Genomic DNA, 57,474 nt, shown 5'->3' with positions numbered 1-57,474 from the left:
CCACCACGGGTTCGACGCCGGTGAGGTGGTGCAGCGTCTTGGCGTAGGCCTTGGCCGTGACGTGGTCGGAGGCGATGACCAGCCCGCCCGCGTCCGGGATGCCGCCCTTGCGCAGCTGCGTCAGCCGGGTGTCGGCGGCCTGCAGCACCGACGGGATCCACTCCCCCGACGGGTCCAGCGCCGTGCGCCACGCCCGCGCGGTCTGCTCGGCCGTCAGCGGCTCGCCTAGGCGGGCGCTGTACTCGTCGCCCGCGCTGGTCCGCCACCGCGTCTCACCCGAGTACGCCAGGAACACCACCGGGCGCACGACGCCGTCCTTCAGTGCGTCGGAGTAGCCGTAGGAGTGGTCGGCGCTGCTGCGCAGCGAGCCGTCGGCGTCGGGCTCGTAGTTGATGAACGGGATCGGCGAGTCGTCGCTGCGGAACGGCGTACCGGTCAGCGCCAGCCGCCGCACGGCGGGGGTGAACGCCTCGCGCACGGCGTCGCCCCACGACTTGGCGTCCCCGGCGTGGTGCACCTCGTCGAGGATGACCAGCGTCTTGCGCCGCTCGGTGCGCACGCGGTGCAGCGTCGGGTGCGCGGCGACCTGCGCGTAGGTCAGCACGACGCCCTGGTAGTCGCTGGAGGTCACGCCGTCGCCGTTGCGGAAGTTGGAGTCCAGCGCGATGCCCGCGCCGCCGGCCGCCAGCGCCCACTGGTGCTTGAGGTGCTCGGTGGGTGCCACGACCGTGACCGAGTCCACCGTCCGGTCGGCCAGCAGTTCGGAGGCGACGCGCAGCCCGAAGGTCGTCTTGCCCGCGCCGGGCGTGGCGACGGCCAGGAAGTCCTGCGGCCTGCCTGCCAGGTACTTGGTCAGCGCCCGGCGCTGCCACGCCCGCAGCGGGCGGGAAGGCGCCTGCGATGGGTCACTGAGTACGGATCGGACGGAATAGTCGACTTGCGCCTCCGACACGCCTGCTCGCCGCTCCTTCCCGCGATTTCCGGACCTGCAGTTCACGCCCCCATGCGCGCGGCCCACGTCGAAGGCTCCCGGCCGTGAAGCGCTCGGGAGCCGCCGTGCAGCCTACCTCGCCGCCACCGCCCGGGCGGGCGGCCCGACCAGTGGCGGGCCGTGCTGAGATCGGGATGACATCTCGATTTGCACGGGTCGCCGCCCGCTACAGACCGGTATGAAGCATCCTTGTAGGCGCCATGGCTGCCAGTCCGAACAACCACTACCGGCCGCAGACGCCACCCGACCGTCCGGTGAAGCGGGGGCCGCTGCGTCTGGTGTGGCGCACGGTGACCAAGGCGTGGTGGGACAACATCTTCTCGGAGTCGGCGGCGGCCGCGTTCTGGCAGACGCTGTCGATGCCGCCGCTGCTGCTGGGTCTGCTGGGCAGCATCGGGTTCATCGCCGACTGGTTCGGGCCCGCGGTCATCGACGCGGTGCACGCCAACATCCTGGGCTTCAGCCGCACCGTCTTCAGCAGCAACGTGGTCGACCAGATCATCGCGCCGACGGTCGGCGACATCCTCACCAAGGGACGGACCGAGATCGTCTCGGTCGGTTTCCTGCTGTCACTGTGGGCGGGTTCGTCGGCGCTGGCGTCCCTCGTGGACTCGATCACCCTCGCCTACAACCAGTACATGGTCCGCCACAGCGTGTGGCAGCGGACCTTCGCTCTGCTGCTCTACCTCGTGAGCCTGGTGCTGGCGGTCATCGGGCTGCCGGTCATCGCGCTGGGGCCGGACTGGCTGGTGCGGGTGGTCCCCCAGGAGTTCCAGGACGACGTCGCCTGGCTCATCCGGGTGTTCTACTACCCCGCCACCGGCGTGCTGCTGGTGCTGGCTCTGGCCACGCTGTACAAGGTGTCGCTGCCCAGGAAGCTGCCGTGGCACCGCGGGCTGCCGGGCGCGCTGCTGGCGATGCTGGTGTTCCTGTGCTCCAGCATCGGCATGCGGCTCTACATCGCGTGGGTCACCGGCACCGGCTACACCTACGGCGCGCTGGCGACGCCCATCGCGTTCCTGCTGTTCGCGTTCTTCATCGGGATGGCCATCATCATCGGGGCGCAGTTCAACAACGCCATCGAGGAGATGTGGCCCGCGAAGATGACGCGCAAGGAGCGCCGCCGGTGGCGCCGCCTCGAGATGCGGCGCATGGCCCAGCGGATGCACACCGAGGAGGGCTACCAGGCGTGGCGCAACGGCAACGCCGAGCACACCGGTGACGAGGAGCCCGGCGTCCCGCCCACCCTGCATCTGCCGAGGAACGGGACCGCCCCCGCGACCGAGGGCACCGAAGCACGCGAATCGGGGCGCGAGCTAGCACGAGAGGACGATTCAGCCGACCCGGAGCACACCGAGCAGGCCCGGGCGGCCGACGCCGAGAAGGTCAGGAGAGCAGAACAGCGCGGTGGCTGACACCACCGCGCGTGCCGGCGCCGGGCGCGCTGTCAGCTGTCGCCGCCGGGCGGGAGCGACTCGTAGATCTTCTTGCAGTCCGGGCACACGGGCGACCCGGGCTTGGCGGACTTGGTGACCGGGAACACCTCACCGCACAGGGCCACCACGTGAGTGCCCATGACCGCGCTCTCGGCGATCTTGTTCTTCTGCACGTAGTGGAACATCTCCGGCCGGTCGTCACTGGTCTGGTCAGTGGTCTCGGGCCGGGTGTCGGTCTCCGGAAGCGTCATCGTGCTCATGGCTCCATGATGCCGCACCCGCGGCGTGCGGGTGCTCGCAAGGTGAACCGGCGGGTCCGGGTGACGCCCGGGGTCCGCCGGTCCGCTGGTCAGGGGCCCTCGATCACCTGGTGCTCGCGAGCCTCGATGGAACGCGAGGAATGGCGGTAACGGCTGACGTGCTCCTGCTTGCGCGGCGGCCGGTCGTTGGCGATCAGCACGGCCATCCACGGCAGCGGGATCGAGATCGCCAGCACGATCAGCGCGAGCCACCAGAGCTGCCAGGCCTGGTAGATCAGCGCCGCGAACACCAGGCAGGGGATCCGGCACGCCATCATGATCGCGTACTTGCGCCTGCGCACGGCCTGCTGGTCGTCGTAGGACGGCTGCGCCTCGGTGATCAGCACCGGGGTGTCGTCGCCATGCTGCGAACCACTCACGACACCACCTCCTGCCGTCCATCGTCCCACTCCGCGCCCGAGCCTGACAGCCCGGATACCGACCGAACACGGCTGTAACCGGTGGCCAACCGACGCGATATGCCACGGGGTTAGATTTGATCGGGGAACGAAGCGGGAGGCGACATGTTGTACGCGGTGACCAAACGGGTCGTGGGCTCACTGGCGCGGGCTGTGTACCGCCCGGCCGTCATCGACGCCGACAAGGTCCCGATGACCGGACCGGTCATCCTCGCCCCCAACCACCTCGCCGTCGCCGACAGCTTCATCGTGCCGCTGGTGCTGCCGCGCCCGGTGGCGTTCCTGGCCAAGGCCGAGTACTTCCGGGGCACCGGGCTCAAGGGCGGCCTGTCGCGCTGGATGTTCACCTCGCTCGGGGCGATCCCGGTGGACCGGGGCAAGGGCCGGGCGGCCAAGGAGGCGCTGGAGGCCGCCGAGCGGGTGCTCAACGACGGCGGCGCGTTCGGCATCCACCCGGAGGGCACCCGCTCGCCCGACGGGCGGCTCTACCGCGGCCGGACCGGGGTGGCGCGGCTGGCGCTGAGCACCGGCGCGCCGGTGGTCCCGGTCGCGCTGACCGGGACCGACAAGCTCCAGCCGATCGGCACCCGCATCCCCCGCGTCCGGCCGGTCACGGTGCGTTTCGGAGACCCGCTGGACTTCTCCCGCTACTCCGGCATGGACGGTTCGCTGCCGGTCCTGCGCTCGATCACCGACGAGATCATGTACGCGATCGCCGAGCTGTCCGAACAGGAGTACGTGGACCGCTACCAGAAGCCGTCCTCGGCAGCCGCCTGAGCCGCCCCGCGCGTCACTTCTTCGCGGCGGCCTTCTGCTGCTTCTTCCAGGTGCGGACCTCTTCGAGGCTCTGCTCGTCGACCACGTCGGCGATGGACATGCGCACGCCGTCCTCCCCGTAGGCGCCCGCGGCCTCCCGCCACCCCTCGGGCCGCACCTCCCACTGCTTGCCGAGCAGGGCGAGGAAGATCCGGGCCTTCTGGTCACCGAAGCCGGGCAGCGCCTTGAGCCGCTTGAGCACCTCCCGCCCCGACGGGTCGCCCTCCTGCCAGACGCGCTCGACCTCGCCCTCGTAGGTGTCCACGAGGTACTGGCAGAGGGTCTGCACGCGCTTGCCCATCGACCCCGGGAACCGGTGGATCGCAGGCGGCTGGGCGCACACCGCCAGGAACTCCTCCTGGTCCATCGTGGCGATGCGGTTCACGTCGAGGCCGCCGAGCCGCTCGGCCAGCGTCTTGGGACCGGTGAACGCCTTCTCCATCGTGATCTGCTGGTCCAGCAGCATCCCCAGCAGCAGCGCCAGCGGGTCGCGCCCGAGCAGCGCGTCGGCTTCGGCGTCCTGGGTCAGGTACAGCGAGCGAGTCATGCGCCAAGCGTGGCACGAGGACCGCGCGGCGGCGTTTCAGCCTCGGTTCGCCGAACAGCCCGCCCGCCTCGCCCGCCAGATCCACCAGCTTGGCGTCGGCCGCCGCGAGCGTGCCGGCCAGCTCCCCCACCCGGCCCGCTTCCGATGTGGCGACGCGCTCCGGTTCGGGATCGGACCCGGCCAGGTCCCCGCGGCCGCCGGTGCGGCGGGTGCACGTCCGCCGTGCATGTGAGGATCGATGGCGTGATTCCCGATCTATCCGATGACCTCATCGAACGACTCCGCGACGCCTTCCTCTCCGCGCGCTACGACGCCGACGGCGTGGTCGACCTGCTCGGCTCCGAGGCGCACGCCGCGCTCGGCCGCGGCGAGCCGGTCCCGGCGCTGCGCGCCAGCGCCGACGCCGGGCCGCTGGGCACCTTCGTCCGGCTGTTCCTGCTGGGCACCGCCGAGCCCGTCGCGGTGGTCAAGGCGGCGCTCGGAGGGCTGCCGCTGGACCAGGCGCGCGCGGCAGGGCTGCTGCGCGCCGACGGCGACGAGATCCGCGCCGGACTCGACGTCCGGCCGCACGGCAGCGGCGACGACTCGTGGTGGGTGGTGTCGGACCTGGACGCCGACCTGCGCGGCGACGGCCGGCCCGTGAGCCCCGACCACGTGCTGGGTGTCGGGCACGCCTCGCTGAGCCTGGTGCGCGCGACCTCCCGCCGCCCGGTCGGCTCGGTGCTCGACCTGGGCACCGGCTGCGGCGTGCAGGCGCTGCACGCCAGCACCCACGCCGAGCACGTCACCGCGACCGACGTCTCCAAGCGCGCGCTGGCGCTGGCCGACGCGACCTTCCGCCTGAACCGGATCGACGTCGAGCTCGCCGAGGGCGAGTGGTTCGAACCGGTGCGCGGCAGGCGCTTCGACCAGGTCGTGTGCAACCCGCCGTTCGTGGTCGGCCCGGCCAGGACCGACTTCACCTACCGCGACTCCGGGCTGGCCGGCGACGACGCCAGCGCCCTGGTCGTGCGCCAGCTGCCGTCGCTGCTCAACGAGGGCGGCACCGGCCAGCTGCTCGCGTCGTGGGTGCACCGCCGCGGTGAGGACTGGCAGGAGCGCGTCTCCCGGTGGCTGCCACCGGGCGGCGTGGACGCCTGGTTCGTCCAGCGCGACGTGGCCGACCCCGCGCTCTACGTCGGCACCTGGTTGCGCGACGCCGGCTACGACGCCCGCTCGCAGGCCGGCCGGCAGAAGGCGGGCGAGTGGCTCGACTGGTTCGAGGCCAACGAGGTGGAGGGCGTCGGCTTCGGCTTCGTGACACTGCGCCGCACCGACGCCGCGCGCGGCGAGGTGGTCTGCGAAGACCTGCGCCACGCCTACGACGACCCGCTGGGTCCCGAGACCGACCAGTGGCTGCGCCGCGTGGACTGGCTGCGCGCGCACGGCTCCCCTCAGGACCTGCTGGCCTCGCGGCTCACGACGGCGCCGAGCACGGTCCTGGAGGAGGTCTCGGCCCCCTCCGACGAGGGCTGGCAGGCCGTCGTGCACCGGCTGCACCGGACCGACGGGCCCGGCTGGCAGCACGAGATCGACGACCTGGGCGTGCGGCTGCTGGCGGGCTGCCGCGGCGCGATGCCGGTCGGCGACCTCGTCGAGCTGCTCGCCGTGGGCTGCGGCGAGGACGTCGAGGAGCTGACCCGCGCAGCGGTGCCGATGCTGCGCGAACTCGTGCGCCACGGAATGGTCGTCCCGGCCGAATGGGCGGAGAGCGCCGAATGAGGGCAGTGGTCACACGGGTCACTCGCGCCTCGGTAAGCGTCGACGGTGTCGATGTCGGCCGCATCGACGAACCGGGGTTGCTCGTCCTATTGGGCGTGACACATTCGGATGGCGCGGAACACGCCGTGAAAATGGCTCGCAAACTGCACGAGATTCGTGCGCTGCGCGACGAGCGGTCGTGTGCCGAGACCGGGGCGCCGTTGCTCGTCGTGAGCCAGTTCACCCTCTACGGCTCGACCAGGAAGGGCCGCCGCCCGTCCTGGACCGAGGCCGCCCGGCCGGAGCACGCCGAACCGCTGGTCGAGGCGGTGGTGACGGCCCTGCGGGAACGCGGCGCGCACGTGGAGACGGGCAAGTTCGCGGCGATGATGTCGGTGGAGAGCGTCAACGACGGCCCATTCACCCTTTTGGTTGACGTCTGAAGAAACGGCTCTCAGCAAATCCTCAGGATTGGCGGAGCAACGGATGTGACGGCCATGACGTCCTCAGGTTGAGAAGTCCGGGAACGAATTCGGCACCGCCTTCGTTTTCCAGGTAACCAAGCTTCGACAGCCGGGCCTCGGCAGCCCCCGAAGTCCGGCAGGACACCGACGACGTCGGTGCCGATGACCGTCCGCCCGACCAGACAGCCAGCCACGAACCGCAACCCAGACGTCGGCGCGGCTCTCGGTTCCCGATACCGAGCGTACGCGCCTTCCACACCACGTGACGGTGCGTCGGTGTGATTCGCGCCAAGCCAGCCCGCCAGGGAGGGAGCTCAATGACCGTCCCGCAGACCATCACCTCGGACGCTGCCGCCTTCGAGGCGGACCTCGACACCCAAGGCCCCTCGGCCGACCTGGTGCGGGTCTACCTCAACGGCATCGGCCGCACCGCGCTGCTCACCGCGCAGGAGGAGGTCGACCTCGCCAAGCGGATCGAGGCCGGCGTCTTCGCCAACCACGTGCTGGAGACGAGCGGGAAGCTCTCCCCCGAGCGGCGCAGCGACCTCAGGGCGGTCGTCCGGGACGGCGTGCTGGCCAAGAACCACCTGATGGAGGCCAACCTCCGGCTCGTGGTCAGCCTCGCCAAGCGCTACACCGGCCGCGGCATGCCGCTGCTGGACCTGATCCAGGAGGGCAACCTCGGCCTGATCCGGGCCGTGGAGAAGTTCGACTACACCAAGGGCTTCAAGTTCTCCACGTACGCGACGTGGTGGATCCGCCAGGCCATCACCCGCGGCATGGCCGACCAGAGCCGTACCATCCGGCTGCCGGTCCACCTGGTCGAGCAGGTGAACAAGATCGCCCGCATCAAGCGCGACCTGCACCAGAAGCTCGGCCGCGAGGCCACCGACGAGGAGCTGGCCAACGAGGCCGGGCTGACCGTCGAGAAGGTCGCCGACCTGCTCGACCACTCCCGCGACCCGGTGAGCCTGGACATGCCGGTCGGGGCCGAGGAGGACGCGCCGCTCGGCGACTTCATCGAGGACGCCGAGTCCGCCGACGCCGAGAACGCGGTGATCTCGGGCTTCCTGCAGGACGACCTGCGCCGGGTGCTGGCGACCCTGGAGGAGCGCGAGCAGGCGGTCATCCGGATGCGCTACGGGCTCGACGACGGCCAGCCCAGGACGCTGGACCAGATCGGCAAGGCGTTCGGGCTCTCCCGCGAGCGCGTCCGCCAGATCGAGCGCGAGGTCATGTCCAAGCTCCGCCAGGGGGACCGGGCCGACAAGCTCCGCGCCTACGCGAGCTGACCGGCCGGGCTGCGCGAGCCCGGCCGCACCGGGGGCGGCCTCCACAGGACCACCCCCGTGACAAGCACCCGAACGGCAGCATTGATCTGTGATTTGCGTCACGAGATGATCGGTGCTCACCCACTACCGGCGATTCGCGGTTCTTCGCGGCCGCCGAGCGCGCGCTCGGCGGCCGCTCACCCCGGGAGGTCGGACTCGGAAAGACACGACGGGTCCGGCCTCTCGACCTATCTCGACACGATTCCGCGGTTCCGGACGATCAGTCCTCGCCTATGACGCGCGCGCCGGGTCCGCGGCCTGCCACGTCGCGGTGAGTACGCGCGGCTTACCCCAGACTCTGCCGCGTCTGGGGTTCCAGCCCTACGGGCAGCCGGCGCGTCACGGGCGTCGTCAGAGCCAAGACAGGCACTCAGCCGTCAGCGGCCAGGAACCGCTCGCGCCAGCGGTCCACCTCGGCCTGCGTGACGTCGTGGGCGAGCAACCAGCCCGCGGCCCCGCCCTCGTGCTCGTCGAAGCGGTCGAGCACGCTCTCGATCGCCTCCGCCGGAGCCGAGATGAGCTGGCGGACCATTTCCTCATCGACCCCCGGCGGCAGCTGGGGGTCCACGCTCAGCCGCTGCAACACCCGCGGCATGTTCTGGTCGGTGAGCACGTAGTCGGCCACGATCGCGTCCCTGCGGACCCCGGCCGCGCTCAGCAGCATCGCCGAGGCCACGCCGGTGCGGTCCTTGCCCGCGGCGCAGTGGATCAGCACCGGCCCGTCGGACTCCAGCACGATCCGGAACACCTCGACCAGCTTCTTCGCCGCCCGGTCGAGCATGCGCTGGTACAGGGCGGTCAGGGCGTGGCGGGTGTCGTCGGCACCGCCGCCACCACCCCGCTCCTCCTCCAGCAGCGGGACCCGGTGCACCCTCGCGACCTCGGCGAGCGGATGCGGCTTCCCGGCCAGCTCGGACGGGTCCCGCAGGTCGACGACGACTTTCGGTGGCCACTGCGCCGGCATCTCGGGAGTCCGGTCGCCCGCGTGTGGCGCGTCGCTGCGCAGCACCACGCCTGCCGCCGTCGCCACGCCCTCCTCGACCGGGACGCCACCCAGGTCGCGGAGGTTGACCAGTCCGTCGAGGGCCTCGTGTTCCGTCGTCGGCAAAGCGTCCTCCTCGGCTCGGGAATCCAGCGGACAGCCTCGCAGGTGCCTCCCCGGTCGACCAGACCCGGCGCGCTCGCGCACCGGAGGTCGCAACGTTGCGGGAACGGTATGCCCGGTTCGTCCCCGGGCGCGGGTGAACGTGGCCTTGCTGACAAGCGAGCCGAGTTCGCGATTCGGTCACCTGCCGGTGCGTTAACGTCACCGCGTACCCGAACGCGCGCAAAGGAGCCGCGACGTGACCACCACGTTCGACTACACCGAGGTCCTGCCCCTCGGTCCCGACCAGACCGAGTACCGGCTGCTGACCACCGAGGGCATCGAGGTCGTCGAGGCAGCCGGGCGACGGTTCCTCGAAGTCGAGCCGAGCGTCCTGACGAACCTGGCCGCCGAGGCCGTCAAGGACATCCAGCACCTGCTCCGCCCGTCGCACCTGGCCCAGCTGCGGGCCATCGTCGAAGACCCCGAAGCCAGCGCCAACGACCGGTTCGTGGCCACCGACCTGCTCCGCAACGCCTGCGTCTCCGCCGGCGGCGTGCTGCCGATGTGCCAGGACACCGGCACGGCCATCGTCATCGGCAAGCGCACCGAGACGGTGCTGACCGGCGGCGACGACGAACGGCTGCTGTCGCGCGGCATCTACGACGCCTACCAGGAGCTGAACCTGCGCTACTCGCAGATGGCGCCGCTGAACTTCTGGGAGGAGCGCAACACCGCCACGAACCTGCCCGCCCAGATCGAGCTCTACACCAAGGCCGGGACGGACCCGAAGTACGACTTCCTGTTCATGGCCAAGGGCGGCGGCAGCGCGAACAAGACGTTCCTCTACCAGGAGACCAAGGCGCTGCTGAACCCCAACCGGCTCGCCCGGTTCCTGGAGGAGAAGCTGCGTTCGCTGGGCACGGCCGCCTGCCCGCCGTACCACCTGGCCATCGTCGTCGGCGGCATGTCGGCCGAGTACAACCTCAAGGTCGCCAAGCTGGCCTCCGCCCGCTACCTCGACGAGCTGCCGCTGGAGGGCTCACCGTCCGGGCACGCGATGCGCGACGTCGAGCTGGAGGCGCAGGTCCTGGACATGACGCGCCAGTTCGGCATCGGCGCCCAGTTCGGCGGCAAGTACTTCTGCCACGACGTCCGCGTGATCCGCCTGCCCCGGCACGGCGCCTCGTGCCCGGTCGGCGTCGCGGTGTCGTGCTCGGCGGACCGCCAGGCCAAGGCCAAGATCACCCCGGAGGGCGTGTTCCTCGAGCAGCTCGAGCGCGACCCCGCCCGCTACCTGCCGGAGGTCGTCGACGAGCAGCTCTCCGACGAGGTGGTGCGCATCGACCTCAACCGGCCGATGGACGAGATCCGCGCGGAGCTGTCGAAGCTGCCGGTCAAGACCCGGGTGTCGCTGACCGGTCCGCTGGTGGTGGCCCGCGACATCGCGCACGCCAAGATCGCCGAGCGGCTGGACGCGGGCGAGCCGATGCCGCAGTACCTGCGCGACCACCCGGTGTACTACGCGGGACCGGCCAAGACCCCCGACGGCTACGCGTCGGGCTCGTTCGGTCCCACCACGGCCGGGCGGATGGACGCCTACGTCGAGCAGTTCCAGGCCGCGGGCGGCTCACTGGTGATGCTGGCCAAGGGCAACCGGTCGCGCAAGGTCGCGGCGTCCTGCCACGAGCACGGCGGTTTCTACCTGGGTTCCATCGGCGGTCCGGCCGCGCGGCTGGCCCAGGACTGCATCCGCAAGGTCGACGTGCTGGAGTACCCCGAGCTGGGGATGGAAGCGGTGTGGCGCATCGAGGTCGAGGACTTTCCGGCGTTCGTCGTGGTCGACGACAAGGGCAACGACTTCTTCGCCGACTCGACCCAGCCGACGCTGCAGATCTCGTTCGCGCGCTGAGGTCAGCGGTGCGGCGCCGGGCGCGGCGAGCGCCGCGGCGCCGCACCGCCCGGGCTTTTTGCTGGCGGCCCAGCCGGAATTCGGTTCCGCCAACCGAAATCCGGTTCCACCGCGCGGAATCGCGCTGTCCGGTCCCCGTCGACCGGACGTTGTGGACGCACACTTCTCCCGCAGGAGCCCCACCTCCTGCGGGAGAAGTTCGGTCCCATTACCGCGGAACCTTCACATCGACTTCTTCGATGACGACCTGTCGCTGGTCCAGCGGAGCGTCGAGCTTCACGGCCAGCGGCGGGTAGCGCAGGTCCATGGTGCAGATTCCGGCCGGCTCGGGAGTTTCGTCGACCAGGCGGATCTTGACCTGCTGGGCGTTCTGCTCCAGGAGTTCGGCGTGGACCTTGCTGCATCCACCTTCCGAACCGGTGGCCACGACGACGCTGCCGTCGTCCTGGGTCCAGGTCTTCGGAGCACCCGGGGAGAGCTGTTGCTGGGGCACCGGAGTGCGCTGGTCCACCGGCTTCGGCGCCACGGGGGCGGGCGGCGGAGCGGGCGGGTTGCCACCGAATCCGACATCATCTGCGGGTTGCTGGGCGCAGGCGGAGATCGCGAAGAACAGGACCCCTGCGCCCACTGCGGTGTGTATGCGTCTCATGCCCCAAGGACGGAGCCACCGCCGGGGCGGGTTGCGCGGGTTGGCGGTCGGGCCTTCACAGCTTTCCCGGATGCTGGAACCGCTGGTGGCCGCGGCGCCCTGCGTGGTTTCGTCGTGGACGACGAAACCACGCAGGAGAAGAAGATGTCCGCCGGTACTGCAGCACCCACGACCTCCACCAAACCCGGGACACCGCCGCAGGCGCGCCCGCAGTGGCTGCCGCTGCTGCTCGGGATCGCCGGATCCGTGGCGCTCGTCACGGCGACCGCGTTCGTCGCGGGCGCGAAACTCGCGGTGCTCGCCGCGCTCGGCCTGGCGCTGGGACTCACGTTGTTCCACTCCCGCTTCGGTTTCACCTCGGCGTGGCGGCAGCTGGTCTCGGTCGGACAGACCTCCGGTATCCGCGCGCACCTGCTCATGCTGGCGGCCGCGTCGGTGCTGTTCGCGCCGATCCTGGCCGGAGGCGTGGCCTTCTTCGGCGGTACGCCGGAAGGCAACGTCGAGCCGCTCGGCCTCGGGCTGGTCGTCGGGGCCGTCCTGTTCGGAATCGGCATGCAGCTCGGTGGAGCCTGCGCCTCGGGCACCCTGTTCGCCGTCGGCGGCGGCAACACGCTGCTCGTGGTGACGCTGTTCTTCTTCATCGTCGGCTCGGTGATCGGTGCGCTGCACCTTCCGATGTGGAGCTCCGACGCGATCACGCTCGGCTCCTTCTCGATCGCCGAGGACACCGGCCTCGGCTACGGCGGCGCGCTGGTCCTCCAGCTCGCGGTGCTGGGCGCAATCGGCTGGGCCGCGACTCGCTGGGCGCGCCGCCACGACGCACCGCCCGCCGGTCGTCCGCCGACCGCTCGCGGCGTGTGGCGGGTCGTGCGCGGTTCGTGGCCGCTGTGGGTCGGCGCGCTCGTGCTCGCGGTGCTCAACGCCGCCGTCCTGCTCACCCGAGGCAGCCCGTGGGGCATCACGTCGGCCTTCGTGCTGTGGGGTTCGAAGGGTCTGCAGGCCGTGGGCGTGGACGTGGCGTCCTGGCCGTACTGGCAGGGCGAGAAGGCCGCCGCGCTGTCGCAGTCGGTGCTCGCCGACGGGACGTCGGTGCTGGACTTCGGGATCATGATCGGCGCACTGGTGGCCTCGGCCGCGTCGGGCGCCTTCGTGCTGGCCAAGCGGCTGCCAGCGAAGGTCCTGCTGGCGGCCGTGGTCGGCGGCCTGCTGATGGGCTACGGCGCGCGGCTGGCCTACGGCTGCAACATCGGCGCCTACTTCTCCGGGATCGCCTCGTTCTCCCTGCACGGCTGGGCCTGGGGCCTGCTGGCCCTGGTCGGCACCTGGATCGGCCTGCGCCTGCGGCCGCTGTTCGGCCTCGACGTGCCCAAGCCCACCGACTCGGTCTGCTGAGCGCGCACCGACCTCGTGGCGCCTCGGGTGCGGCCCGTCAGCCGGATGCGGCCCCGCCTCGACCTGCTGGATTCGGGCCGACTGCGCCGGCGGGACCCTCAACCGTGGCATCGCAGGAGGAGATCCACTCGCCGATCCACCGGGAGAGCTCGGCACTGCGGTAGACCCAGCCGAAGTGGCCGAGCTTCTCCGCTCCCGCGTCGGCGAGGCTGTAGTGCCGCCGGGTGCGCACCACGCGGGGTGCCTTGCCTGCCAGGTGGTCCGTCGAGGAAGGCGGAGCGAGCTCGTCGCCGTCGAAGGTGACCGTCAGCAGCGGCAGCCGCAGTTCTCCCAGCGCCTTCTCGTAGTCGGTCGTCGAGCCCGTGAGCGACCAGCGACCGGTGCGGGCCATCCTGGCCCAGTCGCGCATCAGGCCGGTCGGCTGACGCCCGCCGAAGCTCCAGCCCGGCCAGTACCCGAGCAGCGTGGAGACCACGGCGATGAACTGCGTGCCGATCAGGTTCTTGAACCCTCGGCTGCCGGGGAACGAGCGGAACCACACCGAGCCGGAAGCCAGCATTGCCGCTCCGTGCACCCCGTCGGGTCGGGCGGCGGCGTTGAGCATGGTGATCTGGCCGCCCAGGCTGTGGCCGACCAGGAAGCGCGGTGCCCGGGGGTAGCGCTCTGCGACCAGGTCCACGACAGCGTCGACGTCGTCGACGAGCGCCTGGTAGCCGAAGCGGACACCGCGAACCGCGCGCGGCCGGCTCTGGCCGTGCCCGCGGAAGTCGATGCTCACCACGGTGAGGCCCCGTTCCCGGAGATTCGCGATGAAGGGGCGGTAGTACGTCGCGGGTACGCCCATCGCGGGCAGGAGGATCACCACGGGGCTGGTGCGGTCGGCCTGCTCGGTGGCGCTGACCGCGAGCTGGTGCGCGCCGGCGTCGATCACGCCGAGCGTGGTCGGTTCATCCACCACCACAGATTAACGAAACTCCCCCGTTCCGCCTATGTAGTCCCCGTCGCATTTTCCCTGATCTTCATCGCATCGTGGGATGGCGGGAACGGCGAAGTCCTCGGGGCCGTCGCGTGTCGTTCCGGCTCGGCGCCCTCCCTCAACGGCCGTCCGGACCGCTCAGGCGGTCGCTGCGGGCCTGAGACGGGCCGCTACGGCAAAGACCCCGCTGCGGCAAGACCCCAGCCGCTGCGGCCAAGACGCCGTGCTGGTTTCCTCTCCGCCTGAGACGCCGGTTCTCTCCCGCCCAGTGCAGGGGTCACCGCAGGCGGCGCGGGCCGGTGTCCGGGACCGCTGAGGAACGCCCGAGACTCAGCCGGGCGCCGGTGACCGCGACGCCGTCCGACGACGCCAGCACCGGTTGCAGCGCGAGTTCCCGCACTTCCGGCAGGTCCTCCGCCAGGGTCGCGACCCGCAGCACGAGGTCCTCCAGGGCACCGAAGTCGGCGGGCGCACCGCCCCGGTACCCGGCCAGCAGCGGGGCCGCCCTGGGCGCGCGGACCAGCGCCGCGGCGTCCATGTCGGTCAGCGGCACCGCCCGGTACGCGGTGTCGCCGAGGAGCTCGCTGGCCACACCCGCCAGCCCGAAGGAGACCAGGGTGCCGAACGACGGGTCCTCCACCAGGCCGATCACGCACGACGTGCCCCGGCCCGCCATCCGCTGCACGTACACCTCGTCCTGGCCCGACACCCGCCGCAGGTCGGCGTACGCGCCGAGCACCGCCTCCTCGCCCGCCAGGTCGAGGCGGACGCCGACCAGGTCGCTGCGGTGGCGGAGCTTGTCGCTCACCGACTTCAGCACCACCGGGTAGCCCAGCTCCGCCGCGGCCGCCGCGGTCTCCTCCGGCGAGTTGGCCCGGCGGAAGGACACCAGCTCGATGCCGTAGCAGCGCAGCAGCTCCACCGTGCGGTCGTCGGTCAGCCGATCGAGGCCGTCGGTCAGCCACACCTCGACGAGCCCGCGGGCCCGTTCGGCGTCGATGCCCTCCGGCCGCAGCAGGTGGCCCTTCGGGGCGGCTCGCCACCGCGCGTACCGGGTCGCTCGGGCCAGTGCGAGCACGGCCCGCTCGGGACTCGGGTACGAAGGAACCGAACCGCGTCCCGGCGCCCCGTCGGCACCCGGCACGGCGAGCTCGTCGGGCACGCCTTCGGCCGCCAGGAACGTGGTCACCACCGGCTTGTTGTCGGCCACCCTGGCCTCCAGCAACGCTTCCCGCAGCGCACGCGCGTAGGCGGTGCCCGGCACCGCCACGGGCGGCGCGAACACCGTGACCAGCGCGTCGACGTCGGTGCGCAGCGCGGCCTCGCGCACCGCCGCCGCGAACTCCTCCGGCCCGGCCGCCGCCCCCACGTCGACCGGCTCACCCGCCAGCTCGAGCCCCTGCGCCTGCGCCACGTCGGCGGCCAGCATGCCGAGCGCCGAGGAGTTGCCGACGATCGCGACCCGCTCCCCCGAAGGCAGCGGCTGGTGCGCCAGCAGCAGCGCGGTGTCGAACATCTCGGCCACCGACTCCACGCGGATGACGCCCGACTGGTCGAACAGCGCCTGCACGCTGGTCTCGTCGACCTGCACCGAGGTCGCGGCCAGGCCCGGACGCACCGCGTTGCGCCCGGACTTCACCACGACGATCGGTTTCGTGCGCGCGAGCCTGCGCGCCAGCCGCGCGAACTTTCGCGGGTTGCCGAAGGACTCGAGGTAGAGCAGCACGACGTCGGTGCCGGGATCGGTCTGCCAGTACTGCAACAGGTCGTTGCCGGAGACGTCGGCGCGGTTCCCCGCGGAGACGAACGTCGAGAGTCCCAGCCCGCGCTCGGCCGCGGTCGCCAGGATCGCCACGCCCAGCGCACCGGACTGGCAGAAGAACCCGGTGCGGCCGCGACCGGGCAGCCGGGGCGCCAGCGTCGCGTTCACCCGGTAGCCGGGGTCGGTGTTGACCACGCCGAGCGCGTTGGGCCCCACCACCCGCATCCCGTGCACGCGCGCCGCCCGGACCATGCGCCGCTCGATCTCGCGGCCGTCGGGCCCGGCCTCGCTGAACCCGGAGCTGACGATGACCAGCGCCTTGACTCCCTTGGCCAGGCACGCGTCGAGCACCTCGTCGACGCCGGCGGCCGGAATGGCGACCACCGCCAGGTCCACGTCGTCGGGGATGTCGAGCACCGACGGGTAGGCCCGCACACCCCGGACCGACCGGTGCTCCGGGTTGACCGGGTACACCGGGCCCGCGAAATCGGCGGTGAGCAGGTTGGTGAGCACCGCGTGACCGATCTTGGCGTGGTCGGTGGACGCGCCGATGACGGCGACCGAACGCGGGTGCAGCAGGTTGTGCACGCTGCGTGCTTCGGCGGCCTGCTCGCGCGCCCTCGCGACCGCCACCGAGTCCTCGGTGGGGTCGATGTCGAACTCCAGGTGCACCACGCCTTCCTCCATCGCGCGCCGCACCTGGTAGCCGGCGTCGCGGAAGACCCGCACCATCGTGGAGTTCTCCGCCAGGACCTCGGCGACGAAGCGCCGCAGCCCGCGCTCCCGCGCCGCGGCGGCGAGGTGTTCGAGCAGGATCGAGCCGAGTCCGCGGCCCTGGTGCTCGTCCTGGACGACGAAGGCGACCTCGGCGGAGTCCTGGTCGCCGAGCCGGTCGAAGCGGCCGACCGCCACGATGTCGTCGCCGAGCAGTGCGACCAGCGCGACCCGTTTGACGTAGTCGACCTGGCTGAAGCGGTCGACGTCGCGCTTGGGCATCCGCGGGTAGGGCCCGAAGTAGCGGAAGTACCGCGTGCGGTCGCTGAGCCTGCTGTGGAAGGCGATCAGGCCCTCGGCGTCCTCGGGCCGGATCGGCCGCAGGTGCACCGTGCCGCCGTCGGAGAGCACGACGTCGGCCTCCCACTGCCGGGGGTAGGACTCCTGCTCGGTCTGCGCGTTCGGCTGGTCCTGCACTACTCCGTCCACTTCGGACTCCTCAGTCGCGGCTGTCGAGCGGGTCCAGACCGTGCAACGGGAACACCGCGTGCCTGGTGTCGCGGATCGCGGTGTCCACCGGGGTGTCGGTGACGCCGTCCCAGGGCGTGAACGCCGGGTCGGCCTCGTCGGTCATCGACGTCGGCAGCGGCACGTTGCCCGCGACGTTGACGGCGTGCGCCATCCAGTCCACGGGGATCGAGGTGTTCGGGTCGAGGTCGCGGTCCAGAACGGTCGCCAGCAGGTGGGTCCACGCGCGCGGAACCACGCGGAACAGCGAGTAGCCGCCACCTCCGAGCGCTAGCCACTTGCCGCCCGCGTAGGAGGTGGCCAGCTCGCGCAGGGCTCGGTAGCTCGCGCGCTGGCCGTCCACGGACATCGCGAGGTCGGCCAGCGGGTCCTCCCGGTGCGCGTCCGCCCCGCACTGGGTCACCAGGACCTGCGGCCGGAAGGCGTCGAGCACCGAGGGCACCACCGCGTGGAACGCCCGCTGCCATTCGGCGTCCCGGGTGCCCGGCGGCAGGCCGATGTTCACCGCGGTGCCGTCGGCCTTGGGGGAGCCGGTCTCGGTGGGGAAGCCGGTGAACGGCCACAGGGTCGTCGGGTGCTGGTGGAGCGAGATCGTGAGCACCCGCGGGTCGTCGTAGAACGCCGCCTGCACGCCGTCGCCGTGGTGCACGTCGACGTCGATGTAGGCGACCCGCTCCACGCCGTTGGCCAGCATCCACGCGATGGCGATCGCGCAGTCGTTGTAGACGCAGAAGCCCGCGGCGTGGTCAGCCATGGCGTGGTGCAGACCGCCCGCGAGGTTGACGGCCCGGTCGGCCCGGCCCGACACGATCTGCTCGGCGGCCTGGATCGACGCCCCCGCCACCAGCGCCGACGCCTCGTGCATCCGGTCGAAGACCGGGTTGTCGTCGGTGCCGAGCCCATGGCCGACGTCCCACGCCGCCGTCGGCGCCGACCGCACGGCCGACAGGTACTCGGGCCGGTGCACGCGTTCGAGGTCCTCGTCATCGGCCGGGCTGGGCTTGAGCACCTCCACGTCGTCCAGCAGGCCGAGCGACCGGGCCAACCGCATCGTCAGGTCGAGCCGGACCGGGTGCAGCGGGTGATTCCCGCCGAGGTCGTAGCCGAGCACGGAGTCGTCCCAAACCACAGCGCACTGGTTAGCCATACCTGGAAGCTACCTCCCCTGTGTCGACCGACACAGCGCCCGCGCGAAGATCACCTCCGCACCGTGAAGGTGATCTCCCCCGCAGGGCGGGCGGCGCGCCGACCGCATGCCGCAGGCGGAGCGAAGGCCGCAGATACCCGCTCCGGCCCAGGGCCGAACGGGACACTCCCCCACCTCGCCCCGCGCGATCCCGCCCCGCGCCGGATACGGCTCCGGCCAGCCCCACGTGCGGGGCAGCCGCACCGTGCGTGCCGTGTCGGTGCCCCGGCCAGCGGGCTGAGGTGGCCCAGCGGGAAGGTCCTCGGTAGCCCCTCGCCGAAGGCTCAGTGACTGGCTGGGTACGGACCCGCCGAGTCGACCCCGTGTTCGAACGTCAGCAACAGGTGGCCAGTGAGCTGGCCGGATGGTTTTCAGGACAGGTCAGCCGGGCTCCTCTCCGGTCGCCGCCGGACGCTGCGGGTCGGATGACCACTGCGACCACGACCCGGTGTAGAGCGCGGCCGGGCGCTGGGGGTGGCTGAGGCCGGCGTGTTCCAGCGCGAGCAGGACGGAGCAGGCGGTGACACCGGACCCGCAGTACACCCCGACCTGCTCGGCCGGGCCGACGCCCAGCCGGGCGAACCGGTCGGCGAGGTCGGAGGCGCTGCGCCACCGGCCGCTCTCGTCGACGTTCTCCGAGAACGGCGCGTTGACCGCACCCGGGATGTGACCGGCCCGCGGATCGATCGGCTCGGTCTCCCCGCGGTAGCGCTCGGGCGCCCGGGCGTCGAGCAGGCGCCCGGCACGGGCGACCCGGGCCGCGTCGTCGGCGTCGAGCACCGGCATCGCACCCGGACGCACCTCGAAGTCGCCCGGCTCCGGCTCCGGTTCCTCGGTCGTCACCGGACCACCGTCGGCCACCCACGCCGTGTAGCCGCCGTCCAGGACGCGGACGTCGGTGTGCCCCGCCCAGCGCAGGAGCCACCACGCCCGGGCCGCGGCCGACGCGTTGTCGGCGTCGTAGACGACGACGGCGCGCCCGTCGGTCACCCCGGCCCTGCGCAACGCCTGCTCCAGACGGGCGGGTTCGGGCAGCGGATGCCGCCCTCCTGCACCCGCCTCGGACGCCAGTTCGGTGGGCAGATCGACGAACACCGCACCCGGAACATGCCCCTGGTCGTACTCCTGCCTACCCGGCGGTCCAATCAGGAACCAACGGACGTCGAGCACGACCGGGGGCCGCTCCTCCCGGAGACGCTTCATGAGATCATCAGTACTGATCAAAGGATGCATGACAGCCTTTCGTACCCCGGCGACGAGGTCTGTCGGAAACCAACCTGCAAGTCAACTCCTGAGCCACTGACTGACTGTCGCCCGTTGGGACTAGCATCGTGGTTGGGACTGAATGGGGAGCCGACGTGAACGATCTCATCGATACCACCGAGATGTACCTCCGCACCATTTACGACCTGGAAGAGGAAGGTGTGGTTCCGCTCCGCGCACGCATCGCCGAACGCCTGGAGCAGAGCGGCCCGACGGTGAGCCAGACGGTCGCGCGGATGGAGCGGGACGGGCTGCTGACCGTCGCCGAGGACCGGCACCTCGAACTCACCAAAGCCGGGCGCGCCCGCGCGATCAGCGTGATGCGCAAACACCGACTCGCAGAACGGCTCCTGGTCGACGTCATCGGGCTCGAATGGGAGCAGGTCCACCTGGAGGCGTGCCGCTGGGAGCACGTCATGAGCGAAGCCGTCGAGCGCAAGCTCGTCAAACTGCTCGGCAACCCCACCACGTCCCCCTACGGCAACCCGATCCCCGGTCTCGACGAACTCGGTGTGGGTGACCCGGTCGAGCCCGTCGACACCGACCTGCGGCGCGTCGACGAGGTGGCCCGGTCCGGCGGCGGGCGCGCTCTGGTCTGCCGCATCGCCGAGCACGTGCAGCTGGACCCGGACCTGATGAGCGAGCTCAAGAAGGTCGGCCTGGTTCCCGGAAACGACATCGACATCGTCGCGGTCGCGGGCGTGAACAAGCCGATCGAGGTGCAGGGCTCCGAAGGCGGCACGCGGCTGCAGCCGGGCATCGCGCACGCGGTCATGGTGCGCGTCAAGTGAGCCCGGCGGGCCGGGCGACCGAGACCTTCACCGCGGAGCACGGCCGTGCTCCGAGCGCGGTCTGGTCCGCGCCGGGCAGGGTGAACCTCATCGGGGAGCACACCGACTACAACGACGGGTTCGTGCTCCCCTTCGCATTGCCGCACCGCACGGCGGTGGCGGTGGCGCCGCGCGCGGACGGGATGCTTTCGATCGCGACCCTCGGCAGCGACGGGGAGCTGCACCGCAGCCCGCAGCTGAGCATCGCCGGACTCGCTCCCGGGACCTCGACCGGTTGGGCCACCTACCCGGCGGGTGTCGCGTGGGCGCTTCGCGGGGCCGGTGTCGAGCTTCCCGGCGCAGACGTGGTGATCGTCGGCGAGGTTCCGACAGGGGCCGGGCTGTCGTCCTCGCACGCGCTGGAATGCGCCGTGGCGCTGGCCCTGCTGGACACCGCGGGCCGCGCGCCAGGCTCGCCCGAGGCGCCGAGCCTGGCCGAGATCGCGCTTCTGGTGCAGCGCGCGGAGAACGACTTCGCGGGTGCTCCGACCGGGCTGCTCGACCAGACCGCGTCGCTGTGCTGCACCGAGGCGCACGCGCTGTTCTTCGACGTGCGCTCCGGTGAGACCGAGCAGATCCCGTTCGCCACCCTCGATGCCGGGCTGGAACTTCTCGTGGTCGACACCCGCGTCAAGCACTCGCACGGCGAATCCGGCTACGGGGAGCGCAGGCGGGGCTGCGAGCGCGCGGCGGAACTGCTGGAGGTCAAAGCGCTTCGCGACGTGGCGGCCGAAGACCTGGACGGCGCGCTGGCCGGGCTTCCGGAGGAACTCCGGCCGCTGGTGCGGCACGTCGTCACCGAGAACGAGCGCGTGCTGGCAACCGTCGGCAAGCTCCGCGCGGGCGAGATCGCGGGTATCGGTGCCCTGCTGACCGCCTCGCACGCCAGCATGCGCGACGACTACGAGATCTCTTGCCCAGAGCTGGACCTGGTGGTCGACACCGCGCTGGCCTCCGGCGCGGTCGGCGCGCGCATGACCGGTGGCGGTTTCGGCGGTTCGGCCATTGCGCTGGTGCGCTCGGCCGACCGCGAGCTCGTCGAGAAGCGCGTCCTCGACGCATTCGCCGAGCGCGAGCTGACCACTCCCCGGTCGTTCACGGCGGTCCCGGCCGCGGGAGCGGGACGGGACCTGTGAGCACGGCAAGGCGGTGAGCCGGCGCCCGCCGGCGGCTGAATACGATTTCCGAAGGAAGGCAGTAGGCAGTTGAAGCTCCTGGTCACTGGCGGGGCGGGGTACGTCGGCAGCGTGTGCGCGGCACGGCTGGTCGAAGCCGGGCACGAGGTCGTCGTGGTCGACGACCTGTCCACCGGGCACGCCGACGCGATTCCCGACGGTTGCAAGTTCGTCGAGGCCGACATCGCCGAGGCCGCGGGCGACCTGCTGGCCGACTCCTTCGACGGAGTCCTGCACTTCGCCGCCAAGTCGCTGGTCGGGGAATCCATGCAGGAGCCCTTCAAGTACTGGCACGGCAACGTGGTGACGTCGCTGCGCCTGCTGGAGGCAGTGCGCGAACATGGCACGCCACGGCTGGTGTTCTCCTCCACCGCGGCGACCTACGGCGAGCCGGAGGTCGTGCCGATCACCGAGGACGTGCCCACCAGGCCGACCAACACCTACGGCGCGACCAAGCTGGCCATCGACCACGCCATCAGCTCCTACGCCGCCGCGCACGGACTGGCCGCGGTGAGCCTGCGCTACTTCAACGTCGCCGGTGCCCACGGGGCGTTCGGCGAGCGGCACGCCGTCGAGACCCACCTGATCCCGATCGTGCTCCAGGTCGCGCTTGGCCAGCGGGAGCAGGTCCAGATGTTCGGGGACGACTGGCCCACCGAGGACGGCACCTGCGTCCGGGACTACATCCACGTCACCGACCTGGCCGACGCCCACCTGCTGGCGCTCCAGCACGCCCAGCCCGGCACCCACCGCGTCTACAACCTCGGCAACGGCACCGGTTTCTCGGTCAAGCAGGTCATCGACACCTGCCGGAAGGTGACCGGTCACCCGATTCCCGCACTGGTCGCACCACGCCGCTCGGGTGACCCGGCGACGCTGGTGGCGTCGAGCCAGCGCGCTCGCGAGGAGCTGTCGTGGGAACCAGCCCGCGCCGATCTGGAGCGGATCGTGCGCGACGCGTGGGAGTTCACCCGCAGCCGCCACCAGGGTTGAGTCGTTCCGCCGGGGCTCCGCTTCACCACCGGCGACAGCTGCTCGTGAAGCGGAGCTGCGGCCCAGCACACCACGGCGCAGGCCGCTTTCGGAACACGCACCGATCCTCACCACGCACCATCCTCTTGCAGCAGGGTCCTGGCGTCCTCGGCCGCGTCACGGGCCAGCACGACCAGCTTCGACGGCGGCAGCCCCACTTCCAGGGACCGCCGCAGCAGGCTGGTGAGGCTGTGCTCGGGGCGCACCGCCTCGGCCCGTTCCAGCACGATGCCCGCGAGCACGCGGTCGCCGCGCAGGTACGCCGAGAACGCGAGCAGTGCCGCCACGTCGGCGAGCTCCGGCGCCGGGGCCTTGCGCACGAGCGTCAGCCAGAGCTGTTCGGCCGCCCTGGCCGCCGGTCCGATGCTCGTGCCGAGGGCGATGTCGCGGACCCGCGGATCGGAGACCGCGAGCATCACGCGGAGGTGGTCGTCCTCGGTGAGCGCCGCGCCTCGCGCGGTTCGCCTGATCGCCGCGGTCACGAGCTCGAGGTTCTGCCGGAGACCCTCGTGAGGTCCGCGTTCGGCTTCCAGGTCCTCGGTGAGGGCGTCCAGGCGGGCGGAGCGCCTGGCGAGTTCCCCCGCGGGCTCGGAGGCGACGAGGGCCTCGATCTCCGCCCTGCTGCCGAAGGTGACCGCTCCGGCGGCTGCGGTCGCGGTGCCCACCGGTGAGATCTGCGGGTCCGGCATAGCACCGCGGCACTCGTCCTCGTCGTAGCAGATCCACGGCCTGCCGGTGATGATCTCCGACGTCCAGATCGCGTGCATCACGGACGTGCCCGCGCAGCCGAGGATCTCCCGCACCACCTCGATCAGTCGCCGGTGCGGCGGATCCCAGGGCGGCGGCTCAGGTTCGTCCGGCGGCCGGTCGCCGGGTTGCTCACCGACGACGACCGCCACGACGGAGTCGGCGCGCTGGGACCGGACCGCGCCGCTGAGCAGTTGCTCGGCCACCTCGTACTCGTGGCCAGGGGGCGGGAGGTCCACGCGCAGCGTGAATCCGAAGACGGGTTTGGCCGACAGGTCGGACACCGCCATCAGCACCAGCGATTTCTCGGGTTGGAAGCCGAGCAGGTGCGGTACGGCGGCGAGGATCTCGCCGAGGTGGTCCAGACTTACCGTCGAATGCAGCGATCCGGTCATGGCATCCACGATCGGCCGCGAATCCCAAGCCCTGCCAGGGTCGATCCGCGAATCTGTGGACTAACCAGTCCCCTGTGGACAACTCAGCTCGAAAACCGCCGAAAATCCACTATGGAGTGACCATGAACCGGGTGGTCCGGTTCACCCCATTGACGACGACAGTCAGCACACCCGCCCCGGGGCGCAATCCGATCAGCAGACTCCGCGTCGGATCGAAGGCCGCGACGTGTTGCGGCCCGGCCTCTTCGGGACGCCCAATGTGCACGCTGGGCGAGCCGATCCAGTCCGCGCTGACGGGGTAGGCGACCGGCACGGACCGTCCGCCCTGACTCACCTGGGCGACGACCGGCACCGACGCACCGATCCCGAGCTCGGCCGGTGCGGTGAGCCGCAGCTCGTCCACGTGCGGCCGCGTCTCCCATCGGACTGGCCGCGCGTCGACCGGGGCGATCCGCAGCAGGCTCGTGCCGGTGAACCCGCCGTCCTGCGGGGCAAGTGCGGGCGCCTTCCCCGCGTTGCCGTTCACCTGGTACTGAACTCCATCCACTGTGGATGAATGGAACGCGCCGGCGTGCGCGGTCACCACCACCGCGGGTTTGCCGCTGCCGCGCTCGAAGCCGGTGAGCCAGCGGGTCAGCAGGTCCGCTTCCTTCTGATCCGACAGCTCCGAGGCGTCGGCCGGGGCGGGGTCTTCGATCGGGTGGTGCATGAACACCGCGACCGCCTCGACGCGCGGATCGCGCCGCGCCCCGTCCAATGCCGCGCGCAACATCCTGACCTGGTCGAAACCGCCCTGGCGGAGGGTGCCCAGCGACGAGTCGAGGGTGATGAACCTGGTGCCGCCGAGATCCGCGACGCGGTGCGTGGGACCGAACTCGGCGGTGAACTCGCGAAGATCACCGGGGCCGTAGGTCTCGTGGTTGCCCGGCACGTAGAACCACCGGACCCGGTCGCCGAGCTCCTCGTCGATGACGCGGCGGGCGAGGTCGAAATCCGCCGCGGTCCCCCGGTCGACGAAGTCGCCGTTGATCACCACGACGTCGGGTGCCGCGGCAAGGGCGTCGCGCAGGCTGCGGCGCGCCTGCACGACCAGCGGTCCGTCCGGGTCGTCAGCCGTGAACTGCGCGTCGCTGACCACCGCGACACGGGTGCCACCCCGTTCGAGCGTGCCGTCCTGCACCACGGACTCGTCCTGGTGACGCGGGTCCGGCGGGACAGGGGCATCCGGTGCGACCGAAACCGTCAGGTCGTCGAAGACGAGCCTGCCCTCGTACTGGCGGGCACCGTCGGGCTCCACCAGGTAGATCCGCTGGAGCCGGGCGGGTGCGGACACCCCGCTGGGGATCGGGGCCTCGACGTAGCGCCAGCCGGTCCAGTCGACCTTCCGCGCGAGGTCCGCGGTCGTGGCCACGCCCGCGCTGTCGACGACGGTGAACCGCAGCCAGCCGCCCTTGGCGTCGCCGTTGACCCAGAGCCCGAGCTTCTGGGTTCCCGCGGGCAGCGCGGGCATCGGGTCGGCGTTCACGTATGCGGCCCTGGTGGCGGTGGTGCCCGTGAGCGAGTAGTCCAGCGCGATCCCGGGAGTGCCGTCGTGCCCGGCCGCGGACGCCAGCGAGGCTCGCACGGGCTGCGGGTACACGCTCGCCTTCCAGCCATCGAGGGTGTCCATCGGCGAGAGAGGCCGCGCCTGCGCCCCGGCCGACACGCCGAGGTGCGTGACGTGGGCGCCCACCCTGGCCGTCACCACGGACGCGGCGAACGGCACCAGCGCGGTCACCGAGAAACCGTCCGGCGCGGGTTCGATCCGGAACTCGTCGGTGTTGTACTCCAGCTCGACATCGCCCGGTTCGACCCAGGTGCCGAAGCCGTCCGCGTCGTAGCCGCGGACCTGGAAGCGCCCCTGCACCCCGGCGCCGGGCAACCGCACCTGTTCGGTGTCGGTGTCCAGCCGGACCGGCGGGCCGAGAACCGCCAGCGGGGCCTCACCACCGGCGCGGCCCGCCTTCGCGGTGATCGTGCTGTTCCCCGGTCGCCGTGCCTGGAAAACACCGTCGCGCACCGAGCCGCGACCAGGCGGGGAGACCTTCCAGTGCGGCTCACCCGCCACCGGAGCACCGGTCTCGTCGTGCCCGAAAGCCTCGACGCGGCGGGTCAGCCCGGAAAGGACGCGGTCGGCGGCGGGCTCGACCCGGAATCCGGTCAGCGAACCGCTTCCCGGCGCGACGGAGAACCCGATGCCGTTCGGGACCGGGCGCTCGTGCCCGTCCGACGGCGCGTTGTGCACGACCGCGGCGGGGCCGCCCTCTTCTCGCGCCAGCAGGGTGGACGACCCACCTCCGTCGAGGTTGAGCGCGTCGTCGGCACCGAGGGACCGCAGGTGCTCGGCCAGCTCGCGCTCGGTCATGCCCCGGCTGTCGGCCTGCCGTCCGTCGATGGTGACCAGCCACATCCGCTTGCCGTCGGCCGAGAAACCCGCCGCCGTGCGGGGGTGCAGGGCGGTGTCGTCCACCTGCTGCACGACGCCGTCGCGCAGCAGCACCTTGTTGCCTCCGACCGCGGCCTTCGGCAGTTCCCCGTCGCTGCGCGGCGCGTAGTGCACCTCGACGCGTTCTCCCTGGCGCAAGGTGCGCAACACGTCGGCTCCCGCGTCGATGCCGAGGAGCCGTACCGTCCCGCCAGGTGCGGGGCCCTCCGCCGGCATGTCGCTGATGCGGGTGACGACACCGTTCGCCACCTCGGCCTCGGTGACCCTCGCGGCGCCCGCGACGGCTGTTGCCCGCGAAGCTGCTCCCCAGAACGACGTGTAGAGGGCGATGCCGTTCGGCGACACCTTGGGCGCGTTGAGGTCCGAGATCCGGTGCTTCGCACCGTCGGCCCTGGTGAAACCAGCCTCGAGAAAAACCTGCGCAAGGCCGCCGAGCCGGTCGCCGACCGCGGCGACGTGGTTGTGGCCGCCGCCGGGTGCGTTGAGCAGTTCTCCGCCGCTCAGCCCGACTCCGAGCGGTGCGCCCGTGGCGTCGATGTCGAAGAAGTCGCCGTTGACCCCGGCGACCGCACCGTTGCGCACCGCCTGCTCGGACAGCGGCGACCGCGCCGATGCGGCCCCCGGGTGCAGGTAAGCGGGTTCGAGGCGGGACTCGGCGAGGTCGACGGAGAGCACGTCGCCTCGAATCCATCCCGCCGGGCCGAAGCGGTCGAACTCGGTCAGTTCGAGTCCGGGCGCGACGGGCTTGGTGACGCTAGCGGTTGCGATGTCCTCGCCCGAACGGACGCGACCGGTCGAGATGTCGTCCGCGGAGCCCGCACTGCCCGTGCTGAGGACCGCGTCGGACGGCGAGGACGAGCCGGGGACGGTCTCGACCGGTGGCGGCCCCAGCGGCGTGGCGGTGCTCGGTGGACGGGCTCCGGACGGTGGGGCGGCCACCGCCAGCGCGACGGTGGTGGCAACCGCGATCGTGGTCCTGCGCCGAGGCAAGGGCACCTCCAGCTCGACTCGACGTACGCTCCCGGCAGGAGATCACTGCGGCCCGGCCGCAGCCCGAAACCAGGGGGAACGCCCGCCCAACTCCCGGCGACCGTTCCCCCACCACCTCAGGACTCGCGCACCACCGGCAGGATCACCCGGCTGCGCTCCAGGTCGAGCGAGATGCCCGCCCCGGGCTTCGGCCGCAGCGTGAAGTCGTGGTCGCTCGACAGCAGCACGACCCCCAGCCGGTGACCGGCCGCCACGACGTAGTCGTCGGGCTGCATCGCCACCTCGATCCGGTACTGCTCACCCGGCTCGATCGGCGAGGTCCGGTCGATGGCCTCCCTGTTCTGCGGATCGGTCCAGCCCCGGGTGACCACGGAGGTGCTGCCGTCAGGCGCCATGTCGACCAGCAGCGCGGTGACGTTGGCCGCCGGGCGGTCGAAGGTCAGCGCCAGGTCGGCGCGCACGGTGCCGCTCACCCGCACCGGCCGGGGCGTCGGCTCGCTGAAGTAGGCCAGCCGGTTCGGCGAACTCGGTGCCGCCGCCAGGTCCTCCGCGAGTTGCGTGGCGTCGTCGCGCAGGCTCTCGACCGCTCGGCTTCCCTCCCGCGCGAATGTCAGGCCACCGCGTTCACCTCCGCCCGGCGTCGGGCGCATGACCACGTCGGCGGTGCCCGGGGCCGGCCATTCGGCCTCCTCGACCCAACTGCCGTCCTCGCGCTGGACGGTGGCCCGCGGCTCGCGCTCGACGCCGTTGTCCTGGTCGTACAGGTACTTGGTGAACCAGCGGTTCACGGTGCGCAGCCACTCCTCCCGGCGAAGGGAGATCGGGTCGGTGTGCCCGGACTGGTGCCACCAGATCTTGTGCGGAACGTTGTTGGCGCGCAGCGCCTCGTACCACTGCGCGGCCTGCTTGGGCTTGACGTTCCAGTCGTTCAGGCCGTGCGCCGACAGCACCGCGGCGCGGACTTCACCGACGTCATCGAGGTAGTTGCGCTCTTCCCAGAACGGGCTGTAGTCGCCGGTGACGCGGTCCTGCTCGGCGGTGAGCCGGTCGATCACCGGCTTGCACGGCTCGCGGTCGGCCCTGGTGTGCACGTACTTCGCCAGGACGTCTGCGTCCTCGCCCTGGAAACCGCCGGGAGCCACGACGGCACCGTCGGCGCGGTAGTAGTCGTACCAGTTGGAGATCGCGCCGATCGGCACGATGGCCTCGAGACCCTGCACGCCGGTGGTCGCCACGGCGTTGGGCAGCGTCCCGTTGTAGGACACGCCCATCATGGCGACCTGGCCGGTCGACCACTTCGCGCGGGCGTTCCTGCCGTCGGCGAAGTGCCCGGCGGCACGGGCGTTGAGCCAGTCGACGACCGAGCGCGCGCCGATCGTCTCGTTGACCGCTCCAGTGGTCGGGCACCCGGTCGACTGGCCGGTGCCCAGCGACTCGCCGTAGACGACTGCGTAGCCGCGGGCGAGCAGGTAGTCCTCGTAGGCCCACTTACCGGCCGCGGCCGCGGTAACCCCCATCCGCTCGGCGCGCTTCCCACCGGGCCGCGTGGAGTCCTGGGGCACGTGCAACTCGGTGTCGACGTTGTGGTTCGGCACGTCGTTGCCACCGGCGAAGTAGGGACTCGCCTCGTAGACGACCGGCACCCGCAGTCCGCGCTCGGTCTCCTTCGGGCGCACGACCTGCAGGTGCACCTGGTCGGGCTTGCCGTCGCGGTCGCTGTCCACGGGCGCGGTCACCCACAGGTCCTCGCGCACGACCTGCGCGGGGTCGAAGACCGGCTGCGCCTCACCGTCCTTGAAGACGGGCTTCTGCGGCGGGGCCGGGGCCGCCGCGGCCGGCAGGGCGGAAAGCGGCAGTGTGCACACCGCCGCGAGCAGGCTGATCCGAGCTCGCCGCTTCACAGGCTCTCCCGAAAGGCATGTCTGACGAGGACATCGACATCAAGACCTTTGCCAGCGCGGCGGGCAAAGTCAATTCACCGGGCACGGCGGGTTTACGCCAGAACGGCGGAGGCCGAGGTGGGAGATCGCCACGCGGACGTCCACGGTAGGAGCGGGCTCGAGCGGGGACGCGGAAGAAGTAGAGTCGGGCGCACCCATCTGGACATGCGAAGGAGCACCCATGAGCACCGTTGCGGCCGGCGCGCTGACATCGGCAGGACTCGTCGGCGGATTCGCGGTCGCCCAGGCCACCAGGCACCGGTACTGGGGCGGTGTGGTGGCGGCGGGCGCCGGACTGGGCGCGATGCGGATCTGCCACCGCAACGCGGGGCTCGGCCGCGCGCTGCTGCTCGGCGGCTCCTACGCGGCGGCGCTGGCCGGATCGCACCCGCTGGCCAAGAAGGTCGGGGCATGGCCGTCGGTGTTCACGGTGACCGCCGCGACCGCCGTGGCGGCGGGTGTGCTGGCCCGGAAGCGGTAGCGGGCGGGCCTCACGCCCCGGCGGCCAGGTAGTCGCCGAAGGTGACGCGACCGATGGCCCTCTCGGGCGCGAGATGACCACCGCGCCGGAATGCCGCCGAGATCGCACCCGGCACCCGCACCGGCAGCACCAACCGACGGCGTCCTGTCGCACTCAGATACTCCCGCGTCAGGTCGCGATGCGAGCGGATCTCCGGTCCGCCCATGTCCGGCACGCGCCCGGCCGGTTCGTCCACCGCCAGCTCCGCCAGACGCGCGGCCACCTCACCGACGTCGATCGGCTGGAAGGCGGCTCCGCCGAGTGTCAGGTTCACCGGTGAACGCGCCTGCAACGACGCGATCCTGGCGATGAGGTCGTGGAACTGCGTCGTACGCAGGATCGTCCACGGCAGGCCGGATCCGGCGAGCATCCGCTCGACTTCCAGCTTCGCCCGGTAGTACGGCAACGGCACCCGGTCGACGCCGACGATCGAGATGTACACGATGTGGGGATTTCCGTGGCGGCGCGCGGCGTCGATCAGTTTCCGTGCGCTCGCGACATCGGCACGTCGGAGCGTCGTGGCGCAGTGGACGATCGCGGCTGCTCCCGATACCGCGGCATCCACGCCGGTTCCGCGCCGCAGGTCACCGGTCACCCATTCGAATGGGCTTTGCTCGGGACTGCTGCGACGGCTCAGCACGCGGACGTCATGGCCCGCGTCGAGCAGCTCGCGCATCACCACGCGGCCGAGCGTGCCGGTGCCTCCGGTGACCAGGATCGGTTCTTGCACAGGTCGTTCCTCCCGGATGGCCGGGTCCCGCGACCCGGTCAGGTGAACATCGGTCACCTGTGAGAACCGGGTGAGCCCGCGGGATGTGACACGGTAGCGGACTGGCGAGCGATGAACACCAGCTTGTCCGGGTTCGCGATGATGCGCAGGGCGCTGATCCGCCCGCCGGAGAACTCGGGCACGAGCACCCCGAACACAGCCCCGCCGACCAGCGCCAGCACCGCTGGAACCCCGTTCACCTCGTCGAACACGACGTCCACGCCGGCGGCGAACCGGGTGAACCCGCCGACGAGATAGCGGGCGACCCGGTCGCGTCCCAGCACCGGGCGCCGGGCCGTGCCGACCCGGCCGCCGCCATCCGCCCACGACGTGACGTCCGCGGTGAGCAGCTGTTCGAGACCGCCGAGGTCGCCCGCGCGAGCGGCCGCCATGAACCGCACCACGAGATCGTGCCAGCGGGCCCGGTCCGCGTCGGAGATCTCCGAGGCCGAGGCAACCGTCGCGCCTTCGAGCGATGCGCGGGCGCGGCGGTGGATCTGCCGCGAGTTCGCCTCGGTGATGCCGAGGACGTCGGCGACCTCGCGGTGGCCGTACCCGAACGCCTCCCGCAGGACGTAGACGGCGCGTTCGGTGGGCTTGAGCCGTTCGAGGAGCACCAGCAGCGCCAGCGACACCGATTCCCGCTGCTCCGCCGTTTCCAGCGGCCCCAGCACTCCGGTTGTCGTCAGCACCGGTTCTGGCAGCCACTGTCCGACATAGCGTTCGCGGCGCACCGGGGCGGAGGTCAGCCGGTTCAGCGCGAGGTTGGTGACGACCTTGGCCAGCCAGGCCCACGGGCTCCGCACCGCCGCGCGGTCCGCGGCCTGCCACCGGAGGAAGGCGTCCTGAACGACGTCCTCAGCGTCGTGCGCGGAACCCAGCAACCGGTAGGCCAGTCCGAACATGCGCGGACGCAGCGCTTCGAACTCTTCGGTCTCCGGGGAGCCACCGGTGCGGCTCACGGCCAGGGGCCGAGCTGCGGGGCCGCACCGCTGCTGCTGACCAGCGGTCCCGTCGGCGTGCGGCCAGCCATCCACGCGGTCAGGTCGGTGAGCGCGCCGCGCACTTCGACCGGTTCGCCGCTACCCCACTGCCGCCGCAGGTCGGAGTCGTCGGGGCGGAGGGTCAAAGCCATGCCTTCCGGCGTCCGGGGAGCCAGGAAGTCCAGGGCGTGCGCGCAGAAGTCCGGGGACCAGTCGGCGGGCACGCGTCCGAGTGCCAGGTCGGCGGCGTGGATCTCGACCTCGCGCCACCGGCAGTGCAGGACGTCGAGCAGCACGCCGTCGCGGTAGGTCACCGGACGCTGCCAGCCTTCGGAGTCCACCTGCTTCCAGGCGTTGTCCAGCTCCTCGGCCGACTCGACGACCTCGGCACGCAGCTCGGCCGCCGACCGTCCGGAACCCGCCTCGATCGACGCGTCCCGCGCAGGCCGGCCTCCCTCGTAGACCTCGACGAGCCGTCCCCGCAGCGCGTGTTCCGTGACCCGGGTGAACGCACGCGCCAGGTCGGCGAGATGCGTGAGGACGTGCCCGCGCGACCAACCCGGCAACGCCGAGCCGCCGCGGGCCTGCGCGTCGCCGAGTCCTTCCACGAGCGCGGCGATGCGGGCGTGGCCCGCGCGGACCTCGGCGACGACGTCTTCGGTGCTCAGGGACATCAGGACTCCTGTTCGGCCTGCCGCTCTCACGGGTGGGCGGCGCATCCGAGAATAGCGATCAGTGGCGCCACGCCGGTGCGACTTCAGGTCACCCCACCGCGATCGGCATTCGTCCACAGTGTCCTCCCCGGGCTTTCGCCGCCCGGGCGAGCAGGTAGCGCAGGATCAGGTGATGCACGGGCACGAGGAGCGGCCGGAGGAAGCGGCTGGCACGGCGGTGGTGCTCGACGAACGTGGCCAGAACGACCGACGTCGGCCGCACGCGCAGCACGAGATTTGCCGCTAGGCAATCATCTTCGACGAGTTGGCGGAGCTGCGGCGCAGCATGCTCGAGTCGTCGGAGTTCGCGGACCTGCCCCGGGAGGTCGTGTCGGCCACCCTGCACGCCTGGCTGGTGTTCGTCCGGTCCATCTGCGTGGAATGGCTGGTGCACGAGAGCTTCTCGCGATCGGAACTGCGCGAGCTGTGCCTCGGCGCGCTGTTCGGCGCCCTGCACGCCGTTGGCGGGGATCAGCGGAGCTGAGTGCCCGCTGCCCTCTTGGCCGGGCAGTCCCGCGGCTCAGCGCTCGATGGGGTTGGACGGACTGTCGGCGGCGCCATGGGCCGGGGTGATCCGGCGGACGTGGATGATGGCGTCGAACGCCTGCCGAGGGTCGAGGTCCACCAATGCGTTCTGGGCGGACATGGCCGTGGCTGCGCCGATGGTTTCCGGAGGGGTGCGGCGCAGGTCCACGAGGTGGTGCGGGAGCTCCGCCGCGTCCAGGACCGCGTCCAGCGAGTGAGGTGGCGGCGGGGATTCGCTGCCCGGGGCGAAGAAGCGTCTGGCCGGGTCGGCACAGAGGTCGAGATCGGGTACGGGCCCGGCACCGCGGGTTGTGCCGATGACGACCAGATCATCGCCCAGCACGGGCGCCAGGAGGCTTCCTACGGGAGCGGTGCCGTCGAAGGACGGGGCGCGTTGCAGGTGGACGTTGTGGGCACCGACAACGATGCGGTCCTCCCGATCGAGGATCCACCGGAGGTTGTCGGCCATGACGTCGTTGCGCAGGTTGCGACCCGGGCCCGGGTAGAGGCCGTGCGAGAGGAACTCGACCACCCGCTCCGCGCCGCGGGCGCACTGCAACGCGAGATCGTCGCCGACCGCACTCGCCCGCGCGGTGAGCTCGGCCATCTTGCGCGCAAGCCCCGCCGGCGCACCGGTCGTACCTCCCGCGTCCGGGGAGGGCGCGCCAGTGGGTTCCCCCAGATCAGCGGCGGCCAGCAGCTCCCGGTCCCCGGGCATGGGGTCGAGCCTCGCGAGGCATGCCGCGACTCCAGGACCCGGATCGGCGCACCAACCCGGCACATCCATGCCGTAGAAGCCCAGCTTGCGCTTGCCGGCGGCGTTCCAGCTCCGCATCCACCGCAGTTGGACGTGCATCTCTTCACACCGGCCGAAGGCGTAGGTGATACCGCGGCGCGCGACCTGAGCGAGATCGCCGGGCCCGCCACGGACCCAGTCGTCGACCAGCAATCCCTCCGGCAGGCCGGACTCCAGGACGAACGCGGAGAATCCGAGCTCGCGCACCAGGAAACGCAGCACGCGGTCGCGCAGCCGGTAGAACTCCGAGGCGAAGTGCAAGCTCTCGCCGAGGCAGACCACGCGCGCGTCCCCGACCACATCCCGCAACACCTGCAGATCCGAGTCATCACACGCGTCGGGGTCCAGGGTGTGCAGCGGGAACACAACATCGCGGATCGACACTGCCGCCATCGCCCAGTGCAGTCCTTCCAAGCCAACACGAGAGGGGAGCCGGCCGGATCGGCCGACTCCCCTCCCACCGCACGGGATCTCGCGATCAGCTGCAACCGGAGGTCGAGCCGCAGCCCTCGCACAGGTAGCAGGAGCCCGACGGACGCATCTTCGTGCCGCAGGTCATGCACAGCGGAGCGTCCGCGGCCTTGCCGAGCCGCAGCTCCAGCAGCTCGGTCGAGCTGCCGACGCGCTTGTCGTCGTCACCGTCCTGCTCGGACTCCCGGGCCTCGCGGACCGAGGAGTCCACCGTGGACCGCAGCGTGTCCAGGTCGACGCCGTCGTCGTCCGAGGAACCGGACTCGTCGTAGCCGTTGACCTGCGCGGTGCGCTCCTCGATGGTGAAGATGCCCAGCTGCGCCCGCTTCTCGTACGACAGGTAGTCCAGGGCCAGCCGCCGGAACAGGTAGTCCAGCACGCTGCTGGCCATCCGCACGTCCGGGTCGTCGGTCATGCCCGCAGGCTCGAAGCGCAGGTTCTGGAACTTCGAGACGTAGAACTCCAGCGGGATGCCGTACTGCAGACCCACCGAGATCGACATCGAGAAGGCGTCCATCACACCGGCCAGGGTCGAACCCTGCTTGCCCAGCTTGACGAAGATCTCGCCGAGACCGTCGTCCGGGTAGGAGCCCGCGTGCAGGTAGCCCTCGGCACCGCCGACGGTGAACGACACCGTCTGGCTCGGGCGCTTCTTCGGCAGGCGCTTGCGGACCGGGCGGTACTCGATCTGCTTCTCGACCGCCTTCTCCGACTCGCCCTTGTCGCCCTTGCCCGCCGACAGCGGCTGGCCGACCTTGCAGTTGTCGCGGTAGATCGCCAGCGCCTTCAGGCCAAGCTTCCAGCCCTCGAAGTAGATCTCCTCGACGTCGGCGACGCTGGCCGACTCCGGCATGTTCACCGTCTTGGAGATCGCACCCGACAGGAACGGCTGCACCGCGGCCATCATCCGCACGTGGCCCATGGGAGCGATCGAACGCTCGCCCATCGCGCAGTCGAAGACCTCGTAGTGCTCCGGGCGCAGTCCCGGCGCGTCGATGACGTGGCCGTGCTCGGCGATGTACTCGACGACCGCCTCGATCTGCTCCTGCTGGTAGCCCAGCGCCTTCAGCGCCCGCGGCACCGTCTGGTTGACGATCTGCATCGAGCCGCCGCCGACCAGCTTCTTGAACTTCACCAGCGCCAGGTCGGGCTCGATGCCGGTGGTGTCGCAGTCCATCATCAGGCCGATGGTGCCGGTGGGAGCCAGCACCGACGCCTGCGCGTTGCGCCAGCCGTTGCGGGCACCGATCTCCAGGCCCTCCTGCCACACCTTCGTCGCCAGCTTGTGCACCGCGACGTCGTTCTTGTGGTAGGTGCGCACCAGGTCGTTGGCCGCCGCGTGCTTGCGCATGACCCGCTGGTGGCCGTCGGCGTTGCGGGCGTAGCCCTCGTACGGGCCGACCGCGCCGGCCAGCTCCGCCGAACGCTTGTAGGCGGTACCGGTCATCAGCGAGGTGATCGACGCCGCCAGCGCCCGGCCGCCGTCGGAGTCGTAGGCGTGGCCGGTGGCCATCAGCAGCGCGCCGAGGTTGGCGTAGCCGATGCCGAGCTGGCGGAACTTGCGGGTGGTGTCGCCGATCGCCTCGGTCGGGAAGTCGGCGAAGGAGATCGAGATGTCCATCGCGGTGATGACGAACTCGACGGTCTTCTCGAACAGCTCCGCGTCGAAGGTCAGGTCCTCGCGCAGGAACTTCATCAGGTTCAGCGACGCGAGGTTGCAGCTGGAGTTGTCCAGGTGCATGTACTCCGAGCACGGGTTGGACGCCGAGATCCGGCCGGTCTCCGGCGAGGTGTGCCAGTCGTTGATCGTGTCGTCGTACTGGATGCCCGGGTCGGCGCACTCCCACGCGGCCTTTGCGACCTTGCGGAACAGCTCCCGCGCTCCGACCGACTCGATGACCGAGCCGTCGGTGCGCGAACGCAGCCCGAACTTGCCGTCGCTCTCCACCGAGCGCATGAACTCGTCGGAGACCCGGACCGAGTTGTTGGCGTTCTGGTACTGCACCGACGCGCTGTCGGCGCCGCCGAGGTCCATGTCGAAGCCCGCGTCCCGCAGCGCGCGGATCTTGTGCTCCTCCTTGGCCTTGGTCTCGATGAACTCCTCGATGTCGGGGTGGTCGACGTCGAGCACGACCATCTTCGCCGCACGGCGGGTGGCGCCACCGGACTTGATGGTGCCGGCGGAGGCGTCCGCGCCGCGCATGAACGACACCGGCCCCGAAGCCGTGCCACCCGAGGACAGCAGCTCCCGCGACGAACGGATCCGGGACAGGTTCAGGCCCGCGCCGGAACCGCCCTTGAAGATCAGGCCCTCTTCCTTGTACCAGTTGAGGATCGACTCCATCGTGTCGTCGACGGAGAGGATGAAGCAGGCCGAGACCTGCTGGCGCGAGCTGGTGCCGACGTTGAACCAGACCGGGGAGTTGAAGCTGAACACCTGGTGCATCAGCATCCAGGTCAGCTCGTGCTCGAAGATCTCCGCGTCCGCGTCGGTGGCGAAGTAGCCGTGCTCGACGCCGTTGCGCACGTAGGTCTTGACCACGCGGTCGATGAGCTGCTTGAGGCTGCTCTCACGCTTGTCGCTGCCCACCGCACCGCGGAAGTACTTGCTGGTCACGATGTTGACCGCGTTCAGCGACCAGAACTCGGGGAACTCGACCCCGCGCTGCTCGAAGTTGACCGAGCCGTCCCGCCAGTTCGTCATCACCACGTCGCGGCGCTCCCACGTCACCTCGTCGTAGGGATGCACCCCCTCGGTGGTGTAGACGCGCTGCACCCGGATGCCCTGCTTCCGGGCACCTGTGTCCGGCTCCCCCGCAGCACCGACGGTCTCTGTCATGACCTGACCCTCTTCCTTGTCGCTCACTGGTCGTGCGTTGCCCCCGTCCGGGCTCCCCGTCCGGTTCGGTCGCGTCTCACTGTCACGTCGCGCCCCGCCGAGGGGCGCCGACCGCCTCCGGAGTCCCGCCGCCCCTCGGCGGGATGTCCGTCGGCGTGGCTTACTCACTGCTCTTCTCCGCCTTCACACCTTCGGGATCGCTCGATCCAGCTCCCGGCCCGTCTCCCGCCTCGGAACCGGCTTGCGCGGTTCCAGACCCCTCCGGGGGCCGCGCGGCTCCGCGCAGCGACCGCAGATCGGCGATCTCCTTCTCGAAGTCCTCCACCGAGGAGAACGCCCGGTACACGCTGGCGAAGCGGAGGTAGGCCACCTCGTCCAGCTCGCGCAGCGGCCCCAGGATCGCCAGCCCGACCTCGTGGCTCGGCAGCTCCGACACTCCCAGCGAGCGCACGGTGTCCTCCACCTGGTGCGCCAGCTGCTGCAGCGCGTCCTCCTCGACCGGGCGGCCCTGGCACGCCCGGGCGACGCCGCGGACCACCTTCTCCCGGCTGAAAGGCTCGGTGACGCCGGAGCGCTTGACCACCGAGAGCACGAGTTCCTCGATCGTGGTGAACCTGCGGCCGCAGCCAGAGCAGGACCGCCGTCGCCGGATCGCCTGACCGTCCTCGACTTCCCGGGAGTCGACGACCCGCGAATCATCACCACGGCAGAATGGGCACCGCACCGGCACTCACCCCCTTCCCCAGTACCACGCGCGCACGCCCGGAAGCGGTGCGCGACACTCACTGTCCGTGGACGGACAGATACCCCGCAGGCCCAACCTGTGGAGTAAACACATCGACGTAACTACTAGATGTTGTGGTCGACTCTAAACCTGCCCGAACGGCGAGGCAAACCGGGGTGACCTTCCGCCGACGGCCGGGCGAACAACGCCGCCGACCCGCGGGGAACGCCCCGGAGGGGTGGTCCGGCGGGCCTGGGGCGGGGACGTGGAGAGCCCCGGAGGGGCGGCCCAACGGAACCAGAGGGGCCCGATGAGCCCCCGAGACACGTACGGCGGGGCCCCGCGGCTGCGGCCGCAGCGGTGGCCGGTCGGGCTGCCCCGAGGACGACCGGCGGGCCCGGGCGCAGACCGGGCGTCAGCTGCCGGGGGCCAGGAGTCAGCGGGCTGGGCGGCTCGCCGGGACGACGTCGGAAGGCGAGCGGACGGCTGGGAGGCTCGAGCCGGATACGGACGGCGAGAGCGGGGCGGAGGCAGACATGGAGCGAGACGGCCGACACCCGCGAGGACGGCCCATCGGCGATCGGGCGCCTGCGGACGGCCAGTCCGGACTGAGCGCGGAGTCGGCGCGACTGTGGTCGGCACGGGCAGGGGAACCGCGGAACCCGCACTCGCCGAAGCCCATCCGTGCGGCAAAGCCGGGCGCTATGGCATGACGCCTCTGATCGAACACCGACCAACCGCACAGGCTGATCGGAACTGACGCTCCCCATGTGCGTGACACCCATTCATGTGACACCCGATCGGGCGCAGTGCCCTCACGGCCTTTCCATCGGCACCACCAGGGGCCGACCCACCTCCGCCGTCACGCCGCTCAGCCCGTTCATCTGCGCGATCCGGTCCACGACCAGGCGAGGATCGCTGGCCGGCGCGAACCTCTCCGCCAGCTCCCAGAGGGTGTCGCCCGTCCGAACCTGCACGACGGCGGTGCCGGCCGGTACGGGCTCCGCACCCATCCCGCCAACGGGTCCGACGAGACCGACCAGCAGAACCATGAGGAACGTGAACGCACCGACCGAGGCCAGGCACATCCACTCCCCCGCGATCCGAGACCTGCCCACGGCGCGCGCACGCGGGAGTTGCCCAGCACGCGAAAGCCGGTCGCGGCGCGATGCCGCGCGCCACCGGACGACGGCACGCCCCACTTCCGGCGGCGGCGCACCACCCTCCTGACCAGCAGTTCGACCCTCGGCCGAGCGTGTCCGCGCCGTCGCACCGACCAACACCGCCATGGCGCCTCCCGCACACGTGATCAAGATCGAATAGATGTTCGATCGAACCTGCGTGCGATTGTGTACCAAGAGTGCCGTCGAAAGCGAGCCTTTCGAGCCAAAATTAACTCGAACAGGTGTTTGATCTCTGCCTACCTCCCGTCTACTGTGGAAACTGATACCAGCAAGGCGCAATCGACCCGCGAACACGAAACCTGGAGGCAGTGGTGGCGAGTGATGCGACCGGTTCGATCAAGGGCGCCGTGCGCGACGTCGACAGCGCGGAGGCCGACGTGCACACGCTGCCCGAGCAGCCGAACGGCACGGAGGAGCTCAGCGAGCGGCAGCTGAAGGTGCTCGACGCCATCCGCGACTGGATGCGCGACCACGGCTACCCGCCGAGCGTCCGCGAGATCGGTGACGCCGTGGGGCTCACCTCGACCTCGTCGGTGGCCTACCAGCTCCGGGTGCTGGAGCGGAAGGGCTATCTGCGGCGCGACCCGCACCGTCCGCGCACCGTCGGTGTGCTGGTGGCGGGCGGCGAGCAGAACGGCGGAGACCTGGGCACGCAGACCAAGCCCACCTACGTGCCGGTGGTCGGCCGGATCGCGGCGGGCGGTCCGATCCTCGCCGAGGAGTCGATCGAGGACGTCTTCCCGCTGCCGAAGGAGATCGTCGGCGAGGGCTCGCTGTTCCTGCTGCAGGTCGTCGGCGACTCGATGATCGACCTGGCGATCACCGACGGCGACTGGGTCGCGGTCAGGCAGCAGCCCGACGCCGAGAACGGCGACGTCGTCGCGGCGATGATCGAGGGCGAGGCGACGGTCAAGACGTTCAAGCGGACCGAGGACCACGTCTGGCTCGTCCCGCATAACCAGGCTTACGAGCCCATCCTCGGCGACGACGCGACCATCCTGGGCAAGGTCGTCGCAGTGCTGCGCAGGCTCTGACGATCGCCGCCGCCGGGTCACCGGCGGGTGCCGTGCGGGCGACCGGCGGGCCGGGTCACCGGCGGGCTGACGACCGGCGGGCTGATGGGTAGCGGGCAGCGGGCGGAGGTTGGTGGCAGGGCTCTGCTGGGCTGGCTTCCGGCTGACTTGGCTGAACTTGGCTGGCTGGGGCTTGGCTGAGGCTGGCTGGGGCTTGGCTGAGATGGGCTGGGTTTGGCTGCGGCGGGCTGCGTCGCTTTCGCAGCGGCGACAGGCTGAGCTGGGTTTGCTAGCGGCTCGGCTAAGGGGACGCTGAGCTGGGTTGGCAGCGGCTCGGCTAAGGGGACGCTGGGCCGGGTTGGCAGCGGCTCGGTGAGCGCAGCTGGGGAGTTTGGCGGCGGTTCGGCTGAGCGGGGCTGGGGCTGGTTTGGCCGCGGCTCGCTTGAACGGGGCCGCCAGCGGGTTTGCTGCGGCTCGGTTGAACGGAGCCGGGCGGGTTGGCGGCGGCTCAGCTGAACGGAGCTGGGGCGGGTTTGTTACCTGGGGATGAGTTGGGCTCGGTCGGGTTTGGCTGCGGGTGAGCTGGGCTGACGCTGGACGGAAGCCGGGTTTGCCTGGGCTGGGTTTGCTACGGCTGGGCTTGGCGAGCCGTGCTTGGGGCAGCGGCGGCAGCGGCTTCTCCTCGGGTGGGAATGCCTGGTCAGGGAGTAGCTGGGCTGGCTCGCTGGAGGACTTTGGCTGGGGTTGACCTTTCAGCGGTTGGGATGCCGGTGGCTGGCGGGCAGTGCTTTGCGGCTTGTCAGCGGAGCCTGGAGGACCGCAGCTCAGCGGTACCGGGCGGAGCGCGGCGTGCTCGCTGCGCGGTCCCTGTCGGCTTAACGACGTCCTCGCGGCAACGCCTTACGGACTTGCGGAGCGGGGCAGGCGGTGCCCATGCGGCCCGAGCCAGCGCTTCCGGTGGCGTACGGGGTGTGCCAGGCCAGTAGGCTCGCGCAACTGGCGGCGCGCCACCGCTGACATGGGCTCTACTGCTTGCGGCGGGCTCTGCGGGTGAAGAAGACGAGGACACCTGCCACGCCGAGGCACAGGAGCAACAGCTGGCCGTTCGACAGGCCCTCGTCCCCTGCTGATGGGGCCGGTACGGGCGGGGCGGCGCTGTCGCCGCTACCTTCGCCACCGCCGTCGCGTGCGGGGGTGGGTGGTGCGTCTGGTGGGTGGTTCCGGGCGAGGTCGGCCGCACCCGCGAGTGCGCGCACTGGCTCCCCCGTTCCCTCCGACGCCGTGAGCAGCGTGCCGTCAGGTTCCCAGGCGATCGCCTCGCCCTGGGGTTCGCCCGGCACCGACACGCGCACCGGCGGACGCGCGAACGCCGCCGCCAGGTCGCCGTCCGGGGCGTCGAAGAGGTACAGCTCCGTGTAGGTCCGGATCGCCGCCACGGTGCCGTCGCGGCTGGCAGCGCCGCCGGTGACCAGCACCGACCCGATGCTCCCCGAAAGCGGTCCGCCCGGCGTGTTCGTCGAGCGCAGCGAGATCGTGCCCACCCGTTCCATCGGCACGGTGCCGCCCGGGACCAGGGTTCCGGTCGGCCGGTACACACCCGCCGGGCCGATGGGTTCCTTCGTCACGATGTAGGGCACGCCCGCGCGGTCCAGCAACAGCGCCTCGGCGTCGCGCGGGCCGTTCGGATAGGTCAGCCGGTACAAGGTCGAACCGCCGCGGGGCGACAGGGCGTGCAGCGCGATGGAGTCGCGGTCGCGGTCGTTGTCACCGGTGTCGGCCAGCCAGAGCGTGCCATCGGCACCGAGGGCGAGATCCTCGATGTCGTACGGGTTGGCCGACCCGGTGCGCACGTCGCGCACCGAGCAGTCCGACGGGTCGAGTACGTAGACCTCCAGCGAGCTGCCGCCATCGTTGACGGCGTACCAGGAGCGTCCGTCGGAGGCCAGGCCGGACAGCTCGTCGAGGTCGGAGTCACCGACGCGGCACCGCTCCCGCAGCTCCGGCACCGACGGGGCCTGAGCGGTCGCCACCGCGCCGGACAGCATGGCCAGCAACAGCGCGACCGCGGCCGCACCGCCCCAACGGGCCGACCTCACCCAGCGCCCACGAACGGCTTCAGCGCGCTGGCCAGGTCGGAACGGACCTTCGCCCGCAGCCGGGTGCCTTCGGCGGTGTGCTCCTCGTCGACCAGTTCCCCTTCGGAGTGCACTCGCGCCACCAGCTCACCGCGCGTGTAGGGCACCAGCGCGTCGACGAAGACCTCCGGCCGCGGAAGGCGGTCGGCGATGATCTCCCGCAGCGCCTCGACGCCCTGACCGCTTTGCGCGGAGACGAACACCGCGCCGGGCAGCAGCCTGCGCAGCTCGGCGATCCGGGTCGCGCCCACCGAGTCGATCTTGTTGACGACCAGCAGCTCCGGCGGGACCGGGGCCCCGTGCTCCTCGGCGATCTCGCCGAGCACCTCGCGGACCGCCGCCACCTGCTCGTGCGGCGCCTGCTCCGCACCGTCGACGACGTGGACCAGCAGGTCCGCCCCGGTGACCTCCTCCAGCGTCGAGCGGAACGCCTCGACCAGCTGGTGCGGCAGGTGGCGGACGAAGCCCACCGTGTCGGTGAGCGTGTGCGGCCTGCCGTCGGGGGTGTCCGCGCGGCGGGTGGTCGGGTCCAGGGTGGCGAACAGGGCGTCCTCGACCAGCACGCCCGCACCGGTCAGGGCGTTGAGCAGGCTGGACTTGCCCGCGTTGGTGTAGCCGGCGATGGCCACGCCCGGCACGCCGTTGGCCTCGCGCCGGCCCCGCTTGGTGCCGCGGACCGTGCGCATCGCGGCGATCTCCTTGCGCAGCTTGCTGATGCGCTTGTGGATGCGCCGCCGGTCGGTCTCCAGCTTGGTCTCACCGGGACCACGGGTACCGACGCCGCCGCTCGCGCCGCCCGCACGGCCACCCGCCTGCCGGGACATCGCCTCACCCCAACCTCGCAGCCGTGGCAGCAGGTACTGCAGCTGCGCCAGCTCGACCTGGGCCTTGCCCTCCTTGGAGCTGGCGTGCTGGGCGAAGATGTCCAGGATCAGCGCCGTACGGTCGATGACCTTGACCTTGAGCTTGTCCTCCAGCTGCCGGAGCTGGCCGGGCGAGAGCTCACCGTCGCAGATGACGGTGTCGGCGCCGGTGGCGACCACGACCTCCCGCAGCTCGCGGACCTTGCCCGAGCCGACGTAGGTGGACGGGTCGGGGCGGTCGCGGCGCTGGACCAGCCCCTCCAGCACCTCCGAGCCCGCCGTCTCGGCGAGCCTGCCGAGCTCGGCCAGTGAGTCCTCGGCGTGCTGGGCGTCGCCCTCGGTCCACACACCGACCAGGACGACCCGCTCCAGGCGCAGCCGCCGGTACTCGACCTCGGTGATGTCGGCGAGCTCGGTGGAAAGGCCGGACACCCGCCGCAACGAGTTGCGGTCGGCGAGCTCCATTTCACCCGTGGAAGGTTCCTCGGCGAGGATGGGGTCGTAGACGTCGGCTTCAGCCTGGCCGAACCCGGAGTCGTGGGGCACGGCCCCGTTGCTCTCGGCGGGGTGGAAGTCGGCGGACCTGATTGCGGATTTCTTCATATCAGGTCCATTGTCCCACGCCACGCGACTGGATTTCAGCCTTCGGACGTGGGAACCGCCGGTCACGCCAGTTCCCACCACAGCGCGTCGAGCCTGCCGGCGGCCACGAGCACGGCGGGTCCGGTGAGGGTGGAGGTCTGCTCGGTCACTTCCACCTCGACCGTCCCACCAGGCACGTCGACGATCCGGTGCCCTGTGGTGGCACCGTCGGCGTCCAGCGCGGCGACGGTGGCGGCGACGGTCCCGGTGCCGCAGGAGCGGGTCTCTCCGACGCCCCGCTCGTACACGCGCATCCGCACCCGGCCGGGACCGGTGCGCTGCACGAACTCGATGTTCACCCCGTTGGGGAACACCTGCGGGTCGAACGGCGGCTGCGACGACAGGTCGAGGCCGTCGAGGTCCGCTTCGGTCACGCAGGCCAGGTGCGGGTTGCCGAGGTCGACGGCGACGCCGGGGAAGTTCTCCTTGCCGACCGCGGTGCGCGACCGGCCGAACAGGGCGGCGGGCCCCATGTCCACGGTCACCCGGCCGTCGGCTCGCGTCACGACCGGCCGCACGCCTGCCCGGGTGCCGACCTGGATCTCCCCCGGTTCAGCCAGCCCCGCGTGCACCAGGTAGTTCGCGAAGACCCGGACGCCGTTGCCGCACATCTCGGCGACCGACCCGTCGGCGTTGCGGTAGTCCATGAACCACACGTCGCCCGGGACCGAGTCGGGCGCGTCCTCCAGGGCCGCGGCGCGCACGACGCGCAGCACGCCGTCGGCGCCGAGCCCGCGCCTGCGGTCGCACAGGGCCTGCACCCGGGAGTCGGTGAGCTTCAGCTCGCCGTCGGGGTCGGGCAGGATCACGAAGTCGTTCTCGGTTCCGTGGCCCTTGAGGAACAGCGGCCCCTCGCCGAACTGGGACCCGTCGGAGTAACGCACGCCGCCAGTCTACGTATCCAGCAGCGCCCGCACGTCGCCTGCCAGGCCTTGCCGGGCGGCGTCGAACCACCGGATGCGCTTGTCCCGCCGGAACCACGAGCGCTGGCGCCGGACGAACCTGCGGTGCAGCTTCGCGGTCTCGGCCGCGGCGGCGGCCATGTCGCCCGCACCGTCGAGCTCGGCGAGCACCTGCTGGTAGCCCAGGGCCCGGGAGGCGGTCCGGCCGCGCCGCAGGCCCTGCTCCTCCAGCTCGCGGACCTCCTCGACCAGGCCGTTGTCGAACATCCGCGTCACCCGCTGGTCGATGCGGTCGTCCAGCTCCGCGACCTCCCGGTCGAGCCCGACCAGCACCGCGCCGTAGCGGGGCGGGCCGGGCTTGGGCAGGTGCGCGGAGAACGGCTTGCCGGTGATCTCGATGACCTCGAGCGCGCGGACCAGGCGCCTGCCGTTGGTGGGCAGGATCGCGTCGGCGGCCACCGGGTCCAGCTCCCGCAACCGCCGGTGCAGGACGGCCGCGCCGTGCAGGTGCAGCTCGTCCTCCCAGCGCGCCCGGACCTGTTCGTCGGTGCCGGGGAAGGCGAGGTCGTCCAGCACGGCCTGGACGTAGAGGCCGGAGCCGCCGACGAGCAGTGGTGTGCGGCCCGCTTCCAGCAGCTGCTCGACGGCGTGGCGGGCGTGACGCTGGTAGGCGGCGACCGAAGCGGTTTCCGTCACGTCGAGGACGTCGAGCAGGTGGTGCGGGACGCCGCGCCGCTCGGCGGTCGTCAGCTTGGCGGTCCCGATGTCCATGCCCCGGTAGAGCTGCATGGCGTCGGCGTTGACCACCTCGCCGCCGAGCTGCTCGGCGAGGTCGACGGCCAGGTCCGACTTGCCGGTGCCGGTGGGTCCGACGATCGCGAGCAGGCGCGGCGCGGACCCTCGGGATGAGGACACTGTGGACACAGCTCGACCTTAGAACCTGTGGGAACGGAGTACTCGGGGTGGCGTCGCGGGACTTCGTGCTAGAGCCGCGACCAGACGGCCACGTGGTAGGTCACGCCGAACGGCACGTCCGAGTAGAGCAGCTTGCCCCGCCACCGGCCGCCCTCCGCCGCCCCGGCCAGCGCGTGCAGCGCCGCCCGCCCTTCGACACCGACCTGCGCGGCCACGGTGGCGTCCAGCTCCAGCAGGCGGCCTGCGTCGGCCTCGGCGAGGGCGGTGCGCAGCAGTTCGTCGACCGGCTCGGCGCGCTCGTCGGGCGGGTTCGGCGAGCGCTCCGTGCGGCAGTTCGTGCCGTCGGCCAGCACCAGCAGCCCCACCGGTTCCGGACCGGCGGCCAGTTCGCGGCCGTACTCGCGGCACCGCTCCGCCTCGAGGTCCGGCGCGAGCAGGTGGGCCGTCGCCTGCGCCGCACCGGCCTGGGCGCGCAGCCAGCCGGTGACCAGCGCGGGCAGCGGCAGCAGCGGGTCGGCTCCGCAGGCAGCCGGACGCCCGGCGCTCAGCGAGACCGGCACGTCGACTCCGAAGGAGGAGAAGCTGCCGGTAGTCGCCGGTCCGAGCACGGCGGGACCGAAACGATCTACGCCAACCGCCACCCATTCGGCCGCGACTTCCGTCAGACTGGACACGGCGCGCAAGCAGGCGCCCCGCAGTTGCCCTGTTTCCGCTCCCGACCGCACGGTCAGTTCCGGAATCAGCAACGGCGGGTACGGCACCACAGCGACACGGGTGATCACACCTGTCCACGGTAGAGGTCACGGACGAGAGTGAGCGGAGCAGGGACTCGGCGATCGGGCGACGCCGTGGCAGCGGCTTGTCGCCACCACCGTCTGCGACCTCGGACCCGGGCGATCACAATGAACGCCGTGCGGGTCACGAGTCCGGTTCGCCGCTTCGGCGCCCGGGGCGCAGCAAGCGCGCCTCGAGGTACCGGTTCGCGCCGCCACCTGTTTGAATGCGCCAGCGGAGGCCGGACCGGCATCGGGTTCGGGTCGACGCTTGCTGGGCCCCGCCGCGGCGGGGCGCCCGTGCTCGACACGGGCACCGGAGCGGGCACGCAAGGAGGAAGCCGGCCATGACGCACCAGGACACGACCCCGGAGACCGCCGCCAACAAGGCTGCGGACTCGACCACCGGCAAGGCCGGTACAGCCGGCACCGCGCCCGCAGTGCCTGCCGCGTCCGCCGATCCCTCGAAGTGGGGCCGGGTGGACACCGACGGCACGGTGTACGTCAGAACCACCGACGGTGAACGCGCCGTGGGCTCGTGGCAGGCCGGTGACACGGCCGAGGGACTGGCGCACTACGCGCGCAAGTTCGACGACATGCTCACCGAGGTGGAGCTGCTGGAGACCCGCCTGAGCACCCACGCCGGGGAGCCCAAGCACACCCTGACCAGCGCCCGCCACCTGCGCGACGGCCTGGCCGAGGCCGCCGTCGTCGGCGACCTCGAGGCACTGGCCGCGCGGGTCGACCACGTCGTGGCGAGCGCCGAGCAGGCCGTCGAGCACGCCAAGGCGGAGAAGGAGCAGGCCAGGGCCGACGCCGTCGCGCGCAAGGAGGCGCTGGTCGTCGAGGCCGAGCAGATCGGCGCCGAGGCCACCCACTGGAAGAACGCGGGCGACCGGCTGCGCGCCATCCTCGACGAGTGGAAGACCATCCGCGGCGTCGACCGCAAGACCGACGAGCAGCTGTGGCGGCGCTTCTCCAAGGCCCGGGACGCCTTCAACCGCAGGCGCGGTTCGCACTTCGCCGACCTCGACCGCCAGCGGGCCGCGGCCAAGTCCCGCAAGCAGGAGCTGGTCGACGAGGCCGAGTCGCTGACCGAGTCCACCGACTGGGGTCCGACGGCCAGCCGCTACAAGCAGCTCATGGCCGACTGGAAGGCGGCGGGCCGGGCGCCGCGCGACACCGACGAGGCGCTGTGGCAGCGCTTCCGCGCCGCGCAGGACCGGTTCTTCGCCCGCCGCTCCGAGGCGTTCAACGAGCGCGACGCCGAGTTCGCCGAGCACGCCAAGCTCAAGGAGGAGCTGCTGGCCGAGGCCGAGCAGATCGACCCGTCCGCCGACCTCAAGACGGCGCAGAACCAGCTGCACCGCGTCCAGGAGCGGTGGGACGAGATCGGCAAGGTGCCCCGCGAGCGGATGCGCGAGCTGGAGGGCAGGCTGCGGGCGGTGGCCGACAAGGTCCGGTCCGCCTCCGACGCCCAGTGGCGCCGCACCGACCCGGAGGCCCAGGCCAGGGTCGACCAGTTCCGCGACCGGGTCGAGCAGTTCGAGGCGCAGGCCAGCAAGGCCCGTGCGGCCGGTGACGAGCGGCGCGCGAAGAAGGCCGACGAGCAGGCCCAGCAGTGGCGGGAGTGGCTGTCGGCCGCGGAGCAGGCGCTGGCCGACCGCTGATCCGCGCTGAGGCGCTTCCCCAATACGCCCGCCGAATGCTGGGGGGGCTCGCCGAGAAGCACTTCTGAACTGATCAAGAAGTCCGATGTCCCGTCCGGCGGGACAGGGACCGCATGCGAAAGGCCCCGGAGCGATCCGGGGCTTTTTCACAGCTCGGGGGTCAGTCGCGGGACCAGACGATCCGCAGCCACTGGATGGCCAGCACGAACATGCACACCACGGCAAGGACCAGACCGATGCCGGGGCCCGCGTTGGGCACGGTCTGGCGCGACCAGATGGCGATCACGCCCTCGAACGACACCACCACACCGGCCAGCGCGGCGACCCAGGCGATCGCCCAGCGCCGGGTCACCAGCGCCAGCGCCCCGACCGCGATGCCCACGATGGTGGAGTTGATCGAGAACAGCCTGGGCAGCAGGCCGACGTGCAGCGCGGGGTCGGCCTGGCCGACCAGCACCTGCCAGCCCGCCGCGCCGCCGATCCACGGCAGCACCGAGCTGAGCACGAGCACGAGCATCACCCCGGCGATGACCAGGGCGCGCGAGCCGGGGTCGAACCTGCGCAGCAGCTCCCGCTCGGTCCTGGCCAGCTCCGCTCCCCCACCGGCGGTCTCGGACACGTTCTCCTCCTCTTCCGGCTGCCGCGGTTCGCGCTCGCTCAACACGCACATCCCTGCTGTTCGGCAGGCTGCGCGGGCGGGGCGCCGAAGGAGGGCAGGCCGAGGCTGACGCCGGAGGTCTTCGGGCGCACGCCCTCCTCCCAGTGGTCGCCCGCGCGGGTGCGGCGGTGCGCGGTGATCTCGGAGTCGGCGACCAGGTGGTGCGGCGCCGCGCGGGTGATCGTGGTGTGCACGACGTCGCCGGGCCGCACCTGCCCGTCGACGGCTCCGACCGGGGTGAAGTGCACGAGCCTGCCGTCGCGCGCCCGGCCGCTCAGCCGGTGGGTCTCGGTGTCCTTGCGGCCCTCTCCCTCGGCGACCAGCAGCTCCACGGAGCCGCCGACCAGCTCCTTGCCGACGTCCCAGGAGATCTGGTTCTGCAGCTCGATCAGCCGGTCGTAGCGCTGCTGGACGACCTCCTTGGGCAACTGGCCCTCCATCTCGGCCGCCGGAGTGCCCGGCCGCTTGGAGTACTGGAAGGTGAAGGCGCTCGCGAAGCGGGCTTCGCGCACGACCTCCATCGTCGCCTCGAAGTCCTCCTCGGTCTCGCCGGGGAAGCCGACGATGATGTCGGTGGTGATGGCCGCGTCCGGCATGGCCTCGCGCACCTTGCGCAGGATGTCGAGGTAGCGCTGCGAGCGGTAGGAGCGGCGCATCTGCTTGAGCACCTGGTCGGAGCCGGACTGCAGCGGCATGTGCAGCTGGTGGCAGACGTTGGGCGTCTCGGCCATCGCGGCGATGACGTCGTCGGTGAAGTCGCGCGGGTGAGGCGAGGTGAAGCGCACCCGTTCCAGGCCCTCGATCTCGCCGCAGGAGCGCAGCAGCTTGCCGAAGGCGAACCGGTCGCCGAACTCCACGCCGTAGGCGTTGACGTTCTGCCCGAGCAGCGTCACCTCCAGCACGCCCTCGGAGACCAGGGCCTGCACCTCGGCCAGGATCTCGCCGGGCCTGCGGTCCTTCTCCTTGCCGCGCAGCGCGGGGACGATGCAGAAGGTGCAGGTGTTGTTGCAGCCCACCGACACCGAGACCCAGCCGGAGTAAGCCGACTCGCGGCGCGCGGGCAGCGTGGAGGGGAAGACGTCGAGGGACTCCAGGATCTCGACCTCGGCCTCCTCGTTGTGCCGGGCGCGCTCCAGCAGCGTCGGCAGCGAGCCGAGGTTGTGGGTGCCGAACACGACGTCGACCCAGGGCGCGCGCTTGACGATCTCGCCGCGGTCCTTCTGCGCCAGGCAGCCGCCGACGGCGATCTGCATGCCGGGGTTGCGGTCCTTGGCGGGACGCAGGTGACCCAGGTTGCCGTAGAGGCGGTTGTCGGCGTTCTCCCGCACCGCGCACGTGTTGAACACGACCACGTCCGGGTCGGCGTCGGTGCCCGCGCGCACGTATCCGGCGTCCTCGAGCATGCCTGCGAGGCGCTCGGAGTCGTGCACGTTCATCTGGCAGCCGTACGTGCGGATCTGGTAGCTGCGGGTCACACCCAACCTTCTCTCACGCTGTCGGACTCACGATCGAGTTGGCGCCGGTCTCGGCGGGTCCACCACCGCTGGAGCCGCGCCGCGTCACTCCGGTGGCCCACGCCCACCGGGTCCTCCCGGGCCCTGTTACCCAGGGTAGAGGCGTTGCCGGAGACGGGTGAAAGCGGCTCGCCCGGCAGCGCGGACACGGGGTGTAACCGAGTTGCAATCTGCGTTGACCCGTTCCATCTGGACTATCCCCGCCGGGCGGCTTAGGTTTCGGCCATCGTGTCCGAATCCCTCGCCCAGCAGGAGAACGAATGACCGCAGCCGCGACGGATGCGCCGATGATCCGGATGTCCGCGGTCGACAAGCACTTCGGGGCGCTGCACGTGCTGAAGGGGATCACCCTGGACGTGCCGCGGGGGCAGGTCGTGGTCGTGCTTGGTCCCTCCGGTTCCGGCAAGTCGACCCTGTGCCGCACGATCAACCGCCTGGAGCCGATCGACGCGGGCTCCATCGCCGTGGACGGCACGCCGCTGCCGGCCGAGGGCCGCGCGCTGGCGGCCCTGCGCGCCGACGTCGGCATGGTGTTCCAGCAGTTCAACCTCTTCGCCCACAAGACGATCCTGGAAAACGTCACGCTCGGGCCGATCAAGGTCCGCGGCCTGGCGAAGGAGCAGGCCCGCGAGGAGGCGATCGGCCTGCTCGAGCGGGTGGGCATCACCGACCAGGCCGACAAGTACCCCGCGCAGCTGTCCGGCGGCCAGCAGCAGCGGGCGGCCATCGCCCGCGCGCTGGCGATGAAGCCGAAGGTCATGCTGTTCGACGAGCCGACCTCGGCGCTGGACCCGGAGATGGTCAACGAGGTCCTCGACGTCATGACCAGCCTGGCCGCCGAAGGCATGACCATGCTGGTCGTAACGCACGAGATGGGCTTCGCGCGCCGCGCCGCCCACCGGGTGCTCTTCATGTCCGACGGTGAGGTCGTCGAGGACTCCACTCCCGAGAAGTTCTTCAGCGCGCCGAAGAGCGACCGTGCCAAGGACTTCCTCGGCAAGATCCTCACCCACTGAGACGGACGATCTCCAGAGAGGGGAAACCGACATGGGAGCCAAGGGTTTGCGGTTGGGGGCGGTGCTGGCGGCGACGCTGGCGCTGGCTCTGACCGGATGCGGGCGCGAGGGCGCACCGGGCGGCGGTGAGCCGCAGGTGCAGCAGAACGTCGCCCAGAACGTGCAGGTGCCGGGCTCACCGACCTTCGACCGGATCAAGCAGCGCGGCCGGGTGACCATCGGGGTCAAGGAGGACCAGCCGGGCCTGGGCTTCCGCGACCCGGTGACCGGCCAGTACTCCGGTTTCGACATCGAGATCGCCCGCCTGGCGGCCGCGCAGCTCGGACTGGACCCCAACACCCAGATCGACTACAAGCCGATCCCGAGCACCGCGCGGGAGCAGGCGCTGGCCACCGGTGAGGTCGACTACTACGTCGGCACCTACACCATCAACGACAAGCGCAAGGAGCAGGTCGGCTTCGCCGGCCCGTACTTCATGGCCGGTCAGGACGTGCTGGTCCGCAAGGACAACACCGACATCACCGGCCCGGAGACGCTCAAGGGCAAGAAGGTGTGCTCGGCGACCGGGTCGACCCCGATCCAGCGGGTCAAGGAGCAGCAGCTCACCGAGCCGCAGAACATCGTGGAGTTCCAGCGCTACTCCGAGTGCGTGCAGCAGCTCCTCGACGGCCAGATCGACGCCGTCACCACCGACGACGCGATCCTCAAGGGCTACGCCGCGCAGGACCCGGACAAGCTGAAGGTCGTCGGCAAGACCTTCTCGCAGGAGCCCTACGGCATCGGCGTCGCCAAGGACGACATCGCCCTGCGCAACAAGATCAACGACGTCCTGGAGCAGGCCGCGAAGAGCGGCGAGTGGAAGCGCGTCTACGACGCGACCCTCGGCAAGTCCGGCACCGGCGCCGAGCCGCCGCCGGTCGACCGCTACTGACCCGTCAGTCGGGTGCCCGGAGCCGTCGGGTTCCGGGCACCCGATTCCGTCCTGGAGCAACAAGTTGATCGACATCTTGGTGGAGTACGGGGACGTCCTCGCCAGGGGGTTCCTGCATACGATCGAGCTCTTCCTGCTCGCCGGAGTCGGTTCCCTGGTCCTCGGCACGGTCCTCGCCACGCTGCGGGTGAGCCCGGTGCCTGCGCTGCGCGCGGTCGGCACCGGCTACGTGACCCTGCTGCGGAACACCCCGCTGACCCTGGTTTTCTTCTTCTTCGTCTTCGCCTACCCGAAGCTGGAGCTGCTCCAGTTCCCGTTCTTCACCGCCGCGGTCATCGCCCTGACCATCTACACCTCGGCCTTCGTCTGCGAGGTGCTGCGGTCGGGCATCAACACCGTGCCGGTCGGCCAGGCCGAGGCGGCGCGTTCCATCGGCCTGGGCTTCGCCCAGTCACTGACCAACGTGATCCTGCCGCAGGCGTTCCGCGCGGTGGTCCCCCCGATGGTCAGCGTGCTGATCGCGCTGCTGAAGAACACCACCGTGGCCGCCGGGTTCAGCGTCAACGAGGTCGGTTCGGTCATCCCGTTCCTCAACGAGGAGGGCGAGCCGACGACCAACGCCTTCATCTGGATCGCGGTCGGGTTCCTGATCCTGGTGATCCCGCTGACGCTGGTCCAGCGAAGCTTCGAGAAGCGCTGGAGCGTGGCCCGATGAGCAACGTCCTGTTCGACTCCCCCGGGCCGCGCGCGATCTCCCGCAACCGGCTCATCGGCGCGATCAGCATCGTGGTCGTGGTGGGCGCGGTGGGCTACGTGCTGCTGCGCTTCTACCAGACCGGCCAGTTCGACGCGAGCAAGTGGGAATGGCTGCTCTACGAGCAGGTCCAGGTCGAGCTGCTGCGCGCGCTGGGCAACACGGTCGGGGCGTTCGCCACCGGCGCGGTGCTCGCGCTGGCCTTCGGCGCGGTCTTCGCGCTCGGACGGCTCTCCGACCACGCGTGGCTGCGGGTGCCGTGCACCGGGATCGTGGAGTTCTTCCGCGCGATCCCGCTGGTCATCCTGATCTTCTTCCTGTACTACGCGGCGCCGGGGCTGGGCGTGAACTTCGGCCAGTACTGGTCGGTGGTGCTCGGGCTGACCCTCTACAACGGCTCGGTGCTCGCCGAGGTCTTCCGGGCCGGGGTCCACGCCCTGCCGAAGGGCCAGACCGAGGCGGCGTACTCGATCGGCATGCGCAAGAACCAGGTCATGCGGTTCGTGGTGCTGCCGCAGTCGGTGCGCATGATGCTGCCCGCGATCATCAGCCAGCTCGTGGTGCTGCTCAAGGACAGCGCGCTCGGGTTCCTGATCACCTACCAGGAGCTGCTGTACTACGCCCGCTACCTCGGCGGCGTGCCGACGCTGGACCGGCCGATCATCCCGGTCAGCATGGTCGTGGCGGCCCTCTACATCTCGATGTGCCTGCTGCTGACCTGGTTCGCCAACTTCCTCGACCGGCGCAACCGCCGCGGCAAGAAGACGCGGGTCATCGCCGCCCCGGCGGAGGACCGGCTCGCCGCGACCGGCGGGGCGCCGACCGGCGAGTGACGGCCGGCGAGTGACGGCCGGGGCTCGGACCGTTGCGGTCCGAGCCCCGGTTGCGCCGTGGCGTGGCGGTCGTCAGTCGCGCTCGGCGGTGACCATCTCTCCCGCCGCCCCCAACTTCTGCGCGCGGCCGCTCAAGGGTCGCCGGAAGCCGGCGGCGAGGTCGCCGACCGGGTCCCGGTGCACGCTCCAGCCGCGCTGGGCCAGCACGCCGCCGGGGTCAGGGCGGTCCTCCAGGCTGAACAGGCCCTTGAGGTCGATGCCCCACTCCCGCGTGGTGTCGTCGAGGTCGGCGCCCAGCAGCGCCGACCTGGCCAGCGCGATGCTCTCGATCGCGATGCGGCTGCCCCGGGCGGACAGGTCGTGCACGGTGGCCAGCAGGTTCGCCTCGGCCTCCGGCGGCAGGTACGGCAGCAGTCCCTCGGCGAGCCATGCCGTGGGCAGAGCGGCGTCGAACCCGGCCTTGACCAGCGCGGACGACCAGTCGTCGCGCAGGTCCACCGCCACCGCGTGGCGTTCGCAGGAGGCCCGCACGCCCTCGGCGGCCAGGGCGCCGTCCTTGAACTCCAGGACCTTGGGCTGGTCGATCTCGAAGACCCGGAAGCCTTCGGGCCACTCCAGCCGGAACGCCCGGGTGTCGAGCCCGGAGGCAAGTACGACCGCCTGGCGGGCACCGGCGGCGCAGGCCCGAGCGAACCAGTCGTCGAAGAAACGGGAACGGATGCTGACGTAGTCGGTCATCTCGTGCCACAGGGCGTCGGCTTCGCCGCCGGCATCGACGGCCATCGGTGTCGGCGGCTGGGCCGCGCGGATCAGCGGTTCCGCGTGCGGGTCGTCGATCAGCCGGTCGTCGCGCTGGCTCTCCCGGGCACGGGCGACGGCGACCGCCACCGCGGTGATGCCGACGCCGGAGACGATGTCCCACTGCTCGTTCGCAGACATTGATCTCCTCACCTCGTTGTGGTTCCCCAGGCTAACTAAATGGTTGCTCTACACAACTAGATGTGACGAGGCCGATCGTCGTGCAATTCCGTCAAGTCGGTCGATTTCCGACGTGGCGCACCTGCCCCAATGAAAAACGCCTGCTCAGAGCGTTATACATGAGGGAAAATCACAGGAGTGAACAGCAATTGATAATTACCGGAGGTACTGCGGCAGCTATTCCGGGCGTTGAACCGCGGAACCCATACCCCGGGCGCATTACGGCGCCGGCCTGGCCCGGACGCCGCTCGGCGCGAGCGCGGTGTCGTAGGCCCGCTGCCAACGACCGTCGGCGACCGCGGCGTCCAGGATGCGGTCCAGCTCCTCACCCATCGCGTCGTCACCCGGACTGAAACCGACGTAGTGCTCGACCTCCGCACCCGGGCCGCCGACGACCGCGTACGGGCCCGCGCCGGCGAACTGCGGCGCACCACGATCGAACCCGCCGAGCAGGACGTCGACGCTGCCCGCGCTCATCGCGTTGGCCCGCAGGTCCGACGGCAGCCAGCGGTAGGAGACCTGGGTGCGCGGGTCCAGGCCCATGCCCGCGGCGAGGATGCCCGCGACCTCCACGTCGAAGCCCTGGTACTCCCCCGGGCTGACGCGGCGCACCATCTCGGGCGCGTCCGAGCGCAGCCCGACCAGCAGCTTGCCGCGCTGCTTGATCTTCTCGACCGTCGGCGAACCGTCCAGGTCCACCGAGCCGTCCGGCGGAGCCGCCGCGCTGGTCGGGGCGGGCGGCAGCGGCTGCGGAACCACGGCGTTCGGTTGCGTCCCGCCGCCACAGGCCGACAGCGTCGCGCAGGCCGCAAGCGCGGCCACAAGCACCCGGATGCGCATTCGCTTCCCCTCGCTCGATCGGTCTCCAGCACATCATGGCCGATCTTGCCGCCGCCGTGCGGGCGAACTCGCGTGACGAAGATCGAGTACTGAATCGGTTTTTGAAATCGGCGTCACACCCGTTAGTGTGGCTGCAGTCACGGCTCGAACTGAGGCGCCAACGTCGTCGCCCTCGATCGTCACCACCACCAGCGCTCCAGGAGGCGACGAATGACGGCGAACGCGCCCATTCATCCTGTCGTTGAACAGGTCACGCAGCGGATCGCAGACCGCAGTGCGGCCAGCCGCAGCCAATACCTCGACCGGATCCGCCAGGCGGCCTCGGACGGCCCGGTGCGCGCCGGGATGCCCTGCAGCAACCTCGCCCACGGCTTCGCCGCCTGCGGCGGCGCCGACCGGATCGCGGTGCGCGGCGAGACCAAGCCCGGCGTGGCGATCGTGTCCGCCTACAACGACATGCTCTCGGCGCACCAGCCGTTCGCCGAGTTCCCCGACTGGATCAAGGACGCGGTGCGGGAGGCCGGCGGCGTCGCGCAGTTCGCCGGCGGGGTGCCCGCGATGTGCGACGGGATCACCCAGGGCCGCACCGGCATGGAGCTCTCGCTGTTCTCGCGCGACGTCATCGCGATGGCCACCGGCGTCGCCCTGTCCCACGAGATGTTCGACGGCGCACTGCTGCTCGGCGTGTGCGACAAGATCGTTCCCGGTCTGCTGATCGGCGGGCTGGCGTTCGGGCACCTGCCGACGCTGCTGGTGCCGGCGGGCCCGATGCCCTCCGGCCTGCCCAACGGGGAGAAGAGCCGCATCCGGCAGCTGTTCGCCGAGGGCAAGGCCACCCGGGACGAGCTGCTGGAGGCCGAGTCCGCCTCCTACCACTCCCCCGGCACCTGCACCTTCTACGGCACCGCCAACTCCAACCAGCTGGTCGTCGAGGTCATGGGCCTGCACCTGCCCGGGTCGAGCTTCGTCGCGCCCGGCACGCCGTTGCGCAAGGCGCTCACCGAGGAAGCCTCGCGGCGCGTTGTGCAGATCTCGCGCGGTGAGGACTACACCCCGATCGGCGAGATCATCAGCGTGAAGACGATCGTCAACGGCGTGGTCGGCCTGCTGGCCACCGGCGGCTCGACGAACCACACGCTGCACCTGCCCGCGATCGCCGCCGCCGCGGGCATCGAGCTGACCTGGGACGACTTCTCCGACCTGTCGGCCGTTGTGCCGTCGCTGGCCCGCGTCTACCCCAACGGCTCGGCCGACATCAACCACTTCGCCGCCGCGGGCGGGGTGCAGACCCTGGTCGGCGAGCTGCTCGACGCCGGGCTGCTGCACCCCGACGTCCGGACGGTGGCCGGTCCCGGTCTCGACCGCTACCGGCAGCAGCCGTTCCTGGAGGACGGCGAGCTGGTCTGGCGCGACGCCCCGAAGCGCAGCCTCGACCCCGACGTGCTGCGCGGCGTCGACGAGCCGTTCGCGCCCGAGGGCGGGATGCGCGTGCTCGACGGCAACCTGGGCCGCTCGGTGATCAAGGTGTCGGCGGTCAAGCGCGAGCACCGCGTGGTCAACGCCCCCGCGCGGATCTTCGACGACCAGCACGACTTCACCACGGCGTTCAAGGCGGGCGAGCTCGACCAGGACGTCGTGGTCGTCATCCGCAACCAGGGGCCGCAGGCCAACGGCATGCCGGAGCTGCACGGGCTCACGCCCGCGCTGGGTGTGCTGATGGACCGCGGCCACCAGGTCGCGCTGGTCACCGACGGCCGCATGTCGGGCGCCTCGGGCAAGATCCCGGCGGCGATCCAGCTCACCCCGGAGGCCACCGCGGGCGGGCCGCTGGCCAAGCTGCGCGACGGCGACATGGTCCGCCTCGACGCCGAGCGCGGGACCCTCGACGCACTGATCCCCGACGACGAGCTGCACGCCAGGACCCCCGCCGAAGGTGCGGCCGCCACCCAGTTCGGCACCGGCCGGGAGCTGTTCACCGCGTTCCGGACCGCCGTGGGCCGCGCCGACCAGGGCGCCAGCGTGTTCGCCGGCGCGCAGGCGGCCCGGACACCAAGCGACCTGCCGGCATGACGACCGAACCCGGGACGAAGACGGAGCACCGAGGACTCTTCACGATGAACAAGGCGATCAACACCGCAGCCGACGTACTGACCCTCAGCCCGGTGGTACCGGTGGTGGCGCTCGACGACCCCGAGCACGCCGTGCCGCTGGCGGAGGCGCTGCTGCGCGGCGGCATCAGCACCATCGAGGTCACGCTGCGCACCCCGGCCGGCCTGCCCGCGATCGAGCGGATCGCGGCCGAGGTGCCGGACGTGGTCGTCGGCGCGGGCACCGTCACCGAGCCCGGGCAGGCCGAGCTGGTGGCCAAGGCGGGCGCGCGCTACGTCGTCACGCCCGGCAGCACGCCGAA

General features: G+C 71.2%; 50 protein-coding genes (2 of these 50 cut by a window edge). 20 read left to right on the top strand and 30 right to left on the bottom strand.

The annotated features are described in order from the left end of the window. Nucleotides 1-952: the 5' portion of a DEAD/DEAH box helicase gene (locus tag HUO13_RS11310; RefSeq protein WP_211901343.1), read on the bottom strand. Its footprint begins 824 nt before the window's first position; 952 of the gene's 1,776 nt are visible here — the first part of the coding sequence; the start codon lies at nt 950-952; its stop codon lies off the left edge, out of view. 239 nt (nt 953-1,191) lie between these two features. On the opposite strand from HUO13_RS11310, the gene HUO13_RS11305 reads away from it, so the two are divergent. Next, complete coding sequence (locus tag HUO13_RS11305) at nt 1,192-2,406, top strand: YihY/virulence factor BrkB family protein (RefSeq protein ID WP_211901342.1); 1,215 nt, start codon at nt 1,192-1,194, stop codon at nt 2,404-2,406. A 32-nt stretch (nt 2,407-2,438) separates the two neighbouring features. On the opposite strand, the gene HUO13_RS11300 is transcribed toward HUO13_RS11305, so the two are convergent. Together HUO13_RS11300 and HUO13_RS11295 are read right to left on the bottom strand one after the other, a co-directional pair. After that, nucleotides 2,439-2,687: a DUF3039 domain-containing protein gene (locus tag HUO13_RS11300; RefSeq protein WP_211901341.1), complete on the bottom strand. Its 249-nt coding sequence runs from the start codon at nt 2,685-2,687 to the stop codon at nt 2,439-2,441. Between the two features lie 89 nt (nt 2,688-2,776). Then, nucleotides 2,777-3,106: a DUF3099 domain-containing protein gene (locus tag HUO13_RS11295; RefSeq protein ID WP_211901340.1), complete on the bottom strand. Its 330-nt coding sequence runs from the start codon at nt 3,104-3,106 to the stop codon at nt 2,777-2,779. 144 nt (nt 3,107-3,250) lie between these two features. Between HUO13_RS11295 and HUO13_RS11290 the strand changes: the two genes are divergently transcribed. Then, the gene (locus HUO13_RS11290) at nt 3,251-3,922 is read left to right on the top strand and encodes a lysophospholipid acyltransferase family protein (protein WP_211901339.1); all 672 of its coding nucleotides are present in this window, start codon (nt 3,251-3,253) and stop codon (nt 3,920-3,922) included. 13 nt (nt 3,923-3,935) lie between these two features. On the opposite strand, the gene HUO13_RS11285 is transcribed toward HUO13_RS11290, so the two are convergent. Further along, nucleotides 3,936-4,508: an HhH-GPD-type base excision DNA repair protein gene (locus HUO13_RS11285; protein ID WP_211901338.1), complete on the bottom strand. Its 573-nt coding sequence runs from the start codon at nt 4,506-4,508 to the stop codon at nt 3,936-3,938. Between the two features lie 243 nt (nt 4,509-4,751). Here HUO13_RS11285 and HUO13_RS11280 point away from each other — a divergent pair, with 243 nt between their 5' ends. The 3 genes from HUO13_RS11280 (at nt 4,752) to HUO13_RS11270 (ending at nt 8,004) form a co-directional block, all read left to right on the top strand. Then, nucleotides 4,752-6,269, top strand: a complete 1,518-nt coding sequence (locus HUO13_RS11280) for a N5-glutamine methyltransferase family protein (protein WP_211901337.1) — start codon at nt 4,752-4,754, stop codon at nt 6,267-6,269. Continuing rightward, complete coding sequence (gene dtd / locus HUO13_RS11275; RefSeq protein ID WP_211901336.1) at nt 6,266-6,691, top strand: D-aminoacyl-tRNA deacylase; 426 nt, start codon at nt 6,266-6,268, stop codon at nt 6,689-6,691. Before HUO13_RS11280 ends, dtd begins: the two co-directional genes overlap by 4 nt. Before the next feature lie 338 nt (nt 6,692-7,029). Beyond that, nucleotides 7,030-8,004: a sigma-70 family RNA polymerase sigma factor gene (locus HUO13_RS11270; RefSeq protein WP_211901335.1), complete on the top strand. Its 975-nt coding sequence runs from the start codon at nt 7,030-7,032 to the stop codon at nt 8,002-8,004. Between the two features lie 409 nt (nt 8,005-8,413). Here HUO13_RS11270 and HUO13_RS11265 read toward each other — a convergent pair whose 3' ends face one another. Then, nucleotides 8,414-9,151, bottom strand: a complete 738-nt coding sequence (locus tag HUO13_RS11265; protein WP_211901334.1) for a tyrosine-protein phosphatase — start codon at nt 9,149-9,151, stop codon at nt 8,414-8,416. Nucleotides 9,152-9,386: 235 nt separating this feature from the next. On the opposite strand from HUO13_RS11265, the gene HUO13_RS11260 reads away from it, so the two are divergent. Beyond that, nucleotides 9,387-11,039 carry a fumarate hydratase gene (locus tag HUO13_RS11260; protein ID WP_211901333.1) on the top strand — a complete coding sequence of 551 codons (1,653 nt, stop codon included), beginning with the start codon at nt 9,387-9,389 and terminating at the stop codon, nt 11,037-11,039. Nucleotides 11,040-11,247: 208 nt separating this feature from the next. Here the strand turns inward: HUO13_RS11260 and HUO13_RS11255 are convergent, their stop codons facing one another. Then, nucleotides 11,248-11,688: a hypothetical protein gene (locus tag HUO13_RS11255; protein ID WP_249124675.1), complete on the bottom strand. Its 441-nt coding sequence runs from the start codon at nt 11,686-11,688 to the stop codon at nt 11,248-11,250. A gap of 144 nt (nt 11,689-11,832) precedes the next feature. On the opposite strand from HUO13_RS11255, the gene HUO13_RS11250 reads away from it, so the two are divergent. Beyond that, nucleotides 11,833-13,080, top strand: a complete 1,248-nt coding sequence (locus HUO13_RS11250; protein ID WP_211902828.1) for a YeeE/YedE family protein — start codon at nt 11,833-11,835, stop codon at nt 13,078-13,080. A 37-nt stretch (nt 13,081-13,117) separates the two neighbouring features. On the opposite strand, the gene HUO13_RS11245 is transcribed toward HUO13_RS11250, so the two are convergent. From HUO13_RS11245 to HUO13_RS11230, 4 genes are all read right to left on the bottom strand, one after another. Next, nucleotides 13,118-14,035: an alpha/beta hydrolase family protein gene (locus tag HUO13_RS11245; RefSeq protein ID WP_249124671.1), complete on the bottom strand. Its 918-nt coding sequence runs from the start codon at nt 14,033-14,035 to the stop codon at nt 13,118-13,120. A 298-nt stretch (nt 14,036-14,333) separates the two neighbouring features. Next, nucleotides 14,334-17,009, bottom strand: a complete 2,676-nt coding sequence (locus tag HUO13_RS11240) for a bifunctional GNAT family N-acetyltransferase/acetate--CoA ligase family protein (RefSeq protein ID WP_211902827.1) — start codon at nt 17,007-17,009, stop codon at nt 14,334-14,336. Nucleotides 17,010-17,031: 22 nt separating this feature from the next. After that, on the bottom strand, nt 17,032-18,207 hold the full coding sequence (locus HUO13_RS11235; protein WP_211901331.1) for an acetoin utilization protein AcuC: 1,176 nt from the start codon (nt 18,205-18,207) through the stop codon (nt 17,032-17,034). 420 nt (nt 18,208-18,627) lie between these two features. After that, nucleotides 18,628-19,479 (bottom strand): sulfurtransferase, encoded by an 852-nt coding sequence (locus HUO13_RS11230; RefSeq protein ID WP_211901330.1) that lies wholly within the window; start codon nt 19,477-19,479, stop codon nt 18,628-18,630. A gap of 125 nt (nt 19,480-19,604) precedes the next feature. Here HUO13_RS11230 and HUO13_RS11225 point away from each other — a divergent pair, with 125 nt between their 5' ends. From HUO13_RS11225 to galE, 3 genes are all read left to right on the top strand, one after another. Beyond that, on the top strand, nt 19,605-20,300 hold the full coding sequence (locus HUO13_RS11225; RefSeq protein WP_211901329.1) for a metal-dependent transcriptional regulator: 696 nt from the start codon (nt 19,605-19,607) through the stop codon (nt 20,298-20,300). Then, a complete protein-coding gene (galK, locus tag HUO13_RS11220; protein WP_211901328.1) occupies nt 20,297-21,475 on the top strand; it encodes a galactokinase in 1,179 nt (392 codons plus the stop codon). Before HUO13_RS11225 ends, galK begins: the two co-directional genes overlap by 4 nt. A 69-nt stretch (nt 21,476-21,544) precedes the next feature. Next, a complete protein-coding gene (gene galE / locus HUO13_RS11215; protein ID WP_211901327.1) occupies nt 21,545-22,507 on the top strand; it encodes a UDP-glucose 4-epimerase GalE in 963 nt (320 codons plus the stop codon). Nucleotides 22,508-22,614: 107 nt separating this feature from the next. On the opposite strand, the gene HUO13_RS11210 is transcribed toward galE, so the two are convergent. The 3 genes from HUO13_RS11210 to HUO13_RS11200 all read right to left on the bottom strand — a co-directional run bounded on the left by HUO13_RS11210 (nt 22,615) and on the right by HUO13_RS11200 (nt 29,064). Beyond that, nucleotides 22,615-23,688, bottom strand: coding sequence for a DUF4192 domain-containing protein (locus tag HUO13_RS11210; RefSeq protein ID WP_211901326.1), 1,074 nt, complete (start codon nt 23,686-23,688; stop codon nt 22,615-22,617). A gap of 109 nt (nt 23,689-23,797) precedes the next feature. Beyond that, nucleotides 23,798-27,163: a phosphodiester glycosidase family protein gene (locus HUO13_RS11205; RefSeq protein ID WP_211901325.1), complete on the bottom strand. Its 3,366-nt coding sequence runs from the start codon at nt 27,161-27,163 to the stop codon at nt 23,798-23,800. Nucleotides 27,164-27,279: 116 nt separating this feature from the next. Then, on the bottom strand, nt 27,280-29,064 hold the full coding sequence (locus HUO13_RS11200) for a Xaa-Pro dipeptidyl-peptidase (RefSeq protein ID WP_211901324.1): 1,785 nt from the start codon (nt 29,062-29,064) through the stop codon (nt 27,280-27,282). 220 nt (nt 29,065-29,284) lie between these two features. Between HUO13_RS11200 and HUO13_RS11195 the strand changes: the two genes are divergently transcribed. Then, a complete protein-coding gene (locus HUO13_RS11195) occupies nt 29,285-29,584 on the top strand; it encodes a hypothetical protein (protein ID WP_211901323.1) in 300 nt (99 codons plus the stop codon). A 10-nt stretch (nt 29,585-29,594) separates the two neighbouring features. Here HUO13_RS11195 and HUO13_RS11190 read toward each other — a convergent pair whose 3' ends face one another. The 4 genes from HUO13_RS11190 to HUO13_RS11175 all read right to left on the bottom strand — a co-directional run bounded on the left by HUO13_RS11190 (nt 29,595) and on the right by HUO13_RS11175 (nt 32,320). After that, nucleotides 29,595-30,353, bottom strand: a complete 759-nt coding sequence (locus tag HUO13_RS11190; protein WP_211901322.1) for an SDR family oxidoreductase — start codon at nt 30,351-30,353, stop codon at nt 29,595-29,597. Nucleotides 30,354-30,406: 53 nt separating this feature from the next. Continuing rightward, entirely contained in the window at nt 30,407-31,297 is an 891-nt protein-coding gene (sigJ, locus tag HUO13_RS11185) for an RNA polymerase sigma factor SigJ (RefSeq protein ID WP_211902826.1), read from the bottom strand. Nucleotides 31,298-31,350: 53 nt separating this feature from the next. After that, on the bottom strand, nt 31,351-32,049 hold the full coding sequence (locus HUO13_RS11180) for a maleylpyruvate isomerase family mycothiol-dependent enzyme (protein ID WP_211901321.1): 699 nt from the start codon (nt 32,047-32,049) through the stop codon (nt 31,351-31,353). Between the two features lie 88 nt (nt 32,050-32,137). After that, nucleotides 32,138-32,320 (bottom strand): hypothetical protein, encoded by a 183-nt coding sequence (locus HUO13_RS11175; RefSeq protein WP_211901320.1) that lies wholly within the window; start codon nt 32,318-32,320, stop codon nt 32,138-32,140. Nucleotides 32,321-32,353: 33 nt separating this feature from the next. Here HUO13_RS11175 and HUO13_RS11170 point away from each other — a divergent pair, with 33 nt between their 5' ends. After that, nucleotides 32,354-32,572, top strand: coding sequence for a hypothetical protein (locus HUO13_RS11170; protein ID WP_211903426.1), 219 nt, complete (start codon nt 32,354-32,356; stop codon nt 32,570-32,572). 36 nt (nt 32,573-32,608) lie between these two features. Here HUO13_RS11170 and HUO13_RS11165 read toward each other — a convergent pair whose 3' ends face one another. From HUO13_RS11165 to HUO13_RS37350, 4 genes are all read right to left on the bottom strand, one after another. Next, the gene (locus HUO13_RS11165; RefSeq protein WP_211901319.1) at nt 32,609-33,802 is read right to left on the bottom strand and encodes an erythromycin esterase family protein; all 1,194 of its coding nucleotides are present in this window, start codon (nt 33,800-33,802) and stop codon (nt 32,609-32,611) included. An 85-nt stretch (nt 33,803-33,887) separates the two neighbouring features. Next, a complete protein-coding gene (locus tag HUO13_RS11160; RefSeq protein ID WP_211901318.1) occupies nt 33,888-36,719 on the bottom strand; it encodes a vitamin B12-dependent ribonucleotide reductase in 2,832 nt (943 codons plus the stop codon). 160 nt (nt 36,720-36,879) lie between these two features. Next, nucleotides 36,880-37,443, bottom strand: a complete 564-nt coding sequence (gene nrdR / locus HUO13_RS11155; protein ID WP_211901317.1) for a transcriptional regulator NrdR — start codon at nt 37,441-37,443, stop codon at nt 36,880-36,882. An 815-nt stretch (nt 37,444-38,258) separates the two neighbouring features. Continuing rightward, a complete protein-coding gene (locus tag HUO13_RS37350; RefSeq protein WP_249124667.1) occupies nt 38,259-38,732 on the bottom strand; it encodes a LysM peptidoglycan-binding domain-containing protein in 474 nt (157 codons plus the stop codon). Nucleotides 38,733-38,938: 206 nt separating this feature from the next. Between HUO13_RS37350 and lexA the strand changes: the two genes are divergently transcribed. Next, on the top strand, nt 38,939-39,661 hold the full coding sequence (lexA, locus tag HUO13_RS11145; RefSeq protein WP_249124664.1) for a transcriptional repressor LexA: 723 nt from the start codon (nt 38,939-38,941) through the stop codon (nt 39,659-39,661). A 1,004-nt stretch (nt 39,662-40,665) separates the two neighbouring features. On the opposite strand, the gene HUO13_RS11140 is transcribed toward lexA, so the two are convergent. From HUO13_RS11140 to HUO13_RS11120, 5 genes are all read right to left on the bottom strand, one after another. Next, nucleotides 40,666-41,736 (bottom strand): hypothetical protein, encoded by a 1,071-nt coding sequence (locus tag HUO13_RS11140; protein WP_249124663.1) that lies wholly within the window; start codon nt 41,734-41,736, stop codon nt 40,666-40,668. Then, a complete protein-coding gene (hflX, locus tag HUO13_RS11135; protein WP_249125086.1) occupies nt 41,733-43,103 on the bottom strand; it encodes a GTPase HflX in 1,371 nt (456 codons plus the stop codon). Before hflX ends, HUO13_RS11140 begins: the two co-directional genes overlap by 4 nt. A gap of 200 nt (nt 43,104-43,303) precedes the next feature. Next, nucleotides 43,304-44,164 carry a diaminopimelate epimerase gene (gene dapF / locus HUO13_RS11130; RefSeq protein WP_211901316.1) on the bottom strand — a complete coding sequence of 287 codons (861 nt, stop codon included), beginning with the start codon at nt 44,162-44,164 and terminating at the stop codon, nt 43,304-43,306. A gap of 9 nt (nt 44,165-44,173) precedes the next feature. Beyond that, on the bottom strand, nt 44,174-45,106 hold the full coding sequence (gene miaA / locus HUO13_RS11125; protein WP_211901315.1) for a tRNA (adenosine(37)-N6)-dimethylallyltransferase MiaA: 933 nt from the start codon (nt 45,104-45,106) through the stop codon (nt 44,174-44,176). A gap of 59 nt (nt 45,107-45,165) precedes the next feature. Then, nucleotides 45,166-45,705, bottom strand: coding sequence for a hypothetical protein (locus HUO13_RS11120; protein ID WP_249124661.1), 540 nt, complete (start codon nt 45,703-45,705; stop codon nt 45,166-45,168). Nucleotides 45,706-46,217: 512 nt separating this feature from the next. Between HUO13_RS11120 and HUO13_RS11115 the strand changes: the two genes are divergently transcribed. Beyond that, entirely contained in the window at nt 46,218-47,540 is a 1,323-nt protein-coding gene (locus tag HUO13_RS11115) for a DUF349 domain-containing protein (protein ID WP_211901313.1), read from the top strand. A 160-nt stretch (nt 47,541-47,700) separates the two neighbouring features. Here the strand turns inward: HUO13_RS11115 and HUO13_RS11110 are convergent, their stop codons facing one another. After that, on the bottom strand, nt 47,701-48,210 hold the full coding sequence (locus HUO13_RS11110; RefSeq protein ID WP_249124659.1) for an Rv2732c family membrane protein: 510 nt from the start codon (nt 48,208-48,210) through the stop codon (nt 47,701-47,703). Then, nucleotides 48,198-49,673, bottom strand: a complete 1,476-nt coding sequence (gene miaB / locus HUO13_RS11105; protein WP_211901312.1) for a tRNA (N6-isopentenyl adenosine(37)-C2)-methylthiotransferase MiaB — start codon at nt 49,671-49,673, stop codon at nt 48,198-48,200. Before miaB ends, HUO13_RS11110 begins: the two co-directional genes overlap by 13 nt. A gap of 326 nt (nt 49,674-49,999) precedes the next feature. Between miaB and HUO13_RS11100 the strand changes: the two genes are divergently transcribed. The 4 genes from HUO13_RS11100 (at nt 50,000) to HUO13_RS11085 (ending at nt 53,246) form a co-directional block, all read left to right on the top strand. Continuing rightward, nucleotides 50,000-50,728 (top strand): amino acid ABC transporter ATP-binding protein, encoded by a 729-nt coding sequence (locus tag HUO13_RS11100; protein WP_211902820.1) that lies wholly within the window; start codon nt 50,000-50,002, stop codon nt 50,726-50,728. Between the two features lie 31 nt (nt 50,729-50,759). Then, nucleotides 50,760-51,659: a glutamate ABC transporter substrate-binding protein gene (locus HUO13_RS11095; protein WP_211901311.1), complete on the top strand. Its 900-nt coding sequence runs from the start codon at nt 50,760-50,762 to the stop codon at nt 51,657-51,659. Nucleotides 51,660-51,726: 67 nt separating this feature from the next. Beyond that, nucleotides 51,727-52,374, top strand: coding sequence for an amino acid ABC transporter permease (locus HUO13_RS11090; RefSeq protein ID WP_211902819.1), 648 nt, complete (start codon nt 51,727-51,729; stop codon nt 52,372-52,374). After that, nucleotides 52,371-53,246, top strand: a complete 876-nt coding sequence (locus HUO13_RS11085) for an amino acid ABC transporter permease (RefSeq protein ID WP_211901310.1) — start codon at nt 52,371-52,373, stop codon at nt 53,244-53,246. The genes HUO13_RS11090 and HUO13_RS11085 overlap by 4 nt, the downstream gene beginning before the upstream one ends. 72 nt (nt 53,247-53,318) lie before the next feature. Here HUO13_RS11085 and HUO13_RS11080 read toward each other — a convergent pair whose 3' ends face one another. Together HUO13_RS11080 and HUO13_RS11075 are read right to left on the bottom strand one after the other, a co-directional pair. Further along, nucleotides 53,319-54,185, bottom strand: a complete 867-nt coding sequence (locus HUO13_RS11080; protein WP_211901309.1) for an SAM-dependent methyltransferase — start codon at nt 54,183-54,185, stop codon at nt 53,319-53,321. A gap of 258 nt (nt 54,186-54,443) precedes the next feature. Continuing rightward, nucleotides 54,444-55,064, bottom strand: coding sequence for a transporter substrate-binding domain-containing protein (locus HUO13_RS11075; protein WP_211901308.1), 621 nt, complete (start codon nt 55,062-55,064; stop codon nt 54,444-54,446). Nucleotides 55,065-55,274: 210 nt separating this feature from the next. On the opposite strand from HUO13_RS11075, the gene edd reads away from it, so the two are divergent. Both edd and eda read left to right on the top strand, forming a co-directional pair. Further along, nucleotides 55,275-57,134: a phosphogluconate dehydratase gene (gene edd / locus HUO13_RS11070; RefSeq protein WP_211901307.1), complete on the top strand. Its 1,860-nt coding sequence runs from the start codon at nt 55,275-55,277 to the stop codon at nt 57,132-57,134. A gap of 44 nt (nt 57,135-57,178) precedes the next feature. Next, nucleotides 57,179-57,474, top strand: the start of a protein-coding gene (gene eda, locus HUO13_RS11065; RefSeq protein ID WP_009943794.1) for a bifunctional 4-hydroxy-2-oxoglutarate aldolase/2-dehydro-3-deoxy-phosphogluconate aldolase. 340 nt of this gene lie beyond the right edge of the window; 296 of the gene's 636 nt are visible here — the first part of the coding sequence; its start codon is at nt 57,179-57,181; the stop codon falls past the right edge of the window.

Source organism: Saccharopolyspora erythraea, from assembly GCF_018141105.1.
GTDB classification, from domain to species: domain Bacteria; phylum Actinomycetota; class Actinomycetes; order Mycobacteriales; family Pseudonocardiaceae; genus Saccharopolyspora_D; species Saccharopolyspora_D erythraea_A.
The sequence above is the reverse complement of the archived record's forward strand: the minus strand, read 5'-3'. Positions and strand labels throughout refer to the sequence as shown.

What these genes read in the sequence shown, in the direction of transcription:
- hflX (WP_249125086.1), bottom strand. Translation starts at nt 43,103, where the DNA reads ATGGAGCTCGCCGACCGCAACTCGTTGCGGCGGGTGTCCGGCCTTTCC.
- HUO13_RS11300 (WP_211901341.1), bottom strand. Translation starts at nt 2,687, where the DNA reads ATGAGCACGATGACGCTTCCGGAGACCGACACCCGGCCCGAGACCACT.
- HUO13_RS11180 (WP_211901321.1), bottom strand. Translation starts at nt 32,049, where the DNA reads ATGTCCCTGAGCACCGAAGACGTCGTCGCCGAGGTCCGCGCGGGCCAC.
- HUO13_RS11160 (WP_211901318.1), bottom strand. Translation starts at nt 36,719, where the DNA reads ATGACAGAGACCGTCGGTGCTGCGGGGGAGCCGGACACAGGTGCCCGG.
- dtd (WP_211901336.1), top strand. Translation starts at nt 6,266, where the DNA reads ATGAGGGCAGTGGTCACACGGGTCACTCGCGCCTCGGTAAGCGTCGAC.
- HUO13_RS11110 (WP_249124659.1), bottom strand. Translation starts at nt 48,210, where the DNA reads ATGTGCGTGTTGAGCGAGCGCGAACCGCGGCAGCCGGAAGAGGAGGAG.
- HUO13_RS11270 (WP_211901335.1), top strand. Translation starts at nt 7,030, where the DNA reads ATGACCGTCCCGCAGACCATCACCTCGGACGCTGCCGCCTTCGAGGCG.
- HUO13_RS11305 (WP_211901342.1), top strand. Translation starts at nt 1,192, where the DNA reads ATGGCTGCCAGTCCGAACAACCACTACCGGCCGCAGACGCCACCCGAC.
- HUO13_RS11285 (WP_211901338.1), bottom strand. Translation starts at nt 4,508, where the DNA reads ATGACTCGCTCGCTGTACCTGACCCAGGACGCCGAAGCCGACGCGCTG.
- HUO13_RS11195 (WP_211901323.1), top strand. Translation starts at nt 29,285, where the DNA reads ATGAGCACCGTTGCGGCCGGCGCGCTGACATCGGCAGGACTCGTCGGC.
- HUO13_RS11100 (WP_211902820.1), top strand. Translation starts at nt 50,000, where the DNA reads ATGATCCGGATGTCCGCGGTCGACAAGCACTTCGGGGCGCTGCACGTG.
- HUO13_RS11290 (WP_211901339.1), top strand. Translation starts at nt 3,251, where the DNA reads ATGTTGTACGCGGTGACCAAACGGGTCGTGGGCTCACTGGCGCGGGCT.
- HUO13_RS11115 (WP_211901313.1), top strand. Translation starts at nt 46,218, where the DNA reads ATGACGCACCAGGACACGACCCCGGAGACCGCCGCCAACAAGGCTGCG.
- HUO13_RS11235 (WP_211901331.1), bottom strand. Translation starts at nt 18,207, where the DNA reads ATGGCTAACCAGTGCGCTGTGGTTTGGGACGACTCCGTGCTCGGCTAC.
- HUO13_RS11075 (WP_211901308.1), bottom strand. Translation starts at nt 55,064, where the DNA reads ATGCGCATCCGGGTGCTTGTGGCCGCGCTTGCGGCCTGCGCGACGCTG.
- HUO13_RS11210 (WP_211901326.1), bottom strand. Translation starts at nt 23,688, where the DNA reads ATGACCGGATCGCTGCATTCGACGGTAAGTCTGGACCACCTCGGCGAG.
- HUO13_RS11250 (WP_211902828.1), top strand. Translation starts at nt 11,833, where the DNA reads ATGTCCGCCGGTACTGCAGCACCCACGACCTCCACCAAACCCGGGACA.
- HUO13_RS11095 (WP_211901311.1), top strand. Translation starts at nt 50,760, where the DNA reads ATGGGAGCCAAGGGTTTGCGGTTGGGGGCGGTGCTGGCGGCGACGCTG.
- HUO13_RS37350 (WP_249124667.1), bottom strand. Translation starts at nt 38,732, where the DNA reads ATGGCGGTGTTGGTCGGTGCGACGGCGCGGACACGCTCGGCCGAGGGT.
- sigJ (WP_211902826.1), bottom strand. Translation starts at nt 31,297, where the DNA reads ATGTTCGGACTGGCCTACCGGTTGCTGGGTTCCGCGCACGACGCTGAG.
- HUO13_RS11165 (WP_211901319.1), bottom strand. Translation starts at nt 33,802, where the DNA reads ATGGCGGCAGTGTCGATCCGCGATGTTGTGTTCCCGCTGCACACCCTG.
- HUO13_RS11085 (WP_211901310.1), top strand. Translation starts at nt 52,371, where the DNA reads ATGAGCAACGTCCTGTTCGACTCCCCCGGGCCGCGCGCGATCTCCCGC.
- HUO13_RS11080 (WP_211901309.1), bottom strand. Translation starts at nt 54,185, where the DNA reads ATGTCTGCGAACGAGCAGTGGGACATCGTCTCCGGCGTCGGCATCACC.
- HUO13_RS11255 (WP_249124675.1), bottom strand. Translation starts at nt 11,688, where the DNA reads ATGAGACGCATACACACCGCAGTGGGCGCAGGGGTCCTGTTCTTCGCG.
- edd (WP_211901307.1), top strand. Translation starts at nt 55,275, where the DNA reads ATGACGGCGAACGCGCCCATTCATCCTGTCGTTGAACAGGTCACGCAG.
- HUO13_RS11230 (WP_211901330.1), bottom strand. Translation starts at nt 19,479, where the DNA reads ATGCATCCTTTGATCAGTACTGATGATCTCATGAAGCGTCTCCGGGAG.